At 52.3% G+C, this 56,520-nt stretch carries 40 protein-coding genes and 12 pseudogenes; 31 read left to right on the top strand and 21 right to left on the bottom strand.

Annotated features, from left to right (window positions below):
• Nucleotides 1–212 precede the first annotated feature (212 nt).
• The gene (locus CBW22_RS13720) at nucleotides 213–824 is read left to right on the top strand and encodes a DJ-1/PfpI family protein (protein ID WP_088516959.1); all 612 of its coding nucleotides are present in this window, start codon (nucleotides 213–215) and stop codon (nucleotides 822–824) included.
• A gap of 453 nt (nucleotides 825–1,277) precedes the next feature.
• Entirely contained in the window at nucleotides 1,278–1,649 is a 372-nt protein-coding gene (locus CBW22_RS13725) for a VOC family protein (RefSeq protein WP_088516960.1), read from the top strand.
• 437 nt (nucleotides 1,650–2,086) lie between these two features.
• On the opposite strand, the gene CBW22_RS13735 is transcribed toward CBW22_RS13725, so the two are convergent.
• Together CBW22_RS13735 and CBW22_RS13740 are read right to left on the bottom strand one after the other, a co-directional pair.
• Nucleotides 2,087–2,719, bottom strand: a complete 633-nt coding sequence (locus CBW22_RS13735) for a TetR/AcrR family transcriptional regulator (RefSeq protein WP_088516962.1) — start codon at nucleotides 2,717–2,719, stop codon at nucleotides 2,087–2,089.
• Nucleotides 2,720–2,914: 195 nt separating this feature from the next.
• Nucleotides 2,915–3,733, bottom strand: a complete 819-nt coding sequence (locus tag CBW22_RS13740; RefSeq protein WP_088516963.1) for a helix-turn-helix domain-containing protein — start codon at nucleotides 3,731–3,733, stop codon at nucleotides 2,915–2,917.
• Nucleotides 3,734–3,971: 238 nt separating this feature from the next.
• Between CBW22_RS13740 and CBW22_RS13745 the strand changes: the two genes are divergently transcribed.
• The 4 genes and pseudogenes from CBW22_RS13745 to CBW22_RS13760 all read left to right on the top strand — a co-directional run.
• Nucleotides 3,972–5,372: an MFS transporter gene (locus tag CBW22_RS13745; protein WP_088516964.1), complete on the top strand. Its 1,401-nt coding sequence runs from the start codon at nucleotides 3,972–3,974 to the stop codon at nucleotides 5,370–5,372.
• A gap of 10 nt (nucleotides 5,373–5,382) precedes the next feature.
• On the top strand, nucleotides 5,383–7,338 hold the full coding sequence (locus tag CBW22_RS13750; protein ID WP_088516965.1) for a glycoside hydrolase family 127 protein: 1,956 nt from the start codon (nucleotides 5,383–5,385) through the stop codon (nucleotides 7,336–7,338).
• A gap of 211 nt (nucleotides 7,339–7,549) precedes the next feature.
• Nucleotides 7,550–7,870 (top strand): annotated as a pseudogene (locus CBW22_RS13755) (SOS response-associated peptidase family protein); the annotation flags it as partial.
• A gap of 569 nt (nucleotides 7,871–8,439) precedes the next feature.
• Nucleotides 8,440–9,390 (top strand): annotated as a pseudogene (locus CBW22_RS13760) (IS110 family transposase); the annotation flags it as partial.
• A 930-nt stretch (nucleotides 9,391–10,320) separates the two neighbouring features.
• Here the strand turns inward: CBW22_RS13760 and CBW22_RS13770 are convergent.
• Complete coding sequence (locus CBW22_RS13770; RefSeq protein ID WP_088516968.1) at nucleotides 10,321–10,548, bottom strand: hypothetical protein; 228 nt, start codon at nucleotides 10,546–10,548, stop codon at nucleotides 10,321–10,323.
• 182 nt (nucleotides 10,549–10,730) lie between these two features.
• Nucleotides 10,731–12,275: a methyl-accepting chemotaxis protein gene (locus CBW22_RS13775; protein ID WP_088516969.1), complete on the bottom strand. Its 1,545-nt coding sequence runs from the start codon at nucleotides 12,273–12,275 to the stop codon at nucleotides 10,731–10,733.
• 343 nt (nucleotides 12,276–12,618) lie between these two features.
• On the opposite strand from CBW22_RS13775, the gene CBW22_RS27050 reads away from it, so the two are divergent.
• The 3 genes from CBW22_RS27050 to CBW22_RS13785 are packed head-to-tail and all read left to right on the top strand — an operon-like array spanning nucleotide 12,619 to nucleotide 14,071.
• Entirely contained in the window at nucleotides 12,619–12,999 is a 381-nt protein-coding gene (locus CBW22_RS27050) for a reverse transcriptase N-terminal domain-containing protein (RefSeq protein ID WP_254919506.1), read from the top strand.
• Between the two features lie 10 nt (nucleotides 13,000–13,009).
• Nucleotides 13,010–13,636: a reverse transcriptase/maturase family protein gene (locus CBW22_RS27055; RefSeq protein WP_254919507.1), complete on the top strand. Its 627-nt coding sequence runs from the start codon at nucleotides 13,010–13,012 to the stop codon at nucleotides 13,634–13,636.
• 15 nt (nucleotides 13,637–13,651) lie between these two features.
• Nucleotides 13,652–14,071, top strand: a complete 420-nt coding sequence (locus CBW22_RS13785; protein ID WP_369597197.1) for an SOS response-associated peptidase family protein — start codon at nucleotides 13,652–13,654, stop codon at nucleotides 14,069–14,071.
• A gap of 104 nt (nucleotides 14,072–14,175) precedes the next feature.
• Here CBW22_RS13785 and CBW22_RS13790 read toward each other — a convergent pair whose 3' ends face one another.
• The 4 genes and pseudogenes from CBW22_RS13790 to CBW22_RS13800 form a co-directional block, all read right to left on the bottom strand.
• The gene (locus CBW22_RS13790) at nucleotides 14,176–14,562 is read right to left on the bottom strand and encodes a hypothetical protein (RefSeq protein WP_088516971.1); all 387 of its coding nucleotides are present in this window, start codon (nucleotides 14,560–14,562) and stop codon (nucleotides 14,176–14,178) included.
• A gap of 106 nt (nucleotides 14,563–14,668) precedes the next feature.
• Nucleotides 14,669–15,097 (bottom strand): annotated as a pseudogene (locus CBW22_RS26970) (conjugation system SOS inhibitor PsiB family protein); the annotation flags it as partial.
• A gap of 323 nt (nucleotides 15,098–15,420) precedes the next feature.
• Entirely contained in the window at nucleotides 15,421–15,957 is a 537-nt protein-coding gene (locus CBW22_RS13795) for a single-stranded DNA-binding protein (protein WP_088516972.1), read from the bottom strand.
• Nucleotides 15,958–17,053: 1,096 nt separating this feature from the next.
• Nucleotides 17,054–17,314 (bottom strand): helix-turn-helix transcriptional regulator, encoded by a 261-nt coding sequence (locus tag CBW22_RS13800; RefSeq protein ID WP_088516973.1) that lies wholly within the window; start codon nucleotides 17,312–17,314, stop codon nucleotides 17,054–17,056.
• Nucleotides 17,315–17,760: 446 nt separating this feature from the next.
• Between CBW22_RS13800 and umuD the strand changes: the two are divergent.
• The 3 pseudogenes from umuD to CBW22_RS13815 form a co-directional block, all read left to right on the top strand.
• Nucleotides 17,761–18,223, top strand: a pseudogene (gene umuD, locus CBW22_RS13805) (translesion error-prone DNA polymerase V autoproteolytic subunit).
• Nucleotides 18,224–18,231: 8 nt separating this feature from the next.
• Nucleotides 18,232–18,450 (top strand): annotated as a pseudogene (locus tag CBW22_RS13810) (Y-family DNA polymerase); the annotation flags it as partial.
• A gap of 82 nt (nucleotides 18,451–18,532) precedes the next feature.
• A pseudogene (locus tag CBW22_RS13815) lies at nucleotides 18,533–19,498 on the top strand (tyrosine-type recombinase/integrase); the annotation flags it as partial.
• A 1,243-nt stretch (nucleotides 19,499–20,741) separates the two neighbouring features.
• On the opposite strand, the pseudogene tnpC reads toward CBW22_RS13815, so the two are convergent.
• A pseudogene (gene tnpC, locus CBW22_RS13825) lies at nucleotides 20,742–21,591 on the bottom strand (IS66 family transposase); the annotation flags it as partial.
• A 402-nt stretch (nucleotides 21,592–21,993) separates the two neighbouring features.
• The gene (locus tag CBW22_RS13830; RefSeq protein WP_088516975.1) at nucleotides 21,994–22,476 is read right to left on the bottom strand and encodes a GNAT family N-acetyltransferase; all 483 of its coding nucleotides are present in this window, start codon (nucleotides 22,474–22,476) and stop codon (nucleotides 21,994–21,996) included.
• A gap of 638 nt (nucleotides 22,477–23,114) precedes the next feature.
• On the opposite strand from CBW22_RS13830, the gene CBW22_RS26725 reads away from it, so the two are divergent.
• The 3 genes and pseudogenes from CBW22_RS26725 to CBW22_RS27060 form a co-directional block, all read left to right on the top strand.
• The gene (locus tag CBW22_RS26725) at nucleotides 23,115–23,243 is read left to right on the top strand and encodes a hypothetical protein (protein ID WP_254919508.1); all 129 of its coding nucleotides are present in this window, start codon (nucleotides 23,115–23,117) and stop codon (nucleotides 23,241–23,243) included.
• A 154-nt stretch (nucleotides 23,244–23,397) separates the two neighbouring features.
• Nucleotides 23,398–23,817 (top strand): hypothetical protein, encoded by a 420-nt coding sequence (locus tag CBW22_RS13835; protein ID WP_088516976.1) that lies wholly within the window; start codon nucleotides 23,398–23,400, stop codon nucleotides 23,815–23,817.
• A 163-nt stretch (nucleotides 23,818–23,980) separates the two neighbouring features.
• Nucleotides 23,981–24,112: pseudogene (locus CBW22_RS27060) on the top strand (Hha/YmoA family nucleoid-associated regulatory protein); the annotation flags it as partial.
• A 406-nt stretch (nucleotides 24,113–24,518) separates the two neighbouring features.
• On the opposite strand, the gene CBW22_RS13845 reads toward CBW22_RS27060, so the two are convergent.
• A complete protein-coding gene (locus tag CBW22_RS13845; RefSeq protein WP_088516977.1) occupies nucleotides 24,519–25,760 on the bottom strand; it encodes an alpha/beta hydrolase-fold protein in 1,242 nt (413 codons plus the stop codon).
• A gap of 719 nt (nucleotides 25,761–26,479) precedes the next feature.
• Here CBW22_RS13845 and CBW22_RS13850 point away from each other — a divergent pair.
• Nucleotides 26,480–27,595: a glycosyltransferase gene (locus CBW22_RS13850; protein ID WP_088516996.1), complete on the top strand. Its 1,116-nt coding sequence runs from the start codon at nucleotides 26,480–26,482 to the stop codon at nucleotides 27,593–27,595.
• Between the two features lie 90 nt (nucleotides 27,596–27,685).
• On the top strand, nucleotides 27,686–31,342 hold the full coding sequence (gene iroC / locus CBW22_RS13855) for a salmochelin/enterobactin export ABC transporter IroC (RefSeq protein ID WP_088516978.1): 3,657 nt from the start codon (nucleotides 27,686–27,688) through the stop codon (nucleotides 31,340–31,342).
• 50 nt (nucleotides 31,343–31,392) lie between these two features.
• On the opposite strand, the gene CBW22_RS13860 is transcribed toward iroC, so the two are convergent.
• The gene (locus CBW22_RS13860; RefSeq protein WP_441339115.1) at nucleotides 31,393–32,313 is read right to left on the bottom strand and encodes an alpha/beta hydrolase; all 921 of its coding nucleotides are present in this window, start codon (nucleotides 32,311–32,313) and stop codon (nucleotides 31,393–31,395) included.
• Nucleotides 32,314–32,460: 147 nt separating this feature from the next.
• Nucleotides 32,461–34,761 (bottom strand): TonB-dependent siderophore receptor, encoded by a 2,301-nt coding sequence (locus tag CBW22_RS13865; RefSeq protein ID WP_088516979.1) that lies wholly within the window; start codon nucleotides 34,759–34,761, stop codon nucleotides 32,461–32,463.
• Nucleotides 34,762–35,259: 498 nt separating this feature from the next.
• On the opposite strand from CBW22_RS13865, the gene CBW22_RS13870 reads away from it, so the two are divergent.
• Complete coding sequence (locus tag CBW22_RS13870; protein ID WP_088516980.1) at nucleotides 35,260–36,204, top strand: hypothetical protein; 945 nt, start codon at nucleotides 35,260–35,262, stop codon at nucleotides 36,202–36,204.
• Nucleotides 36,205–36,224: 20 nt separating this feature from the next.
• Nucleotides 36,225–36,572, top strand: coding sequence for a hypothetical protein (locus CBW22_RS13875; protein WP_141097322.1), 348 nt, complete (start codon nucleotides 36,225–36,227; stop codon nucleotides 36,570–36,572).
• Nucleotides 36,573–36,635: 63 nt separating this feature from the next.
• On the opposite strand, the pseudogene CBW22_RS13880 reads toward CBW22_RS13875, so the two are convergent.
• Nucleotides 36,636–37,052, bottom strand: a pseudogene (locus CBW22_RS13880) (ABC transporter permease subunit); the annotation flags it as partial.
• 649 nt (nucleotides 37,053–37,701) lie between these two features.
• Between CBW22_RS13880 and CBW22_RS13890 the strand changes: the two are divergent.
• The 6 genes and pseudogenes from CBW22_RS13890 to CBW22_RS26975 form a co-directional block, all read left to right on the top strand.
• On the top strand, nucleotides 37,702–38,898 hold the full coding sequence (locus CBW22_RS13890) for a PfkB family carbohydrate kinase (protein ID WP_088516982.1): 1,197 nt from the start codon (nucleotides 37,702–37,704) through the stop codon (nucleotides 38,896–38,898).
• Between the two features lie 44 nt (nucleotides 38,899–38,942).
• A complete protein-coding gene (locus CBW22_RS13895) occupies nucleotides 38,943–39,866 on the top strand; it encodes a dihydrodipicolinate synthase family protein (RefSeq protein WP_088516983.1) in 924 nt (307 codons plus the stop codon).
• Nucleotides 39,867–39,939: 73 nt separating this feature from the next.
• Nucleotides 39,940–40,434, top strand: coding sequence for a YhcH/YjgK/YiaL family protein (locus CBW22_RS13900; protein WP_088516984.1), 495 nt, complete (start codon nucleotides 39,940–39,942; stop codon nucleotides 40,432–40,434).
• Nucleotides 40,431–41,720: an MFS transporter gene (locus CBW22_RS13905; protein WP_088516985.1), complete on the top strand. Its 1,290-nt coding sequence runs from the start codon at nucleotides 40,431–40,433 to the stop codon at nucleotides 41,718–41,720. Before CBW22_RS13900 ends, CBW22_RS13905 begins: the two co-directional genes overlap by 4 nt.
• A gap of 88 nt (nucleotides 41,721–41,808) precedes the next feature.
• A pseudogene (locus tag CBW22_RS26730) lies at nucleotides 41,809–42,151 on the top strand (HAD-IIB family hydrolase); the annotation flags it as partial.
• A pseudogene (locus CBW22_RS26975) lies at nucleotides 42,146–42,656 on the top strand (tyrosine-type recombinase/integrase); the annotation flags it as partial. The pseudogenes CBW22_RS26730 and CBW22_RS26975, both read left to right, overlap by 6 nt.
• A gap of 26 nt (nucleotides 42,657–42,682) precedes the next feature.
• On the opposite strand, the gene CBW22_RS26340 reads toward CBW22_RS26975, so the two are convergent.
• From CBW22_RS26340 to CBW22_RS13930, 4 genes are all read right to left on the bottom strand, one after another.
• Nucleotides 42,683–42,961: a hypothetical protein gene (locus CBW22_RS26340; protein WP_176428127.1), complete on the bottom strand. Its 279-nt coding sequence runs from the start codon at nucleotides 42,959–42,961 to the stop codon at nucleotides 42,683–42,685.
• Between the two features lie 1,017 nt (nucleotides 42,962–43,978).
• Nucleotides 43,979–45,007, bottom strand: coding sequence for a RepB family plasmid replication initiator protein (locus tag CBW22_RS13920; RefSeq protein WP_254919510.1), 1,029 nt, complete (start codon nucleotides 45,005–45,007; stop codon nucleotides 43,979–43,981).
• A 1,266-nt stretch (nucleotides 45,008–46,273) separates the two neighbouring features.
• Nucleotides 46,274–47,248: a ParB/RepB/Spo0J family partition protein gene (locus CBW22_RS13925; protein WP_088516988.1), complete on the bottom strand. Its 975-nt coding sequence runs from the start codon at nucleotides 47,246–47,248 to the stop codon at nucleotides 46,274–46,276.
• Nucleotides 47,245–48,453: an AAA family ATPase gene (locus CBW22_RS13930; protein WP_088516989.1), complete on the bottom strand. Its 1,209-nt coding sequence runs from the start codon at nucleotides 48,451–48,453 to the stop codon at nucleotides 47,245–47,247. Before CBW22_RS13930 ends, CBW22_RS13925 begins: the two co-directional genes overlap by 4 nt.
• Before the next feature lie 990 nt (nucleotides 48,454–49,443).
• Here CBW22_RS13930 and CBW22_RS13935 point away from each other — a divergent pair.
• Entirely contained in the window at nucleotides 49,444–50,262 is an 819-nt protein-coding gene (locus CBW22_RS13935; protein WP_059012900.1) for a helix-turn-helix transcriptional regulator, read from the top strand.
• Here the strand turns inward: CBW22_RS13935 and CBW22_RS13940 are convergent.
• The gene (locus tag CBW22_RS13940) at nucleotides 50,233–50,871 is read right to left on the bottom strand and encodes a LysE family translocator (RefSeq protein WP_088516990.1); all 639 of its coding nucleotides are present in this window, start codon (nucleotides 50,869–50,871) and stop codon (nucleotides 50,233–50,235) included. The genes CBW22_RS13935 and CBW22_RS13940 overlap by 30 nt on opposite strands.
• A complete protein-coding gene (locus CBW22_RS13945; RefSeq protein ID WP_088516991.1) occupies nucleotides 50,868–52,169 on the bottom strand; it encodes a hypothetical protein in 1,302 nt (433 codons plus the stop codon). The genes CBW22_RS13940 and CBW22_RS13945 overlap by 4 nt, the downstream gene beginning before the upstream one ends.
• A gap of 49 nt (nucleotides 52,170–52,218) precedes the next feature.
• Here CBW22_RS13945 and CBW22_RS26735 point away from each other — a divergent pair, with 49 nt between their 5' ends.
• From CBW22_RS26735 to CBW22_RS13960, 3 genes are all read left to right on the top strand, one after another.
• A complete protein-coding gene (locus tag CBW22_RS26735; protein WP_254919511.1) occupies nucleotides 52,219–52,662 on the top strand; it encodes an AbrB/MazE/SpoVT family DNA-binding domain-containing protein in 444 nt (147 codons plus the stop codon).
• A 236-nt stretch (nucleotides 52,663–52,898) separates the two neighbouring features.
• Entirely contained in the window at nucleotides 52,899–53,258 is a 360-nt protein-coding gene (locus tag CBW22_RS13955; protein ID WP_088516993.1) for a type II toxin-antitoxin system RelE/ParE family toxin, read from the top strand.
• A complete protein-coding gene (locus CBW22_RS13960) occupies nucleotides 53,255–53,554 on the top strand; it encodes an XRE family transcriptional regulator (protein ID WP_059012908.1) in 300 nt (99 codons plus the stop codon). Before CBW22_RS13955 ends, CBW22_RS13960 begins: the two co-directional genes overlap by 4 nt.
• Before the next feature lie 195 nt (nucleotides 53,555–53,749).
• Here the strand turns inward: CBW22_RS13960 and umuC are convergent.
• A pseudogene (gene umuC / locus CBW22_RS13965) lies at nucleotides 53,750–54,793 on the bottom strand (translesion error-prone DNA polymerase V subunit UmuC); the annotation flags it as partial.
• Between the two features lie 780 nt (nucleotides 54,794–55,573).
• Between umuC and CBW22_RS13970 the strand changes: the two are divergent.
• Both CBW22_RS13970 and CBW22_RS13975 read left to right on the top strand, forming a co-directional pair.
• Nucleotides 55,574–56,176, top strand: coding sequence for a DUF2913 family protein (locus CBW22_RS13970; RefSeq protein ID WP_088516995.1), 603 nt, complete (start codon nucleotides 55,574–55,576; stop codon nucleotides 56,174–56,176).
• Nucleotides 56,177–56,399: 223 nt separating this feature from the next.
• Nucleotides 56,400–56,520: KTSC domain-containing protein (locus CBW22_RS13975; RefSeq protein WP_254919512.1), on the top strand; the 121-nt coding region annotated here is incomplete at its 3' end.

Below are 56,520 nucleotides of genomic sequence, written 5' to 3' on the forward strand. Positions count from 1 at the left end.
TTCATCACTGAATTACCTGACGCCGGCTGAATTTGCAGCGGGCTGGCGAAACGGGAAATATGAAGAAAAACCAACCGACATTACTAACTGAAGGTTGTATCTAATTCTGGGGGCAGGTCATTTTCCACTAAGTATACTAATTTAGTTTTTTGGAAAAACTAAAAAAATCCAATTTAGCTTACAAATTAACATACTATAAGGATTTAATGCATATGACTGTGAATATAGGTATTTATATCTTTGACAATGTCGAAGTGCTCGATTTTTGTGGCCCTTATGAGGTGTTTACCTGTGCCTCCCGAGTACACGGCGGAGAAAACCCTTTATTCAATGTTTTTACAGTAGCCGAATCTTTAAATTCTGTACTTGCAAGAGCCGGGCTCAGTGTGAAACCAGATTACGCTTTATCCGGCCACCCACAACTCGACTGCCTGGTTATAGCAGGGGGAGTGGTTAGTGATGAACTACTAAAAAACAATGTTATTCAGTGGATTGATGAGCAATCAAAAGAAGTAAAGATTATCGCTTCCGTATGTACTGGTGCTTTCCTGCTTGCCAAAACTGGAATGCTTGACGGGAAATCAGCGACAACACACTGGGAAGATATTTCTGACTTACGTGCAATGTTTCCCCGTATCTCAGTCGCAGAGCGCTTGCGGTGGGTTGATGAAGGAAATATCGTTTCATCAGCAGGTATTTCAGCAGGCATTGACATGAGCCTACACCTGGTTGAACGTTTACATGGGAGAGAGCTCGCCGAAAGAACTGCCAGGCAACTTGAGTTCGACTGGACTGAAAACCAGCCTCAGACCGGTTTGAACTGATTCCTTTTACATTTGGTGACTCTCAGTCAGACAGTGATGAAATCAGGGCTGTCTGACCTTTCAGCTAAAAGCAGCCCCAAACCTTTTTGTGAGTGACCGCATCGTGCCCAGGCTGTGTGAAAACTCTGACCTAAAACTGAAGTGCGCGCATCTGCGCAAAATTTGGAATTAATCGACAGGTTAGCTGAGCCAAATTTTACGTATGAGCGCTGTTTTCAACCCTGTTTTACACAGATTAAGCGACCAAAACAGTTTTCACACAGCCTGTGCCAGAAACGGACGTCAATATCATCAGAGAAAGTTAGCGGATGAGTACTTGCCACTTCATTTAAAAGTTTGAATTTCATTTATGAAGAAAATATCATATATTTATCAATCATCTGGCACCGCCCAGTCGCTTAGCCACGGCACCGCCCATCGCTATGCTATTGATTAACAACCATGAGGTTGATCATGCAGCATTCAGTTAAATTTGGTCGTATCGCAGCCGTAATACCAGTAAAAAACATCAAGCTATCCAGTGAGTTCTACGTCAATGGACTGAATTTCAAGGATGTTTTTGCAAATGGAGACCCTGTGGGCTTCATGATTTTAAAGCGTGAAGATGCCGAGCTACATTTGACTCTCCAGCCACAGCACAAAGCGCCTTCCTTTCCTGTAGCACACCTTCTTGTAGATGACGCAAATGCACTTTATTCCCAATGTCAGCATATTGGTGCCAAAATTATCAAACGTATACAAGATAAAGATTACGGTATTCGGGCGTTTATTTTCGCTGATCCGGATGGAAATCGAATAGATGTTGGACAAGTGCTGAGCAAGTAATTAAGGGTGGTTTGATGTACCAATCGGTCGCCAATAAATGGCGACCGAACTGTCAGGTAAAGAGCTTTATATAACGACATGGTATCGCTCGCTGTCCGCTAATTAACACATAGTATGCTATTAATACCTTTGGTGACTCAATTGCGAGCTTCCGCTGTTCGCTCACAGCGGTCTTCTTAGCTGCACCTATACCAGCCTGCTACAGGGAGCGACAGTCAGCCTCAGGTAACGAAAAGGGGGCATTTCAGCGCTTCAAGTGAGAGGCCAAAAGTTTGAGTAAGGTACACATATTTTCAACTGAGAAAATGGAAAGCGTCTTTTGAAAAACTTGCCGTTATCGACCAAGCCACATAAAGCCATGCCATTTTCACATTCGAGCACAACCATTGTTTTCCTTCTTTTTCGACGCCTAACAATTGTGCCCACTTCCGTCATGTTTATGCCCCTCTGGAGAGGTCTTTCCCATCAACATTTCTGTTTGAGAGCACCGATCTTACAATGAATTCGTTACACCTCTTAAGATCGTCAATGTCTGGTTGAATTTTTCCGTAGACTCGCATCCCTTCCAGCATCATAAAAATGCTCATGGCCATTGTTCGTGGACTTTCATCGCACCGAAACAGCTGCTGCGTCTGACCTTTGCATAATATACTTTCTAACTGATTGATTATTGAATTGAATTTAATATTAACCTTGTTTCTTATCTCTGTATCACCCGGGAGCAGTTCACTGGCTGCGGCAATGGTAAAACACCCTTTTTCTCCATCAGGTGAAGATGATAAAAGGGCCACGAATTCCAGCGTTTCGCGCAATGCATTTTCTGGAGACAATTTCGCACCGCGCTCTTCTCCCCTCGAAACACCTTCATCCATATATTGTTGTAACGCCGCGAGATAGATTGCGCGTTTATCAGGGTAGAGCTTATAAATACTGGCGCTTGCGAGACCAGATGCTTTCATGAGGTCTGACATTGATGTTGCCCGGTATCCTCTCTGCCAGAAGCATTCCAGCGCCGTATTCAGAAAAATCTCAGGTTCAAATTCTCTGGGTCTGCCAACAGATGCTTTCATATAATCCTCCCAAGAATGAGAATTAATTGTAGATCGATCAATCTACAATTAAAAGCACCTTTTCCTTTTCACTCAAGAGGCTCATCTAAGCAGGCAATGGGTCTGCTTTTCGTTCTCAGCGGCCCTTCGGAGTTCCTTAAGTCCCAAGAAATAACCCTGATAACATTATCCATTTTTTCGTCGGTTCATATGCGCTTAAGAGTTGATATGTTCTTTGCAATAGCGGCGTTTCCAGCCTGCTGGTGTCAGACCGGTATGTTTACGAAAGACCTGGCGAAAATAGCTGGTGTCGTTGAACCCGCACTGTTGCCCCACTTCTGTTAATGACAACGAATTGGAGATAAGCAGCTTCTCTGCCATTAGTACGCGCTGGCGGTGGAGGGCTTCCGTGAGTGTCAGACGAAAAGCGCGTCGGTAAACACGCCCGAGATAGTCGGCGTTGCAGTGAAGTTCTTTTGCCAGTGACGAGGTGGAAATCGGCATGTGAAATTGGGTACGGATAATCTGATGGGCTTTCCATGCCAGCGCCAGACCGGGGCTGTCACTGGCGCTTTCCTGCGGACCGGGAGCGGCGATTTGTTGCAGGATCAGCAGCAAAATACATTCCAGCGCGATGCTGCGGTGAATATTTTCCTGCTCACTGAGAAACTGGCGAAACAGTGAAATGACGTATTGGGGATCGCTGACGCGCGTGTACTGAGGTATGTCGAGGTGCGCGGGATGTAAGACGTTTTCACCCACACCTTTCAACCAGTCAAAATGCAGCCAGTAGAACTTGAGGTCAGCAGGAAACGCGCCTTCACCCACATGGCAGTAGCCGGGGCGCAGCAGCAAGCTCTCGCCCGCCTGCACCGAGAACAGGCGATCATCTTCGCGGATTTGCAGCTGGCCACGTTCGACAAAAATCACTTCCCACGAGGTCAGGGTGCGCGCCGGATGGCTTCCCACCCCACGTGAAATAAATAATCCGCCGTTCTGTACCTGAATCGGAAATGCTATGGATAACTCGAGCATATATATTCACTTTTCCGCTTGTATAACGATAGAAAATCCATTTAGTGATTGATTATTATCAATTAATTACATAAGTGCTCGATCCAGTTCACACTTTGCGAATCAGGTCGGAATTACACGCTTTTTATACCATTCCCTGCCCTTGTTGCACGTAGCTTTCCAGTCAAAATAAGTCCGTACCCACTGATAAGCCCGCCCAGATGCGGGGAATGGACTTTGACCTGATGAGGAGTTTGCAATGACTTCTACCCCGATTAACCATACCGAACTGATGCAGCAGGCCACGAGCGATGCACTCTCCCTGCGTGAGAAAATCGGTTACGGATTGGGTGATGCCGGTGGCACCGTGATCACCTGCCTGATCATGAATTTCCTGACATTCTTCTATACCGATGTATTCGGCCTGACACCCGCTCTGGTCGGGACGCTGTTTATCGCATTACGCGTATTTGATGCGATATCCGATCCGGTCATGGGCATCATTGCTGACCGCACCCAGAGCCGCTGGGGCCGCTTTCGCCCGTGGCAGCTGTGGATTGCGGTTCCGATTGGCATCATCGGCGTACTGACCTTTACCGTCCCCGATGTCAGCATGAATATGAAAATCGTCTGGGCGTTCGGCACCTATCTTTTACTTTCTGTCAGCTACACCGCGATTAACGTGCCTTACTGCGCACTGATTAACACCATGACCAGCCGCCACAGCGAAGTCATCTCCTGCCAGTCATGGCGTTTTGTGTTGTGCGGCATGGCGGGCTTTCTGGTTTCGGTCGGCTTGCCGTGGCTGGTCTCAACGCTGGGCAAAGGCAACGCCGCGCAGGGCTATCAGTTCGGCGTGGGGATACTCTGTAGCGTGGCGGTGGTGATGTTTCTGTGTTGCTTCTTCTGGGTACGTGAGCGCGTCTCGCTCGACAGCATGGGTAAATTTACCCTGCGTGAGCATCTGGCCGGATTACGCAATAACGACCAGCTGTTAATGATGCTGTTGATGTCATTCCTGTTGATCAATGTGTTCAACATCCGGGGTGGCGGGTACATGTATTTCATCACCTATGTATTACAGGGCAGTACCGCTTACACCTCATTGTTTTTTACCATGGTAACTTTTGCTTCGATCCTTGGTGCGGTGCTGGTCAGCCCACTGTCAAAACGCGTGGACACCGTCAGACTTTACTACTGGACCAACATCGTGCTGGCGGCGCTGGCGGTATTGATGTGGTTGCTGCCCACCGGCCCGGCATGGCAAACCCTGTGGTTGGCGGTGATTTTCGGCAATGGCATCATCCTTGGCTTCACGTTACCGCTGCATTTTGCACTGATGGCCTTTGCCGATGATTACGGCGAGTGGAAAACCGGCGTGCGTTCGTCGGGGATGAACTTCGCCTTTAACCTCTTTTGCATCAAGCTTGCCTGGGCTTCCAGTGCCGGGATCATCAGCCTGGTGCTTATCTTCGTCGCTTATCAACCTGGCGCAGGCAATCAGACGGCGGCATCTCTGCAGGGTATAACCAGCATGGAAACCCTGCTGCCTGCCTTATTCCACCTCCTGCTGGCGTTCACCATTCTTGCCTGCAAACTTAATAATCCATTGATGGCGCGCATTGCAAGCGATCTGCGTGTTCGCCATGTTCAGTCTTAAGGAGAACATTATGTCTGTAATGGAAGTCGATCTGCATAAGCTAAAAATTAACGACCCGTTTCTGGGTCAGTATCAGCAGCTGGTGCGGGAGGTAGTGATCCCCTATCAGTGGGATGCGCTGAACGATCGCATTGCGGAAGCCGATCCCAGTCACGCGATTGAAAATTTCCGCATCGCGGCCGGCTTACAGGACGGTGAGTTCTACGGCATGGTGTTTCAGGACAGTGATGTGGCGAAATGGCTGGAGGCAGTGGCCTGGTCGCTGTGCCAGAAGCCAGATGCTGAGCTGGAGAACACCGCCGATGAAGTGATTGATTTGGTGGCCGCCGCCCAGTGTGACGATGGCTATCTCAACACCTATTTCACCGTTAAGGCACCCGGCGAACGCTGGACCAACCTCGCAGAATGTCACGAGCTGTATTGTGCCGGGCATATGATCGAGGCCGGTGTCGCGTTCTTTCAGGCTACCGGCAAACGCCGGTTGCTGGAGGTGGTGTGTAAACTCGCCGATCATATTGACAGCGTGTTCGGACCAGGTGACACACAGTTGCACGGTTATCCGGGACACCCGGAAATTGAACTGGCGTTAATGCGCCTGCATGAAGTGACGCAGGAACCGCGTTACCTGACACTGGTGAACTACTTCATTGAGCAGCGTGGCACGCAGCCGCATTTCTACGACAGTGAGTATGAAAAGCGAGGCAAAACCTCTTACTGGAACACCTATGGCCCGGCATGGATGGTCAAGGATAAAGCCTACAGCCAGGCCCACCAGCCTGTTGCCGAGCAACAAACGGCTATCGGCCATGCGGTACGGTTTGTCTATCTGATGACCGGGATGGCGCATCTGGCTAGGCTCAACCAGGACGAAACGAAACGTCAGGACTGTTTGCGGCTGTGGCATAACATGGCTCAGCGTCAGTTGTACATTACCGGCGGTATTGGTTCGCAAAGCAGCGGCGAAGCGTTCAGCAGCGATTACGATTTGCCGAATGACAGCGTGTATGCCGAAAGTTGTGCATCGATTGGGCTGATGATGTTTGCCCGCCGCATGCTGGAGATGGAAGCCGACAGCCAGTACGCCGATGTGATGGAGCGGGCGTTGTATAACACCGTGCTGGGCGGTATGGCGCTGGACGGCAAGCACTTTTTTTACGTTAATCCGCTGGAGATACACCCGAAAACCCTCAGCTTTAACCATATTTATGATCATGTTAAACCCGTGCGTCAGCGTTGGTTCGGTTGTGCCTGCTGCCCGCCCAATATTGCCCGCTTACTAACTTCTCTCGGTCATTACATCTATACGCCGCGGGAGGATGCGTTATATATCAATCTCTATGTCGGCAATAGCCTTGAAGTTCCGGTGGGCGAGCAGGCTTTGCGACTGCGCATTAACGGCAACTTCCCGTGGCATGAGACGATAACCATCACCATTGATTCTCCGCAGCCGGTGCAACACACGCTGGCGCTGCGCTTGCCAGACTGGTGCGATGCGCCGCAGGTCACACTGAACGGTGTACCGGTAGTCAGCGATATTCGTAAAGGTTATCTCCACGTCAACCATAACTGGGTCGAGGGCGATATCCTCGTACTGACCTTGCCGATGCCGGTGCGCCGCATCTATGGTAATCCGCTGGTGCGTCATGTGGCGGGCAAAGTGGCACTGCAACGTGGGCCGTTGGTGTATTGCCTTGAGCAGGCGGATAACGGTGAGGAGTTGCATAACCTGTGGCTACCGCAGACGTCGACTTTCCGCACCTTTGAAGGTAAAGGCTTGTTCGCGCACAAAGTGCTGATCCAGGCTGAGGGCAGCAAACACACCTCCAGCGCGCCGGAGCAACAATCACTGTGGCACTATGACTGGTCGCCAGCCATTCACCAGACGCAGACACTGACCTTTATCCCATGGTTTAGCTGGGCAAATCGTGGGGAAGGGGAGATGCGCATTTGGGTGAATGAGGGCTGACAGAATAATTGAGGCGTGAGTCAGCGGATTTCATTAGGGTCAGCAGCCGCTTTCGCAGCTGCGTGAAGACCGGATATATAGCCGCTATCGTCCTGTCCATCATGAAGCACAAAGCCTGGCAAACGGGAGGCGCTCATATATATTTTTTCAGGCCTACAGCGACAACCCGGCCATGCATAAACCGCTATCCTCTGAAGAGGAGGACAAAACTATGTGTGGACGATTTGCGCAGTATCAGAGCCGCGACGTGTACTTTGACGCGCTCGGCGCAGCCGGCAGCGACTATGTACACGACCCGGAACCTATAGGACGTTACAACGTCGCACCGGGAACGAACGTGCTGCTGCTCAGTGAACGGGACAGCGAACTTAAGCTCGATCCGGTTTACTGGGGTTACGGACCGGAGTGGTGGGATAAACAGCCGCTCATCAACGCGCGCGGGGAGACCGCGTCATCGGGCAGAATGTTTAAGCCTTTATGGGCACACGGCCGCGCCGTGGTGTTTGCCGACGGATGGTATGAGTGGGTGCGACGTGAAGTCGCATAAGTGATTGTTCGGAATATATATTACCGAACCTGCCGTCCCATCGGCAGTACCCTATGAGGTCGGGCGGACTGGTAACAGGCCGTCCAAAAGCCCTCGGACAATGTAGCCTTTACCTTTTGGTAAGTGCCAGAATCGCGAGAGGACGGCATGCCTGTGAGCATCTATGCGGGTCGGAGCTAGGGTGAGTGGCATGGTTAGCATATGCGAATCTCGTTTACTATCGTCAAGCAAGAAGAGCCCAAAGATGCTGACAGGGTTCTATTGCGGTCGGAGCGGATGTCCCATTCTCATCCGCCATGGGCAAAGTGACCGTCGGTAGCTTAAGAGGAACCTAAACCATTCTCGTCATTTATGCGGAACACGGTAAGCCCAAATAGCTCTTTATATGCCGAGGAATATAGAAACTGAGTCTGCAGGTCTGGCGAGGTCCGTGCAGCAGGTGAAGCTTCCGGGGCGTACAAGCCCGTAAACAAGCGAGTGCGCACGGACTGAGCCACTCATCATTAGCCCGGACAGTTGTCTGAACCCCAATTAGTATCGTAAGGAGGGGCACCATGAGTCATCCGGATTTGCAGTGCGTGGGAATTGACGTGGCAAAGGCCACGCTGGATGTGGCAGGAACTGATGGGATGCCTCCTTTCACAGTCAGCAATGACGGGGCCAGTTTTAAGATGATTACCGATAAACTCAGCGGCGTAAGCGTTTCGCTGATCCTGATGGAAGCCACGGGCGGACTCGAGGCAAAGGTTGCTGTACACCTGCAGTCAGAAGGCTTTGACGTGGTTATTATTAACCCGCGGCAGGCGCGAGATTTTGCCCGGGCTATGGGACATCTGGCGAAAACGGACCACCTGGATGGTGCTGCGCTGGCACAGCTGGCGCGCGTGATTGATCGCCACCCTGACCGTAACCGCTACATTAGGCTTATGCCGGATGCAGCCAGACAGGCGCTGACTGCTCTGGTGGTCAGACGGCGTCAGCTGAATCAGACGCTGGTTGCGGAGCGCAACCGGCTTTACCCCTCCCACCCTGATGGCCGTGAAAGCATCAGCCGGATCATGACGGCTCTTGAGGCAGAGCTCGCCCTTGTGACCCGCATGATGAATCGTCAGCTGCGGCAGCATTTCCGTGATCAGGCCCGCCAGCTGACCAGCATGAAGGGCGTGGCGGACATCACTGCCGCCACCCTGCTGGCCGAACTGCCGGAGCTGGGCACCCTGACCCGCCGGGAAATAAGCGCGCTTGTCGGTGTTGCCCCCGTTAACCGGGACTCAGGGAAAATGCGTGGAAGGCGAACGATTTTTGGCGGAAGGGCCGGCGTGCGGTGCACACTTTACATGGCGGTAATAACAGCCATTCAGTTTAACCCGGCTATCAGGGCCTTTTATGTCAGATCAGTCGGTGCCGCTAAGGCGAAAAAGGTAGCGCTGGTTGCCTGCATGCGTAAGCTGCTGACCATCCTGAACGCTATGGTCAAAAGCGGAACGTACTGGAAGGATCATTTCATGCCCCCCCGACAATTTAGTGAATCAAAAACTCAGTCCGGTTCTGAGATAAATGTCATCAAAGCTGTTTTGATGCCACTCTGAAAAAGTTTTGCGGGGCCATCAGCGCTCAGCCGGTCATGGCTGTTTCCGAAACCTCAACGGCGTGATGCTGCTTTAGCACCATCATGGGTTCAGTCATGCCTGTAAAGGAACTAATAAACCGGATGTCAGCTCAGGTTGCGTCGGTCTTCTGAAGCGACCGTTGTAAAAATTCATCGGCCTGCTGATAAATCTGGTTTCACCGTCAAATAAGGAACACTTCAACGTTTATGTACGTTGATGAGATAAAAGTTATGTAATCGATTCCACTGGTCGGGTGCTGTTTTATCTCCCACAGACAGGGAGTTGCGCATCAGGTACAGATGCCATGCCGCTGGCTCAGTTATCAGGGGCTTTGCAAGACAGGCCACTTAATCAGTTAACCTTTCCTGTTATTTTCAATCAGTGATTCCAGAAACTTTCTCTGTTTATCATTCAAATCGAGAGATTTTACTTTATCACGAATGCTTTCACTGCTTTTATCTGTGGGCTGTGATGGTTTTCTTTTATCAGGTTGTGCTCCGTAAACGAACGCGGCGAAAATGCTCCCCCATACCAGAACACAAAAAATTAGCATAGAAATCCAGGCAGTTCTGCGACTCACTTTCATCATCTATTCCAGTAATCGTTAAGAAAACGTAAGACAATTCTGATGCGAGCTGGTTCTTTGTGTAAACGATTACAGTGATATGTACGGTATTTATGTTAACCCTGACCTCATAACAAGATTTATCACTGAAATAGTTTCAGCACGGAGCGATATCCACACAATCTGTAAGCTAGTAGTTTTTTGCTGACAGTATTCGGCAATCTGTGGCTGACAACACACACCGCTATTGAGCACACCTTTCAGAGATTTTTTGATGCTACCCTGAAAAAGTTCTGCAGGGCCATCAGCGCCCTGCCGGTCATGGCTATTTCCGATACCATCACGGCGTCATTCTGTTTCAGCCAGGCCAGAAAGACGGCGTCACTCATGTAAGGGCTGAACGAACCAAAGGCCAGCTTCAGGTGCGTCAGGTTATTGGCCCACACGTCCAGAGAACGATACTCGCCCTCACTCAGCTGCGTAAGCAACTCATCCGTTTGCGCTTTGATTTCTGTAATGCGCCGGTACTATTCATGCATACGTTTCAGGACCTCGAAGTGATTGTTTTTGCGCCTGACGTACAGCTTTTGCGCCACTCAGCGGCGTATGGTCACGTGAGGACGGCAGCAGTGAATCCCGGTTCAATACAGCCGTCCTCTTCTTACAGGCCTTATACCCTGAAGGCCTCAACCATTCCGCGCAGCGCGTGCGCCTGCTCCGACAGTGACTGTGAGGCAGACGAGGATTCCTCAACCAGCGCGGCGTTATTCTGGGTCACACCGTCCATCTGGCTGACGGCAATGCTGACCTGCGATATACCCTGCATCTGTTCAGATGACGCCAGTGAAATATTATCCATGGCCTCGGCCAGCTCGCCCACCATACCCACGATTTTCAGAATGCTGTGGCCGGTACCTGCTGCCACCTCTACGCCGCTTTCAACCTGTTCCACGGCCTGTTCAATCAGCAGCTTGATATCGCGGGCGGCCGTCGCGCTGCGCTGCGCGAGCGTCCTGACCTCTCCGGCCACCACGGCAAAGCCACGGCCCTCTTCTCCCGCCCGCGCGGCTTCCACCGCCGCGTTAAGGGCCAGAATGTTGGTCTGGAAAGCAATGCTCTCGATCACGGCGGTGATATCCCGCACCTTCGATGCGCTCAGAGAGATGGCATTCATGGTTTCCGACATGCGCTGCACGTCCGCTTCCCCCGTACGGGCAAGTAAAGCCGTTTCGCGGGCTGAATCGGCGGTCTGCTGAGCACCAGAGGTGTTGCTTTTTACCGTAGCGGTCAGCTGCTCCATGCTGGCGGCCGTTTCCTGCAGTGCTGCAGCCTGCTGTTCCGTACGCGAAGAGAGCTCAGTATTACCCTGAGAAATTTCATCAGCAGCCAGCGCAACTGAGGCGGAAGATTCTTTAATCTGCGATACCAGCCCGCGCAGGTTTGCCTGCATGCCGTCGAGCGACGCCAGCAGGCTGCTCGTGTCATTACGACGCAGTGTCACCGGACTGGTAAGATCGCCCGCCGCAATTGCAGCCGCAAGCACCTGCGCCTGCGCAGGCTCCCCACCCAGCTGTCGCATCAGAACGCGGATGGTAAACACACAGGTGCCCATCGCCACCAGAATGGATGCAGCGGCCAGCAGTATCAGCGTCAGGGAAGCCCGGTCGGTTGCCTGACTGTTCTGTTCAACGGCGGCCTGCGTATTTTTCATCTGCATCTGCGTCATGTCGTTCAGCGCATTCAGCAGGGCGCTTTGCGCAGGACGCGTGACGTTTATCAGGTAAGCGGTAGCCTCCTGCGCCTGGTTGGCCAGCCCGAGCCGGCCAGCCTGTTCAAGTGCAGCAAGTGCAGCACCTTCTGCCTGTACAATGTGGCTTAATATTTCGCGTTCCTGTGGAGTGGAATCTGCTTTCATCATCATTTCCAGCGCTTCCCGGTTTTCAATATAAAGCGCCTTCTGCTTCAGCAGACGATCCCATTCGGGTTTCATGGCCTGAGGGTCAGTCAGCAGCGCCATATTGCGTGCCGCAATAGCCATATCCCGCAGCCCGCCGCGCATATCCAGTGCTATCTGATACTTCTTCATTTTGACGTTGACGGCATCATCCATGCCATCACTGGCCCTGCTGAGTGAACTGAGTGCTATACCTGTACAGATGATAAAAAGCAGGATAAGCAGGCCGAAGCCGGAAAAAAGGCGGGTGGAAATTTTCATCAGAGATATCCGTATGGTTGATTATCAAAGATGAGTATCGGCAGAATAAAATATAACCGGAGCGGAATTAAATAAAACTTCTGGCTGAGGTTGTTTCCGGTTACCACCCCAGCGGAGTTATCTCTGTTCTTTACCGGACCAGTACTAACACAGTTGCTTGTTTAGGAAGCTTCACCGCAAGGTGAAGTGATAGCTATGTGGGTAGAGGATCGGAGAAAAAGCGAATGCCTGTTTGTAATGAACAGGATACGGATTGAAATATTACCCGACGCGAAAGTGGGCAGACTTCTCCGTGGTCTTACGTCACGAGATAACCTGATTAACGACGTGCGAGGAAAAGCAGATGATGGCGAAAGCTTGTGCAGCCTCGGGCAAAGGTCAGCAATGGGATGCCATTAACTGGCCGAACATTGAGGCAAATGTCAGTCGGCTACAGGCGCGTATCGTGAAGGCAGTGCAGGAAAATCGCTGGAATAAAGTTCGTGTCCTGAGTTACCTGTTGACGCGTTCGATGAGCGGTAAATTTCTGGCGACTAGCAGAGTGACCAGCAACAAAGGCAGAAATACCGCTGGCGTTGACGGTATTACCTGGGACTCCCCAGCTAAAAGGTTTGCAGGGGCCCTGTCCCTCAAATCCCGGGGGCTACTCGCCCGCTCCGCTCAGAAGAATCTACATTCCAAAAGCCAATGGGAGGCGACGTCCGCTTGGCATCCCTACGATTAAAGATCGGGCTATGCAGGCACTATTTCTGCTGGCGCTTGATCCTGTCGCGGAAACTACAGCAGATGGCGGCTCCTATGGATTCAGGAACATGCGACGTTGCGCTGATGCCATCGAGAGATGCTTTGCTAATCTCGCTCGGAAAGGCAGCCCGAAATGGGTTCTTGAAGGTGATATTAAAGGCTGTTTCGATAATATCGACCACCAGTGGCTCATTGACCATGTTCCGATGAACAAAACAGTTCTCGTTAAATGGTTAAAGTCTGGCTTTATGGAAAAACAGGTTTATCACTCAACAATTGCAGGCACTCCTCAGGGAGGGATCATTTCACCCGTGCTGGCAAACCTGACGCTGGATGGACTGGAACACCTGCTGAGGAAGCAATATCCACGGCAGGGAAAAGGTTCAGGTGCGGGAAAAGCAGCCAAAGTGCACTGGGTTTTCAGCGGTCTATATCGGGATACTGTTACGGTACAAGTTATGACTTTGAGATTAATTAACGCTCAAAGCATCAAAATTGTCCGTCACAGACTTGTTGCCTCAGCACTTAATCCCTATGACACGAATTGGGCGGATTATGCCCGAGCCAGAACTTCGCGACTGACTGCACCTGCTACATCATTTCATAGTGGTGTTTGATAAGACTTGAGCCGTGTGAGCTGGAAACTCTCACGCACGGTTCTTAGAGGGGGTGCCGGAGGTAACTTCGGCACCCTACTCGACCAGCGAAGCGGAGATAAAAAACACCCTTATTTTATCTATGAGAAACACCATAAACCGTTGTTTTTCTCGGCTATCGGCAAAGCCCCCTACGATGACATACACGGTCATGAAGGCTTTGTGATTGTGACGTCAGCAAGCAACAAAGGCATGGTTGATATTCATGACCGCCGACCGCTGGTACTGGAGGCCTCCGCCGTCAGGGAGTGGCTGAGTGCAGACACCTCTCCTGAGCGCGCCGGGCAGATTGCCTGGAAGGCTGCGCTGCCGGAAAGCGATTTTAAGTGGCATCCGGTCACAGATAAGGTAGGTAGTCCTGAAAATCAGGGGCCCGACCTGATAAAAGAGGTGTGACTGCAGTGTGAAAAGGCCGGCATACAATGTTGTGGATGCGGCAAAACCACTATAGCGAGCAACGCTCGCTATAGTGGTTGAACAGATGTGACTCAGTCACTGCGTCAGACCTGCAACATCCTGCGTATCGACGTCGCTGCACGCTGCAGCCATCCCGTTCGTTCAGGCTCAGGTGCCGGTGGTTCAACCTGCAGGCCCGCGCAACGTCGCGCCCTGAGGACGATGTCACCCGTCACTTCACCCCAGCTCCATGTCCCCGCCAGCGGTGCCGGCAGCGCATAGCAGTTGAGAGCCTGTCCCGAAGCACCGACGACCCGGCGCGCCAGTTCCAGCACCCTGCCCTCGCGGCCATTATCCCGCTCATCACTGATAAGCCAGCCGTTGATAAAAAAGGCCTCTGCCCCGTTGCTGAGCGCAATGTGACAACAGGCCCCCATCACCGAGGCGCACTCCTCGCGGGTTATCGCGCTGTCTTTATTTTTCTCCATCATGCGCTTTCCTTTTCTGTTGATCGCGCCACATTCTGTCCGCGCACTTCCCTTTCAACCCACTGATAATAAGCCATAACCCCCCCCTTAATGTCAGCGTGTCGTAAAGTCAGCGTCGGCAGCCCGCCCACGTCATGTTCAGCAGGTCGGCCTCGGCCTCACTGACCAGCCGCTCCTGCGCCTGCGCCCGCCGGTGCGCCTTACGCGCCAGGGGGCACAGCGGACGTGCACTTTGACAGACAAGACTGCTAAGCAGGGCGGCCATCAGTGCATCCCCCTGCGGCCAAGCCGGGCCGCAATCTCTGCAGGGCGAACGCCGGCCGCAATCATCTCCTCCATCCGCGCCAGCAGCGCGCGTATGGCCACCCTCCGCATTGAGCACGTAAAGGCCCGTGTGGTCCGGCATACTCCATATCAGACCGTGCCAGAACGGTGACTCCGCGCCGGGACTGAGAATATCCAGCGTTACGTGTTTACAGGTGCGGTGCGTCAGGCGCAGGTGAACCGGGAACACCCCGCCCCACTCGCCCCGGCTCTCGCAGTCCGTTCGCCGCGCGCGCTGTAGGCCTCAAAGTTCGACGGTGAGAATGCGCGCAGACGCGCGGGCGTGATGACGTCGTCACGGGCAAGTTCGCTGCTGCGGCAGCTCATGCTTCCGCCGGAAAGGCGGCCATAGTAGGCGGTGCGCTTGCCTGACGGGCTTTTTTTGCTTTAGACTGTATCGCTGACATATTCGGGGCCTCATATCTGATGTGTCGCGCCCTGGCGGAGTCCTACCTCCGCCGGGGCACCCTTTCGGCCTGTTACTGGCCGTCCTGCTGCTTACTGCAGCGGCCCCGCCCCTCCGGGACCGCGTCATTCCTAGAACGGTATGTCGTCGTCAAAATCCATCGGCGGAGTGTTATCCGTTGAGGACTGCTGGGACGGTGGCTGTGCCGCACCGTGCCCGCCTTTGCTTCCCCTGTCCCCCTTCGCTGACGGATCCGGAGTAGCGGGTTGCTGACCACTGAACTGCTGGCCGCCCTGCGCGCCCTGAGCTGCGCCGCCTCCGCGCCCGCCCAGCATCTGCAGGGTGCCGCCGGTGTTGACCACCACTTCCGTGGTGTATTTGTCCTGACCGTCCGTACCCTGCCATTTGCGCGTGCGCAGCTGGCCTTCGATGTAAACCTGAGAGCCCTTGCGCAGGTATTCCCCCGCCACCCCGGCGAGCTTTCCGAACAACACCACCCGGTGCCACTCCGTAACCTCTTTGTTCTCGCCGGTCTGCTTATCTCGCCAGCTCTCTGACGTGGCCAGCGTGAGATTTGCCACCGCGCCGCCGTTCGGCATATATCGCACCTCCGGGTCCTGCCCCAGATTGCCGACCAGAATCACTTTGTTAACGCCCCGTGAAGCCATGTTCGTTCTCCTCATGCAGTGGTTTTTAACCCCCGTCACCCGTTGAGTTTCGGAAGCCGCGGTGTTGACGTTTTGTGGAAATCGGCTGGTTTTTTCCTCCGGTATTCACTTCACCCGTTTGAGATCCTTCGCCGCGAGGGCGTAAACCAGCGCGGGTGACGGCAGACGTCCAGGGCGACGGGGGCATTTATTTCGGGCCTGACGGAGTGGCCGGAAAAAAATGTTCACGGCGTGCACTTCACCCTGGACGGCCACGGCGACTGTGCTTGTATCAGCCCCGGCGAAAGGACTGAAACGGTGAAGGTGGTGGAAAATCAGCACGATGACGCCGCAGCGGCGGCTGAGCGGCAGCGAAACGGCGTTGCGCAGCAGAACGCCCGCCTTTCAAGGCGCGGTTCACGCGCCGGCACCGCCGGCTGCAGGGTCAGCCCGGGTTAAGTCCGTTGCGCCCGGCCTTTTATGTCTGCGTCAGCAACAGCCACCCGCAGGGCCCGGGCCAGGACACCTTTTCGGCCTGGTGCGCAGCATGGCAGCGCGGCCCGAAGGGTGACGCCCGGACCAGGATGACGACTGTTCTTATATTGCGTACGGGAGAGCATTTCAGATGTCGTGAACGCGCCCGCACGGAGTGGACAGCCGGCGCCGGAGGCGCCGGGGTTCTGCGTCCACTCAGCGAAGCGGGGGTTGTCCACAATACGGGTGCACAGCAGCCCGGGAACCCTGTGGACAGTTTGATGCAGAGCGCGGGGAGCATGGCCGGAAAGAGAATTGATCACTTTATAAACAGATTAGGACAACAGCGCACAGGCCCAAAAAAACCGGACGCAGAGGTCCGGGTTAGCAGGAGTCAGCATTGCCGGTCTGAGGCCGGCGGTGCGGAGACCCAGTCATGTCAGCAATCGCAATACATCACACAGGTGTTGGAACGAAGAGTTACACACGCAATAAGCATAGCGCTATGCGCGCGGGGTTCTACCAGGAAGCGTCTGATTTAACAGGGGAAGGTGCCGGTACGGTTACAGTTTATTTAACGCCCTGGTGAAATTGGGGTGAGAAATACCGTACCGGCACGGGCAATTTAGCACAGTCATGGTGCTCAGGCATCGCTGTTACCGGGTAAACTGACGCCCTCACGCCAGAGCTGCCACATTGCCTGCCTGATACTCCAGAACCCGGGAGAGTAAAAAACGCGCCCGAGCTTTTCCGCAATAACCGGCGTGACCGGTTTGCGGTCGCACAGCACTGACCAGACCTCTCGCTGCGCGAGTCCGGATTTCAGACAAAGTGATTTTACCGTCATGTCAGGCTCAGCGAGCAGGTAAGCGAGATAGCGACCGGGCGAGGTGCGGCCATCCATAATGCCCCCGGGGTCCGTGAAGGTGATAGCCCGAGCATAAGAGTTCATTAACAGTCGCACAAGATCTGTACCACTGATAATGAGAGATTCGTGGCAATATTCACGCAGGTGATAATAATGGTATTAACATCTTGCGAAGATAACGTGCCAGTCTGCAGAAACAGAAAGGCCCGGAACAAGTCCGGGCCATCTGATACCAGTATGGCGTCGCCCTGACACCATGTTGCGGTTTCATTATATCCCGGCGCTGCGCTTTTAACCGTCAGGATAGCGAAAATATTTCATTATCTATCAGTGGCCTGAGTGACTCAGACGAGATTCTTCACGAAGACTGACTTGTCACAGAATCCAGCCTCATTAATACTGTACGTATAAACAGTGTTATTGAGAGGAGGATTTATGTGCCACACCGTGTTGAATTCAGTGATTAATTCAAACATATTCAAATGGTTGCAGTCGTGAAACCCGCAGTTTACAGCGCTGGACTGACGTTGCTCTGGCCCCTCATCTTTACGCCGCGCATCCGCGTGCCGCTGTTTGCGGCCCCCCTGCGCCGCCGGCTTTCCGTCTCCCGCACAGGATTATGTGGAATCCGAGCTGGACCTGAATGAGCTCTGTATCCGCCGGCGCGCCTCAACCTTTTTTGTCCGCGCCAGCGGCAGCAGCATGGAAGGACTGGGGCTGTATGACGGTGACGTCATGGTGGTTGACCGTGCAGAGGAGGCATCGCACGGCGATGTCGTGATTGCCGAGGTCAACGGTGAATTCACGGTCAAGCGTCTGCAGCTGCACCCCCGCCTCGCCCTGCTGCCCATGAACCCGGCCTATTCCACCCTTTACCCGGAGGAGCTGCAGCTGCTCGGCGTGGTGACCTGGTTCTTCAACAGCACACGTGCGCGCCGGAGGTAAATATGCCCATGTTCGGACTGGCCGACGTCAACTCATTCTATGCGAGCTGCGAGGCCCTTTTTCGTCCGGACCTGCGCGGCAAACCGGTCGTGGTGCTCAGCAACAACGATGGTTGCGTGATTGCCCGTTCAGCCGGCGCCAAACTCCTGGGCATCAAAATGGGCGCGCCGTGGCTTCAGATAAAGAACGAGGGATATTCAGAGAATATTCATGTATTTAGCTCAAATTAGGCCCTTTAGTAAGTTAAGTGGAATGCAACATTAAGTGAGTAAACTTTGAGCAGCGATATTGCTGTCAGAGGAGAACACGATGCTGATTCCACCGGATGAACATGCTCTGTTACTGGCTGAGCGCTGGCTGAAGCTTTTATCAAATCTGGGTCGCGCGCAGGCCACGCTCACAGCCTACCGCAATGCCCTCCACCATTATTTTACGTTCTGCAGCCAGAACGGAATTGACCCTGAAAAGGCCCGGTTTAAAGATCTGGCCGCCTATATCAGCCCTCAGCTGCCCGGTATGCCGTTACCCGTGGCCAGCGCCACACTTCAGCTGCGCCTGTCTGCGATCCGTCTCTGGTATGACTTTCTCATGTATCTGGACCTCTGCACCGTCAATCCGCTGCCCCGCTCCGGCACGCCCGGCATGCTGAATTCCGGCAGAGGGCTGGTTCCCCGCGTCGTTAACCTGCCGCGCATTCCTGACGATGCGCAGTGGCAGTCTTTTCTTTTTCATGCCGCCGCTTCCCCGCTTCGAGACCGCCTGATGCTGGCATTGACCTACTACGGTGCGCTGCGGCGGTCTGAGATTACCTCACTGAGTATCGAAGACATCGACTTTGCACACCGGCTCATCCGCATCCGGGCAGAAACCACCAAGAGCCGGCGGGAGCGTATCGTCTGTTACAGTCCGGCCGTGGCACCCGTGTTGGCGGCCCATCTGATACAGATGAAGCGGACCGGAATCAGCAGAGGTGCCCTGTTCCGTTCCGCCTCCGACCGGAATCAGGGCGCGCCGCTTTCATTCTGGACCTGGAGCAAAACGGTCCGGAAATGGGCGCTGGTTTCAGGGCTACCGGATATCTCAACGCATACCTTCCGGCACCTTCGCCTCACACATCTGGCCCGCGCGGGCTGGAAGCTGCACGAGCTGGCAACCTATGCGGGACACCGCGACCTAGCCACTACCCAGATTTATATCCACCTGTCGGGCATCGATCTTGCTGCCAAGATGGCGGGCGCGATTGAAACGGCAGATCTCAGAATGGCGAAGCTTATTTCAGCGCGGAGAAATAGCATGAGCACTCAAAGACCTATTGAATGCAACTGGCGTCCGTTCGACATGACTGCATACCGGCTTGAGAGGTCGCTGACCTCCTCTGAACGAATGGCGCTGGCCAGCTCCCACAGCCGGTCCGGTATGTTACGGATGAAGCCTGCGCCGGACCTCATCAGGCCGCTGACGGATATTGCTGCCGGAAGCGGATGTGGCAGCAAAATCGCCGGGCTGGTGATAGCCAGGTTGCTGCGCGAAATGCATGCAACCGAAATGCCCTGCTGGTGCTGGCCGCAGGAACGCTGGCTGACGCTGTGCCGGGAAGTTCGGGAGGGCCGTCCGTTAATGGCCGCCCTTGCCTGGCATCTGGCGGATTTTCATGACCCGTTCAGCCTGCCCGATATCCGCAAACCCGCGCTCTATGCTTGTGCCATCTTCGTCCAGGCTTTTTATCACCAGGAGCTGGACCGGCTGACGTATACGCTGACGTCGCTGGGTTATGCCCCGGCCAGCCAGAAAAATCATGTCTCAGGCATACTGGCCACGCTGATGATCGTGAACAGGGATCCCCGGCTTGAGTCATTTACGCCGGAACTGCTCTGGCAGGTTCAAGCCGGCATGGAGGCAGGGACTTCCCGCTATGTCGGTCGCGTTTCACATGCGCTCGCCGCGCTGGGCATTATCAGCACTCCAATGAGGATGCGAAACTACACGCAGTGGTATGAAAAGCCGGTGGAAGGCATCGATCCGGCCTGGGTATACTGGTGCCGTCGCTGGCGGGAAACGTCGGTGCTCAGGCCCCGTTCCTGCGAAAGCCTGTACAGTTTTATTCTGCGATGCGGCCTCTGGCTGGCAGAAGCGCATCCGGAGGTACGGGTACCGGCTGACTGGACGATGGAAACCTGCGCCAGCTTTATTGCGGCGGTAGGCCGGATGAATGTGGATGATCTTCAGCTGGGCACTGAAAGGGGCACCCGCAAATCGGTGCGCTCCGGCGAGCCCATGATGCCGCATTCCAGGGCGAATTTTATCTATTCGCTGCGCCGTTTTATGATTGATTACGAAAACTGGGGCTGGGGACGCCTGCGTTTCAGCCCTGCCCGTCATCTCTCAACACCTGATACGCCCCTTTTACGCCGTGGGGTCAATCCCCGGGTGATCGACGATCCGGTCTGGCTGAAGCTCTTCTGGGCCAGCCTCAATCTGCGTCAGAAAGACCTGCTCACTGAAATACATTATCCGCTGGCCATGCTGCAGGCGATGTCGCCGACACTGGGTTGCGGTCGTCACGCACGTACGTCCACAGGCGACCCTTTTCGTCTTGCCGTTGCCCGGTAGCAGCACTGGCACCGACGTGTCATCAGCGTGCAGCTTGCTATCCGTCAGCACGTAGCGCTGCAGGGCTTCATCCAGCGGTGACAGCAGCTGGCAACACGCATCAACCCAGCCCGACAGCAGAGAGCGCCGCAGTGTGACGCCCTGACGTTCATAGATGTCCGACTGCCGGTTCAGCGGCGTATGCTCCGCGGACTTAGACGTCAGCACCTGCGCCAGCAGCCCCGGACCGGCGATACCGCGCTCGAGGGGCCGCGCCGGCGCCGGTGCTTGCACGATGTGGTCGCACTTTTTGCACGCGTGCTTTTCCCGCACGGTGCGGATACCTCGCAACGCGCTGCGCATCAACTCCAGCTGCTCTGCCGCATCCTCGCCCAAGTACGACATCGCGCCGCGGCAGTCCGGGCAGCAGGATTCAGCCGGCTGCAGGCGGTTTTCATCGCGCGGTAGGGATTCAGGAAACGGTTTACGCGTGCGGGTCTGGGGCAGCGGGTGCGGCAACGGCGGGTCGTTAACGCGACCGGTACGCTCATCGCTGTCCTTCTGCTTGGCGCCGAGCTTCGCCTAAGTTTGCGCGATGCGCTTCACTACCTTTTCTGAACGGCTGCCGGAGTTCATGCGCCGCAGCTTGTCCAGCAGCGCCTGCAGGTAGTCTACCACGCGCGCTCGTCTAGCGTTGCCAGCAGGAGGCGGTTCAGCGCCTCCTTTTCTGCCAGACGCAGTTTAAGCAGGGCGATGTCGTCGGGTAGATGTTCGTTCATGACGGCATGCTACCAGGATACATGCCGGGTGACCATGATAAAGCGGATTATAGCAGGGTGAGCGTCGTCAACAGCAGGCGCGTTGGCTGACGCCAGTCGATGCCTTCCAGCAGCATGGCGAGCTGAGCGGGAGTGAGGAACACAGAATAAGTGGACGCTTAATTACAGGGAGAGGCGAATTTAACCAGACGGTGCTGAGTTGACGCTTACGGTAAAGGTATCTTTGGTCGTTTAAGTTTAAACAGGGAGGCTGTCAGTGATACTGGCTATCGGGTTAAGCATCGACGGCTTACCTTGGGTTCTTCCGTGTAGCTGTGCCTGAGCAGGAAGCACTCTATAAACTGATCGGCAGCGCATCATAATCTTCCGTAATAATGATGCCCTGGTGCCGCTGAAAGGGTTTCATTTCATCCAGATCCCACTCTCCGTGTCATTGCTGCGGAATTTCGTGTAACCGTTCTGTGTCAGAATGGTAATCATGCGCTCTGACTTCATATAACTTCGAACCAGTATGCCCCTCTGCGGCTGAAAAATTTCTTTAGCCGTTTTTTCGGCCGTCGCAAATAAAAGCTTTCCCAGCCCCTGACCCCGAAAGCGGTTCACCACCCCTAAAAGCCAAATTTCATTAATGCTGTAATTTCTTCTGATTAAAGAAAAAAAACCGACCGGCTGCCCTTCCGTTTCATAGATAAAAACTACTGCCGGAAGGACGGCTCCATCTTTATCCCTGTAGGTTTTGTCGAGGATTGCTCTGGTCAGTCCACGCTTAAAAAAATAATTACTGATGAAGCGGGGCCGGCGACTACTGAAGTGACCGTTTTTAGCCTCATTAATAATGAAGTCATAAATGAAGGAGAGATCGTTTATATCTGCAACACGTAACATCAGTCATGCCTCATACCGATACAGGACAGGCTGCCTGAGCAGCTTTACGTCCTAATGTACCATTTGCAGACATGAGTAAACTGGCTGATTTAACTTTTCGGGGGTTCTACACACTGACCATGCGTATATATGAACCCCACCCGATAAAATACGCCAGAGAAACCAAGCCGTAAACAGCAGATGGACTTTGAATAAATCGCAACGTCAGGTCACCCTGACAGCCAGTCTTATCTGCTTAAGCCCTTCAGAGCCGGATCTAGATTTCCAATACATCCAGCCCGTTTCCGGTTGCACGCTACAGCTGGCAACATGATCGCCCACTTTTGCTTTAGCGCCCTGGCTGACTTCATTGGCCGCCTTCAGGCGGGAGTGCCCGTCCTTACGCGAGCGGCACCACAGCATCCCCCCGGAGAGAGTTAACCATACGCCAATTATGCGCAGCAGGGCGTTGGGGGCGTCCGCACGTTGCCCGAACGTGCCCTTGTTGACGTAGCTGATAGTGTAAAAGGAGACCTGCCGGCCAACCTGACAGGATCCGGTCGCTGATAGCTTTAAGCGGTCGCCAGCAGGCGCCCTGCACCGCGTCGGAAACGCTCGCGCCTCTTTTCACGGCCGTGGAGCAACTGCTGCCGGAGGACATGCCGCAGGAGTCGAGCCTGTCCGCTATGTTTATGGCAAAGCCGCTGGTCTGGCGACTGACGATGCTGTGTATCCCCCTGTACAGCGCCGGCGTCATAGCGGGTCTGTGGCGCCTGCTTAACACCTGAAATCGTTGTTACGTTGTGTGACATTCACGTACTGGTCTGGCGGTTCTTCCTGTGGCATCTATACTCTCCCACCCAGGATTAATCTCAGTCACCGTAGCATGTATGCCCGGGACCCGCGATGGACTGCCTTACACACACCAGAAAGAGGTAAGACATGTATATTCGACTGGATCTCTTTGCCGAGATGCTCGGCATCCGGCCGGGCGACCTGCTGCAGGCGACTCGTACGGACGGCATGCTGGCAGGCTTTACACTTCCCCGAGGTCGTCAGGTGCGCGGCGCCGCCGTGATGTTCCTGCAGGAGGAGGCTGAAGCTTTCTTAAAGCAGTGGCAGACACGTTCATCTGCCCCCTCTGCTCCAGACGCCGATGAGCCGCTGATATCACTTGACGCATTCGCCCGCCAGGCCGGTATCGCGCCGCTGGCGCTCTGGCAGGCTGCCAGTGCTGGAAAACCGCTCCGGGGTATTGCCCTGCCGGTGGCGGTCAAATCTTACGGCAGTCAGCTAATGTTTTCCGCTGCGGCCGTTGAGTTATTTATCGCCACTTACCGACACTGTTTATCGAAAAAGTAAGGTAAATCAGCTTATTGCCAGTTTTTATTTTTGCCGGATTACTTCATTATCCGGCCCCTTCGCTGACGCTTAATTAACATGTGGAATATGGATGAACCGTACCGAATGGCTGCTGAAGTTCCGGCGATACCAGAATCTGGAAACGCTGTAGAAGGTTTACGAGCACCTGAGTTATACCGGCAATCCCGCTGAAGAATTTGCAATGACATCGGCCTATGACCACCGTAAGGCCGAGCTCGCCGCCGGCAAGCTGTTTGACCGCGTACCCAAGCACGTCTGGCAGTACGTTAAGTAACCTCCTTCTGGCGCCGTCCTCACAGGGAGTTCCTTGAGAAAGGGCTGCCCGGGGACCTTCCCGGGCTGCGGGACTACTCTTGGCCGGTAACGGCAGACTGAAGGCTCAGAACGACATGTTGCGGCCGCAGGCAGCTGCGCCTGAGTCCGGCCCTGTCCGGCATCTACCTTAACCGTAACGGGCTCAATTCCGGCTTGTTGAGAACGGCCAGCAGCGCATTGCCCTGCCCGCCCGCATTACTGGTTGAATACCCGCGCTGGATGCGCTGCTTAACCGCTCAGGTTGGCGCCATATAAAGGCGGAAAGCGAAGATCCGCTGTTACATCATCTTCTGGCGGAAAGCTTCAGTGGACCTGAACCTGCCTGATACATATCAGCCAGAGAGAGGTAGTAATTAATTGGGTGATTACAGCTCTGCCAGTCCGTCAATCAACGCTCCCCTCCACCAGGCATAGTCATGTCCTCCAGTATAAAATGACAGATGGGCATCAACTCCCGCCCGGAGTAATGCCTGATGTAAGAGTGCCACATGCGTAACCGTCGCGCCTTCCAGACTGCCAACACCTAAGCGGATCCGAACATCTTTAGGCGGATCCGCCAGCATGAGATTTGTCACCCAACTCTGTTGATGTTCATCGAACATAACGGGGCGGCTGTCTTTATCAGGCATCCACCACATGGAGGGGGAATTACAGATAACCGCACCAAATGCATCGGGTGCATGTAATGCGCCCATGAGTGCAGTCACTCCTCCCAGACTTTGCCCACATAAAACGGTTTGGGAGCGATCTGCCCAGACTCTTTCCGCATGCTCTCTTCGCATTTGAGGAAGTAATTTGCCTGCTATTTCATCAATGAAATGTCGGTTGCCTCCGAGTATCGACGCACGGTCGGCATCATCGCGGTTATCAATACCCAGCACAGCCAGGGGTTTGATACGTTTATTTTTGATAGCGACATCAAGAGCCTGAAGTAGATCCACCTGATCAAACCATATTTCGGCGTCGGGAAGCACCAGCAAACCCATCGGCTGTAAACGGGGCACATCGGGGATATAAAGACGTACGCGGCGCGACTGACCGGCAATCTTATGGCTGGAAGTGAAAAGCTCTCCCGTGTATGCATCAGGTAAGGCTGACCACTCAGTTTGCGCGGGGGCCTCATCCAGGGCCAGAACAGACTCGTTTTTCCCCCCCCGCACGCGGATCCCTGGATGACTGTTCAGCGGATCTGCTTGACCGATTATTGCCCTGTGTCGCCCCCCCAGTTGCACGATCACCTCATGAGACGTTTCCAGTGGTATTTCCGTGATTGTATATGAGCCTCGATAGGTTGCAGGCAAGCGCAGGGTCAACGTCCAGATATCACTGTGTGGGACCGGATTCATCATACCTTTTGCAAAGTGTTGTTTATCAGTCACGCGGTTGAGGAACAGGTAAACCCCCTTCAAAACCTTCGGTGAACGCCACAGAAAGGTGACATCGCGCTCATCGTCGTTACCGGCAACGTTCTGTATGACAGGCACACTGACTGACTCCACGTCCCGCCAGAACTGTGGCAAATCCTGTACATCAAGTGAGGTTAATTGATTCAGGACTTTTTCAGTGGTGCTGGTAATATCAGAAAGTGAACCGGCTTCGCTCTGCATTTTATTAATTTCTCTTCCCATGAAATTTACATGGTTAATTAATTTGACGGTGAATATATTCCTCCAATGTTATAGTTTCATTCACTTAATGTCACTGGTTGTATAGTGATATTAACCCCTTACTCTGTATCAATATATACAGGAAGGTTAATGCGCTTACGCAAAATTACAGAAAGCAGACACTGTTTTACATCACATTTTAATTTGTGTTAGGTTATTTAACAGAACCGGAAGCGACGGTTCTGGGATGATAGTTCGTCAGATAATATCGAGTTCAGCCTTTTCCCGCTTCATGGTGTTATCCATCAGGACTGGCGTGCAAAGGGTGCTTTACTGACGGCTGTTTATATGGACTTTAATCGATCCCCAAAATGTCATTAATGCATATTCTCTGTTTAAGGATATTCTTATATTACCCTTGCATTAACCCCTTAAAAAATGATGATTTATAAATCCCTTTTCATTCAAAGTATAGGGTATCAAACCATTCATTTTCGGAATCAAAGGGTTTTTGATGAGGATTTACATTTTTGACATGAACGGATGGGTCGTTTTAGTCGGGGCTGAGGGATTTAATAACTGGATTAGTCTTTCATTTAATAATTTCCTGTGCTGCCTAAATAAATGTTTGCCTGAACTGGAATGCTGGATAATTTCGCCTGAAGACGCCTCCATCATCTTCAGAGTTCCGTGATGTCAGGCAGGAGATGGAATTTCTCATGCGTATTCTCTTTGTAGGTCCGCCATTGTATGGTCTGCTGTTCCCGGTACTTTCTCTCGCTCAGGCTTTCCGCGTGAACGGACATGAAGTTTTAATAGCGAGCAGCGGAAAATTTGCTCAAAAGGCAGCTGAGGCTGGACTTGTTGCCTTCGATGCAGCTCCCGGGTTCGATTCTGAAGCCGACTACCGGCGGCGGGAAGATATGCGAAAGAAAAGCAATGCCGGAACTAAAATGGGGCATTTCTCGTTCTTCAGTGATGAGATGTCTGACCGGCTGGTAGAGCTGGCCGGAGAATGGAAGCCCGACCTGGTCATTTACCCCCCGCTGGGTGTGGTAGGACCGTTAATCGCCGCCAAATATAACGTTCCCGTTGTTATGCAGTCCGTAGGTTTTGCACATACCCCCTGGCATATTAAAGGGGTAACCCGCTCGCTTTCTGACGCCTACGTTCGCCATGGCGTGACCGCCCCCCCACGAGATCTTGCATGGATCGACGTTACACCGCCGAGTATGAGTATTCTTGAGAATGATGGCGAACCCGTGATTTCCATGCAATACGTCCCCTATAACGGCGGCGCTGTCTGGCAGGACTGGTGGGAAAGAGATTCCGACCGCAAACGTCTGCTGGTGAGCCTTGGTACTGTTAAACCCATGGTGGATGGGCTTGATCTTATCTCCTGGGTCATGGATTCAGCCCACGAGGTGGATGCAGAAATTATTCTGCACCTCTCAGCGAATGCGCGTGCTGAATTGCGTCAGTTGCCCCCAAACGTTCGCCTTGTTGACTGGATCCCAATGGGCGTATTCCTTAACGGCGCTGACGGGTTTATCCATCACGGCGGCGCTGGAAATACCCTGACCGCACTGCATGCAGGTATTCCTCAAATCGTCTTTGGCGAAGGTGCCGATCGCCCGGTCAATGCTAAAGCCGTTGTGGATCGTGGTTGTGGCATCGTTCCCGGTAAGAACGGCTTATCCAGCGATCTCATCAATACATTCCTGTGCAGCTCCTCTTTGCGCTCTGCCTCTGCACAGGTGGCTGCAGAGATGGCCGCACAGGCGACTCCGGCCCAGGTCGCTGAAGACCTCATCGCAAAAGTAAAATATGGCTGAAAACCGGCTGGTTATGGGCTGTGTGACGCAGCGGGTCAGCAGGCCGTGACCCGTAATAAGTGAATTTTTACAGCAGATAAAGGAGAGGTAATGCCCACTGCTCAAGTTTCAAAACCCACCCGATCATGGTTGTTTCGCCTGGCGAGTGTGTGCTGGGAACGTAAGACATTAAGTATTATTGTTGTACTCGCGTCAGTCTCGACAATTCTGCTGGCCGCCCTGGCGCCATTACTGACGCGCGAGGCCGTAAATGATGCCATGGCGGGTCATTCTGAACGTTTACCCTGGTTTGCAGCGGGGTTACTGTCAATTGCCCTGCTCGATTTCATCGGCAACTATGTCCGTCGCGGCTATGCGGGCGAGCTTTCACTCTGGGTACAGCATACTTTACGTGGTCGTGTTTTTGAAAGCATTCAGGAGCTCGATGGTGCTGGTCAGGACGCGTTACGAACCGGACAGGTGATCTCTCGCACCAACAGCGATCTGCAGCAGATGCATATTATGCTGCAGATGTCTCCGGTGCCCCTGGCGGTCATTACCTATTACATAGCGGGTCTGGCGGCAATGCTGTGGATGTCCCCTTCCATGACGCTGATTGTGGTCATGGTGCTGGCAGGTCTGGCTGTAACGGCGCTACGTGCCCGCCGGAGGGTGTTCGCTCAGTCGGGGCTGGCGTCGGACAGGCTGGCGAATCTGACGGAACACATGCGTGAAGTGCTGACACAAATTTCCATCGTCAAATCCTCTATGGCAGAGCTGCGGGAACTCAAATGGCTTGATAGCCAGTCCCGGCATATGGTGCGGGTACGAATAGGTTCAGCCATTGCGCAGGCCATGCCCGGTGCCACAATGCTGGCTTTACCTGTGCTGGGTCAGATTGTCCTTCTGGGATTCGGTGGCTGGTCGGTTTCCGTTGGCCGTATTGATTTAGGCACGTTTGTAGCTTTTGCCAGTTTTCTCGCGATGCTGACGGGCCCGACGCGCGTATTCGCTACATTTCTGGTGATTGCACAACGCACTCAGGCATCCGTTGAGCGCGTTTTCTCGCTGATTGATACCAAGCCAGAAATGCAGGATGGATCTCAAAGCATTGAAGGCAAGGTAAATGGACTGACGCTGGAAGGCGTTGGATTTCGTTATGGCAACGGCGCTCAGGTCCTGAACGATGTGTCATTTACTGTCAATGCTGGCGAAACGGTCGCGGTCGTTGGCGCATCGGGGTCCGGAAAATCCACACTCCTGCTGCTGCTGGCCCGATTTTACGATACCACCGCCGGTCAGTTGTGGCTTGACACCGACCAGGGCAGGCAGAACATCGCCGATCTCAGGCTGGATGCTCTGCGTCGTGCTGTAGGCGTGGTGTTTGAAGATACCTTCCTGTTTGCAGGTACTGTCGCGGAAAATATTGGGTACGGTCACCCGGGCGCAACCGAAGAAGACATCCGTCGCGCAGCCGATGCGGCGGGTGCCAGTGGCTTCATTGCTGCTTTGCCGAAGGGGCTGGCGACACCCCTGACCGAACGTGCCACCAATCTTTCAGGTGGTCAGCGGCAGCGTCTGGCGCTGGCACGTGCGTTGCTGAATGCTCCCAGCCTGCTGGTGCTGGATGACACGACCTCAGCGGTGGATGCGAATACAGAAGCGGAAATCAATTCGGCCCTGAGTCACTACGCCGATGATGAGCATATGTTGCTGGTCATCGCCCGCCGTCGTTCAACGCTGCAACTTGCGAAAAAGATTATTGTACTTGAGGCAGGCAAAGTAGTGGATGTTGGCACGCAGGCTGAACTTGAGCGTCGCTCACCTGTTTTCCGGGCCCTGATGTCAGGTTCAGGTGATTATCTTGCCAATCCGGGTACTTCACATTCTGAACTCTGGCCCACTGCTGTATCGGTTGAAAAAGAGCTGACACGTCCGGACAATGCTGAGTCTGGATTTTGCGAGCGCATGAGCAGTGTTCCTGAGCGGGCCGTCTCTCTTGCATTAGCGGGAAAAGGGCGCAGTGTCGCATCCTTGTTAGCCCCTGTGGTCTGGATGTTTGTCGCGGCAGCGTTACTGATTGCGCTGGACTCAGCTTCAAGTGTGGGCGTAATGGTACTGCTTCAGCGCGGAATAGACACCGGCGTTGCTGCAGGTAATCTGCATATTATCGGTATCTGTGCCGCTCTGGCGCTGGGGCTCGTCGTAATGAGCTGGTGCTGCTATTCGCTTCAGACTGTTGTGTCGGCGCGAGCGGCAGAAACCGTACAGCATACCGTGCGCTTACGAAGTTTTGGCCAGCTACTGCGACTCGGTTTACCTTACCATGAGAAGCACGCTGACAGTCGCCTTACCCGCATGACCGTTGATGTGGATGCGCTGGCACGCTTTCTGCAAAATGGGCTCGCCAGTGCAGCCACAAGTCTTATTACGATGGCGGCGATTGCCCTCACCATGTTTTGGTTGGATCCGGTGATGGCGCTGGTCGCACTGGGCGCGGTGCCAGTGGTGCTCATTGCCACCCTGATATACCGTCGTCTCAGCTCCCCTGCCTATGCGCAGGCGCGTACTGAAATTGGTAAGGTTAACAGCACGCTGCAGGAGAAGGTTTCCGGACTGCGCGTAGTGCAGTCTCATGGGCAGCAGAATGCCGAAGCCGCGAAGTTGCGTTCTTTGTCTGACAGATTCCGCGCGACCCGTGTTCGTGCACAGAAGTACCTTGCGGTTTACTTTCCGTTTCTTACCTTCTGTACGGAAGCTGCATACGCCGCCGTGCTGTTGGTGGGCGCATCACGCGTGGCGGAAGGAGAAATGACCGCCGGGATACTGGCAGCCTTCTTCCTGCTGCTGGGCCAATTTTATGGGCCGGTGCAGCAGCTTTCCGGAATTATTGATGCGTGGCAGCAGGCGTCTGCCAGTGGCAAGCACATTAACGAACTGCTTGCTACCGAAGGAACCGAACCTGTGGGATCAGAAGACAGTTCTGTGCGATCGCCTCTCAGCGGGCCGCTGGCGCTGGATAACCTGAGTTTCTGTTATCCGGACTGTAGCGAACCGGCGCTGAATAAGCTTTCACTGTCCATCCCCGAAGGGGCTGTGATAGCTGTCGTGGGATCGAGTGGGGCAGGTAAATCGACGCTGATTAAGCTGCTCGCGGGGCTCTATAGCCCCACGAGCGGTAACATCCTCATTGGTAACCGTAGCGTTAATGACATCGCAGACTATCGTTCACGCGTGGGGCTTGTAGAGCAGGATGTCACGCTCTTCAGCACCGACATTGCCGAGAACATTCGTTATGCACGGACAGGCAGTGAGGATGCTGAGGTGGAATGTGCCGCTCGTGAGGTTGGCCTGCTACCGACGGTTCGTAATTTGTCACAGGGGTTCCGCACGCCGGTCATCAATGGGGGAGCCGGATTTTCAGCCGGTCAGCGCCAGCTGATAGCGCTGGCCCGTGCTCAGGTAGCCAGAGCTCATGTGATGTTGCTTGACGAAGCTACGGCGCGTCTTGATCGTGCCTCCGAGGAGTTGCTGATGAATTCGCTAATCAAAGATGCGCGAACCCATGGACGCACCGCGCTGATCGTGGCACATCGCCTGACAACCGCGCGTCGTTGCGATGCCATCGCGGTGCTGGAGGCAGGAAAGATTGCCGAATACGGGACGCATGAGGCATTGCTGAAAGCGGAGGGACTCTATGCGCGTATATGGCGTAGCAGTAATGTCGGGACTGAACCGGTAGCTGAAGACGTTCAGACCGTGTCGTAAATCGTCTTAAGTCGCGGCACCGTTAGAGTGTGCCGCGACAGATCCTCACCTCATTGCTGGCAGCTTATCGGCCGCTTATCCGCCGCGAAATGCTTCAGCGTCTGCTGAAAGCCAAGGTCAAACATCTGGCCATGAGAATTTCCCGGATAGGACCAGTAATCTACCGGCAATCCCCGCGCTTTCAGTCCCCTCAGTGTGGTATGCGCTTTCTCCACGACATCCGGGTCAGGTGCCTGCGGATTTTTACTACGCTGAGCACTGCCTTCCATCATATACAGCTGTTTTTTACAAAGGCTGCTTTTCCTGATGGCCTCAAGATCATTCAACATCCCGACATAGTTTCGGTTGAATGAGGGGCTGGTAGTATAGAAATAGCTGAAGAACGATGAGCCGGACAGATAACTGTCCAGTACAAAAATACCGCCCAGAGAGTGTCCCCAGATACCGCGCTGACTGTTATCAATTTTTAAATCGCTTTCCGCTGCGGGCGCAATAGTTTCTTCCAGCAGCTGACGAAACATCTGGCTACCGCCCCCCACCCGGCCTGGGGCAGTTTGCTGCACGGCGGGCGTGTCGTCATAAGCTCTGGCATCGAGTGCGAAAGGCAGGCTGGTTTGATATCCGACTATCACCAGCACTGGAGGGGTATGTCCGGACATTTCTTTCAGTAAAGGTTCGCTAAGCCGGTCCATCACGGCATTCCCGTCAAGCATATACATCACAGCATAGCCGGAAGCCGGCGGCCTTTTATCAGGCACGCCAACCCACACCCGATACAGCCTTTTTCCGTCCGCAGAGGTGAACTGCTTTTCAGAAAAATGGTAAAAAGAGGATCCTCTGTCGGCAATATTAGGTCCCAGTGGGGACATGTCTGGCCGGGCATGGCTGGTCAGGACAAAGAGAAGTGATGCGACAAGGATGATAAGCCGTAAGGTGAAACCCGGCTTCACCCTGAAATCAGATGGGTAGATCATGGTTTTTACTCAGACAATGCCTCCGATAACGTCCGCCGGGAGGGCATTTAAAGGATATTAAGAACTGCATACTGAAATATACGGGAAGGGGCTGCAGGCAATTTTTCGTGCAGCCCCCGGTTTAAACAATTCAGTTTTTCACTATCAGAAATGCATACCCAGTTCCATATAGTAGGTGCGTCCTGATTCGTTGTAAGTGTTTGCGCCCGCACCCCAGAGATAGGCGCCGGTGGTGGCATTGCCGGTGCTCTGCGCGTTACCCTCACGGAAGTGGCGTTTATCAAACAGGTTATCGATACCGGCGGTGACATTCAGATACTTCGTCACGTTATAAGTCGCACTCATGCCCACCAGTGCATAGGGCGCCACCTGACGGGTTTCGCTGCCCGATGTCGCTTCCCCTTTATAGTTCAGCTTCTTCGGTTTCTGACGACCATACCAGGTTAACGTTCCCTGCACCGAGAGATCGTTGGTGGCCTGCCAGTCCAGCGTTGAGTTAATGGTGTATTTTGGAATTATCGACAGATAATCGCCGGTGGTTTTATTCTCGTTATCAATAATGTAGGTGAAGTTATTGTTCATTTTCACCGAGTCGGTGATCGGGAAGTTCAGCGTGCCCTCCAGCCCCTGAACCACGGCTTTCGGCACGTTCTCCCACTTGTACACATCCGACGTGCCGTTGTTATAAACCGGGCTGTAACCGCCTTCGATTTTGTCGTGATAGTCATTGCGATACCAGGTCAGTCCGGCCTGAATATCCTCATGGTGATATTCAATGCCAATCTCTTTGTTGACGCTGGTTTCAGCTTTCAAATCACTGTTGCCCTGCAAATAGCAGTAACCGGAACTGGCATAGCATCCCTGGCCTTTACTGAACAGCAGATAGTTGGGGTTGGTTTGATAAAGATTCGGGGCTTTCCAGGCACGTGCGATGCCTAACTTCAGCGTGAAGTCGTCACCCAGATCCTGCGAGAGATTGAGCGCCGGGCTCCAGTTGCTCCCACTGATGCTTTGATGATTGAAACGGATACCCGGCGTCAGGCGAGTGGAATCGGTGAGCTCGATATTATCTTCGGCGTAAACGCCATAAATATCTGCCGAGCTGTACAGGCTGCGTCCATCGCTGGTGATGCCGTTGACCGTGCCTCCGGCCGTGGTGGTTTCGGTATTTGACGCCGGATCTTTCATCGCCTGATGATTGAATTCCGCACCGAGCGTCAGTGTCTGATTCACCCATGCTTCCAGCGGAACATTCACCTCAGAATGCAGATTGGTGTCATACAGGGAGATGGTGGAAAAACCTTCATTCGATGGGCTGAAAATCCCGGCAATGCCTCCCGACAGGCCTTCATTAAGTCGGGTATTACGCGTTTTTTCAAGCTGCACGTAGTTATTGGTGGTGACGCCGTTATCCCACGCGCCGGTGTATTTCAAACTCAATGTCTGGCGATAGAGCACATTGGTCTCTTTGCCGTAATATTTCTGTACCAGCGCGTTGGTGTTGGTGTTCTGTGTATCCCCGGCGTACAGGTTGCCCTGACGGCTAAAACCTGCATCCAGTTCAAATGCCTGGCGCGGCATAAATTCCCAGCGCAGGGCAGAGTGGATATCTTTGTTAATCGAACCCTCACGACCCGAAGGATAACTGCCGGCATAGGTACCAATACGCGGGGTGGTATGACTCTCGTTAATGTCCTGTGCGTCAGCCTGGGTTTTACTCCAGTTGCCGTACAGGCGCAGGGTGAGGTTATCAGCCAGTGCACCGCTCAGGCTGGCGTTATAGCGCTTAGTGGCCCCTTCATCTTTGTGTTCCGGCGCATTAAAGTAGGTGTTGAAATTGCCATGCCACTCGTCAGTGGTGGGCTTGGTGATGATATTGACCACCCCCCCCATCGCACCATTACCGTAGAGCGCCGCCGCCGGGCCGCGAATCACTTCGATGCGGTCAATCATTTCAGGCGGGACCCAGTTGGTATCACCGCGCGTGTCACGCTCATCGCTCCAGCCATAGCGGACTGAGTTACGACTGCTTACCGGCATGCCATCGATCAATATCAGTGTATTTTCCGGGCCCATTCCACGTATGTCGATTTGACGGTTATTGCCGCGCTGGCCGCTATTGGAATTGCCAGTGAGATTGACGCCGGGCTGAGTACGTATGATTTCAGCAACATCGCGCTGAATCGGATGTTTTTTGATGGCTTCGCTGTCAATAGTAGAGACACCAGGCGCCTGCAGTGTCTGTTCTCTGGCGGTGACCACCAGAGTGTTTTCGGCACTGCTTTTCTTATCGCTGATAGCCAGTTTTTCATCCTGATTATTTACACCGGTTTGCTCCTGGGTGAGGACGTTATCACTGCTGGTTTCTTCAGCCATTGCCAGGGACGCCCCTAAGCAACAGGAGATAATTGAAGCGAGTAAAGATAACCTGTGATTATTTTTCATAGCGGATTTCAGACCTGCCTGCACGGCTGGATTAAATGAGAATATGTATTGTAATGATAATTATTATCAATATCAATTGACATATATGCATTCTGGCTGCGATTATTCTTTCTGAATTAAAGACAGTAAATACCTCATAAACTACGTCACTATTTTGAACCTGAGTGGCTAATCATTTAGAACTGACTGTCTGAAAAATTTTTTCTCGAAAATAATGAGCGGGGATTAATCGAGTGAAAAAACCGCGTCAATCACCATGAAATTCGCGGGATTCTCAAATTGTAAATAAGGGTTTGGAGGCTAACCACGACTGGTGTTTTATAACTTGCACTGTAGAGGCTTTATGAAAAAGGAAGTCTCCGGTATTTAAAAAAAAGACGGTCAAAACTCAAGGCATAGAGTTGTGGTCAAACCGAAGATGTTAAACCCAAAGAATAACAGGGAGGGCCGTTACTCCTTTTTAAGTACCACCTTAAAAAACATGCTAAAGGAATCTACATGATCTTAAGAAAGAAAACTCTCCCCATAACAAAATGCATGTCAATTTTATTATTACTCTCTAGCCATAATATTTATGCGGGCGTGTCAAAATATGATTATTCCTCTCTCCGTTTTGATGCATCCATGATAAGTGAAAAGGCACAGGTTCATGTTTTTGGAAATAAGATTAACTACAGCGTTTATAATGTTACTTATGCCTTGAAGCCCACCGCTCCCGGACGTCAAGTCATGAGTATATATATTCCTGAAAACGCGAATAACAGTTCTCCCGTCTTCATTCCACTCACAACGGAAACTTACCTTGGATCTGCCATACTGAAACCTTCAGATGTGACCCGCCTTAATGTTAATGAACCCGGGACACGGACAACCGGAGCAGGCGCGTCAAGAGCAGCCGCCCTTGCTTTATCAAAGGGAATGATCGTCGTTTCTCCCGCTACGAGAGGCTCTGACAGCAGGGATATGATCAACGGCCAACTGGTTGAAGATGGAAATGGTGCAGCCGCTATAGTTGACCTCAAAGCGGCTATACGTTATCTGAAATTTAATGATAACAGAATGAAGGGCGATGCTAATCTTATTGTCATAAGCGGGACAGGTGAAGGTGGTGAATATTCCTCTGTTATAGGCAGTTCGGGTGATTCTGCTTATTTCGATAGATATCTTGAAGATATCGGTTCCGCGCCGGGCAGCGACAGCGTTTATGCAGTTGCACCTTATTGCCCTGAAACGGATCTCGATAATGCAAAGATTTCCTTTGAGTATTTTTTGGGGCTGCAGGCGTGGGATTTTCAGGAGGTGATGTTTCGCTGGCTCCAGAGGATTCGGCTCATAACGAATATTCGACCGAAGATTTGCAACTCACTGATAAACTGGCTTCCATGTATCCGGTTTATATTAACGATCTGGAGCTTTCCAGGCTTGATAATCTACAGTTGCTGACTCTCGACGAACATTCACCCATGAACGGAAACTATTTTGATCTCGTTCTTGAACAGTTTAATGATTCGGCTACAGAATATTTTATAAAAAACAATTTCATCAGAGAAGACGGGTTAATCAGCCAACATGGTTTGCGCTATATGCAAACACCGGTCGTAATTAAGGGTATGACTATGGGATATGCGCCTGAAGATTTTCTCCACTGGGACAGCAAGGAACGTAAAGTTATAATTACCAACTGGAAAAATTTCCTAAGTTTATTAAACAGGTTCAGGGCCGTCACTGCTTTCGACAATCGATTCATCAAAGTTACGGATGAAATGCGGTTTTTCAGTGAGAGACCTTCTGAGCTGCTCCCCGTTGATTAATACACCCTGATGTTAGTAATGAGTACGCCCCCGGGCTGGTTTTAAATTACTGCACGCTAATCATCAGGCGCGCGCACGCAGCATTGCCTCAATCCTGTCGGCAATCTTAGTGACCACATAGACAATTACCATGTAGAACACCTCTGCAATCAGGAAGGCTTCAAGATAGTAGAAGCTCAGTGCCGCCGTTAGTTGTGCCTGAGCAAAGATATCAAATACTTCGATGTCAAATGCCAGCGAAAGCGCTTTCATAATCACTATAAAAGTATATGCCAGATCGGGGATCGCCGCCACGATAATTTGCGGGAACATCACCCGACGGAATAGCTGTCCGCCGCTAAAGCCAAGCGACAAAACGGCGTCGGATTGTCCTCTGTCGAACGAGTTTAGCGCACCTTTCCACACTTCAGCCTGAAATGCAGCGACGCAGGCACTCAGCGCCACAATGATGATCATCCAGTTCGGCAGAGAGTGGGCGTTATCCGATCTGGGGCGAGCGCATGCCTCACTCACCGCCTATCGCAGCGCCCTCGCCATTATTTTGCGTTCTGCTGCCTTCACGGAATTGAGCCTGAAAAGGCCCGGTTTAAAGACCAGGCTACCTACATCAGCCTCAACTACTCGGCATGCCTTTTCCCGCGGCCAGCGCCACGCTCCAGCTTCGCCTGTCAGCGATCCGCCTCTGGTATGACTTTCTGACGAATCTGGACCTTTGCCAGGTTAAACCTCTGCCCCGCTCCGGCACGCTGAGTTCTGCCCGGGGACTGGTTCCCCGCGTCGTAAAGCTGGCTAGCATTCCTGATGATGCGCAGTGGCAGTCTTTTCTTTTTACTGCCGCCGCTTCCCCACTTAGTGACCGCCTGATGCTGGCGTTGACCGACTACGGCGCGCTGCGGCGGTCTGAAGGTTGCGTTAAGTAATCGGCCCTAGCCAGGACTCGCCGGTGAACCGGTTTCGTGAACGTCTGCCATGGAAGGTCCAGCTTACCTTTGCATGTACGTCAATACGATCTGAATGCGATTCTCACTTGGTTTTTGTTTGCTTCCGTTTTTACCCGATCGCTGAGATCCACATCACTTTCATAAATAGCCGTCTCCCTTACGCTTGCGGGCGAAGCGGAGGAAAGCGCATGTTTTTGGAAGAAAGACGCAGTCAAATTTTGCAATGGCTGGATGAACACGAACGCGTCACGGTGAATGGACTTGCAAGCGAACTTGGTGTGACAAGGGAAACCATTCGTACCGATTTGAGTGCATTGGCGCAACAGGGCTTAGTGCAACGCTGCTATGGCGGTGCGATTGCTTTACGCCGCAATCTGCAAGAAAAACTCATCAGCGAAAGCGGTAACTTCGAAGTTTTGCTTCAACGTCTGCAATCACGCAAAGCATCGGGTAAATCGTCGGGTAAGCAGGGGAAAGTCTGCATCCTTGGCGCATTTAACGTTGATATCGTAGCGAAAGTGGCGTGCTTTCCACAAAGTGGCGAGTCACTGATGGCGTTGGGAAGCACGCTGGGACCCGGCGGCAAAGGTGCCAATCAGGCAATGGCCGCCAGCTGTGCCGGTACACGAGTCCATTTTGTTGCCAAAGTAGGGACTGACCAGTTCAGCCAGTTTGCATTCGATCACCTTTCAGCCTCCGACATTCACTCTTTCCGCCTCTACCAGACAGATACCGAACCCACCGGCAGCGCCATTATTTATGTCTCGCAGGAAAATGGCGAGAACATGATTGCGATCTACTCGGGTGCGAATAAAACCGTAACAGATGAAGAGATTGCCGAGTTAACGCACGAGTTAATGGATGCGGACGTGATGTTGCTGCAACTGGAAAACAATTTCGAGGCTACACGCAGCGCCATCCGTCTCGCCCACACTTTGGGCGTTCGCGTCATTATGAATCCCGCACCGTTTTCAGCCGACGTGGTGAGTTGTTTAACGATGATTGATGTTCTGACGCCAAACGAAACAGAGGCTTCGCGCCTGTCTGGCATTGAAATCGTTGATCTCCCGAGCGCACGTGCGGCGGCGCAGGCCATTATTGCTCTGGGTGCAAGGAGACTAATCATCACCATGGGTTCTCGCGGTGCTCTGCTGTTTGATAACCAACAATTCCACCATATTCCGGCATTTCCGGCGCTGAGCGTAGATACCACTGGTGCAGGAGATGCTTTCAATGGCGCGCTGGCTGCGGCCCTGGCTCAGGGACAAAGTCTGGTGCAGGCCGCAACCTGGGCCTCTGCCTTTGCTTCACTGGCTGTTGAGCGAGAAGGAGCAAGCAATATGCCCGATCGTCAGCAGGTGCTTGCCAGACTTCAACAACGATAAAACAGACAATTAATCACAGCGGACTTCCGCTGGCAGGAGAGATGATGAAAAAGATTGAAGGGATTGTTCCGGTCATGCTGACCCCGTTTACTGCTGATAACCAGATTGATTACCCCGGACTGGAGAAATTGATTGACTGGTATTTGCAGGAAGGTGTCGATGCACTATTCGCCGTCTGCCAGTCAAGCGAGATGCAATATCTCAGTCTGGACGAGCGTGTTGATCTGGCGCGCTTCGTGGTGGATAAGGTGCAGGGGCGTGTACCAGTGATTGCGTCTGGCCACATCAGCGATGATTTGACCGCGCAAATCACCGAGCTGCAAGCCATGGCCAAAACGGGCATCGACGCGTTAGTGCTGGTTACCAATCATCTCGATCCGAAAAATCAAGGCAGTGAAGCCTTCTTTACCCATCTCAATGCGCTGCTGGAAGCGTTACCTGCCGACCTGCCGTTGGGACTTTACGAGTGCCCGGCACCTTATCGTCGTCTGTTAACTGATGAAGAATTCAGCTTCTGCGCCAACAGTGGTCGTTTCGCGGTGCTGAAAGATGTGAGCTGCGATCTGCCCACCGTGGAGCGTCGCGTCAAGCTGGCAGAAGGCACCCCATTGGCGGTGATCAATGCTAATGCAGCCATTGCCTGGCCAGCGATGCAGGCGGGTTCCAAAGGGTTCAGCGGTGTCTTCACTAATTTCCATCCGGGTCTGTATCACTGGTTGTATCACCACGGCGCACAGCAACCGGAAAAAGCCCATGAACTGTCACTGTTCCTGTCATTAAGCGCCGTGACGGAAACCCTTGGCTATCCGAAAAACGCCAAAATTTATCATCAGCGCCTCGGCACGTTTGCCTCTGAGCACTGCCGTGTGAATAAAGACAACGTGCTGGAAAAATTCTGGGGATTGGGCGTACTACTCGATCAAATCCGGGATGGCAGCGCGCTGTGGCAGCCACGTGTAACCAAATAAAGCCTATACAGGGAGGATGCTTATCCTCCCACTGTACCTGAACCCACTAACGATAACGATACGGGAAAACATCATGATTGTATGCGATAGACTGGACTGGCCGCGAGAGCGCCACGCTTTTCATCCCATAGTTGACCAGGCCATTCGCTGGATTGCGGATACCGATTTTAGCCAACTGGAGGCAGGGAAATACGATTTACTCCCCAATAATCAAATGTTCTGTCTGGTGCAGGAAATGGAGACCGAACCGGCGAGCGATCGTCGCGCGGAATCGCACTTTAATTATGTTGATATCCAATATTTATTGGAAGGACGTGAAAACATCGGTGTGGCGCGTGCCCATCCACAACATCTCATTACTGAAGATCTGCGCAGTGAGCGTGATGTGGTGTTTTATAAGGACACCATTGATGAATCGATAATTTCGCTTGCGCCTGGTCAATTTGCGCTGTTTTTCCCGCACGATGTGCATCGCCCATGCTGTGCAGCGCCAGACGTACAGCGCATTCGTAAAGCGGTGATTAAAATTCATCTCGACTTGTTCGCCGCCCCGCAGGAGGTATCATGAAACCCACCTCGCATACGATATCTGACGCTACTCTCGCGCCGATAAGGGTAGTGGGCAAACTGCGCTGGGGCATTGTGCTCCTTTTGCTGCTGGCGGCTGTGGTTAACTATCTTGACCGCGCCAACCTCAGCATCGCTAACACCACAATTGCCGCTGAATTCGGCTTCTCACAAACCGAAATGGGCTTATTACTCTCCGCGTTTCTCTGGCCCTACGCGCTGGCGAACCTGCCTGCTGGTTGGCTAGTCGATAAGTTTGGCCCAAGGAAAATGTTCTCTTGGGCGCTAGGATTATGGTCCACGTTTACCGTGCTGGCGGCATTCGTGAACAGTTACAGCTTTTTCTATGGCTTGCGTATGATGTTGGGCATCGCCGAATCGCCGTTTTTCACCTCGGGAATCAAGATTACTCATCTTTGGTTTGGTGATGAAGAGCGTGGTTTACCCACCGCGGTCATCAATACAGGTTCACAAATTGCCAATGCGATTGCCCCACCGATTCTGACCATGTTGCTGCTAACCTTGGGCTGGCGGGGTATGTTTGTCGCCATTGGTTTAATGGGCATTCCTTTGCTGCTGGCATGGTGGAAGTTCTATCGCGATCCGAATGCGCGTGAAGATGCGCTATTGCACGCGGGCCATCACAGTGTGGCTGCACCGGAAGAAAAAGCGCAGGCCAGTTGGGGCGCACTGTTCCGCCATAGCACCACGTGGTTTATGGTGATCGGTAACTTCTCCATCATGTTTACCATTTGGGTCTATCTCACCTGGCTGCCAGGTTATCTGGAAAAATCGCTTGGTTTCAGCCTCAAAGCGACAGGCTGGCTCGCCTCAATTCCTTTCTTCGCGGGTATCCTGGGCGTGCTGGTTGGTGGCATGTTGTCTGATCGCCTGGTTCGTCGCGGCGTAAGAGCGATTACTGCACGCAAGGTTCCGATTGTAACCGGCGCTGCCTTAGCTGCGTGCTTCGTGGCACCCATTCCGTTTGTAGATAGCACGCCACTGGCGATTGGCTTGCTGGCCATGGGTTACTTTTGCTCACAGATGCCACAGGGCGCACTCTGGACATTGGCCAGCGATATCGCACCAAAATCTCAGGTCGCCTCTCTGGGTGCGATTCAAAACTTTGGCGGCTTTCTTGGTGCCGCAATGGCACCCATTGTCACCGGCATTATACTTGATACCACCGGCAAATTTACTAATGTGTTCTTGCTGGGGGCGGGTTTGCTGATGCTGGGCGCGTTGAGCTATGGCTTGTTTGTGCGTAAGCCACTTGCCGTGAAATAACTGAAGATGCCGTCCTCTGTCTATTAACTGGTCAATGTAAGCTGAATCGGGCTGGCATTAAACAAACCCTAACTTAACGGAGGATATTATGGCGATAAAATTGATTGCTATCGATATGGACGGCACACTGCTCAACCCGCAGCACGAGGTCACAGCGGCAGTGAAAACAGCGATTAGCCGAGCGCGTGATAAAGGGGTGTCCATTGTGCTGGCGACTGGTCGTCCGTTCGTGGGTGTCGAGCGCTATCTGATGGGACCTGATATGCAGCAGCCGGCCAATATTGCGTCAGCAATAACGGCGCGCTGGTTAACAGTGCGGATAATGACGACGTGGTCGTGAAAAGACGTTAAGCTTCGATGACATCCTCTACCAGGAACAGCTGGCGCGTGACCTCGCCGTGCATTATCAGGCATTCGATAAATCTTTCCTTCGCTTCAGTCCTGCCCGTCATCTTTCCACACCGGATACTCCGCTGTTCCAACGGAGCGTCAATCCCCGGGTTATTGACGATCCGGTCTGGCTGAAGCTTATCTGGGCCAGCCTGAATCTGCGTCAGGAAGACCTGCTAAATGAAATACATTCCCCCCTCGCTATGTTACAGGCGATGGCCGTCCTCTGGAATCATGCGGGGCTGAGGAAGAGCGAACTGCTCCGGCTGACCACCGGATGTATCGCGCCGCTGGCAGACGATATTGTGAAGGAGGACTGCAGCGTCATCCCGGCAGAAACCCTGTGCTACCTGCATATCCCTGCAGGAAAAACCTCAAAAGCCTTTGTTAAACCGGTGGCGGCAGTAATGAAAAAAATACGTCGACATCTTGCTGGATGAGCGTCCGGCAGAACAGGCCATGCTCGCGGACGATCGGTCCGGTGAGAAACCATGCATTCTGTTTCAATACTGCGGTAAACCTGCCGGCTGCGCCATCCTCAGCCGTTGGCCTCGGACATCAGCCCGAAACCGCTATAGGCCGAAATCCGCAAGGGTTCGGTGGCGCTTGCCGGCTTGCCGGTGGAGTTCAAGCACCAGCAGCCCCGTCTTCCACATCGTGAAACGAGCCCCCAGCGACGCGTGATCGTCATTGTTCTGATAGCTGCGGATTTCACTGAGCGTAACCGTGGTACGGGCCTCAGTGAGGATGTAATTGGACACCAGCGCGCCGGCGATCGCAAGCCCCCGCCAGGTTTCTAAGCGCTTTCCATTACTCAACCTAGTACAGAAGTTCAGATCTACGCCGGTCACATTCGTCAGGCAGAGCAAGGCAATAATACCAATGCAATATTGAGGCGAAACCCACCAGCGATGGCATCAGGGATGCCAGATCCACGCCCGAAGCTGGCGCAAAATCCGGCACCGTTGCCGCGCATCTATGTAGGATAAAGTTCAGAGAAGGCAGGCGTCTGGCAGCAATCGCATGACTGTCAATCGCCGGAATTATCGGCGTGCAGGCTGTGGAAAGTGCCGCTGTGATTACTGTTGTGGCTCTTACCGCCGCGTGTCCCAGCGCCAGTAAGGCATCAAGATGGGCGCAGAAAGCGTTAACCAGCTATCGTGACGGGACGACCCTTTCTAACCGATCATGCTGTAGTGCATTTCTGCGTATTTGAAAGTGAGAATAATAGTCAGCTAGCCGCGCAGCATCGCCTGAGCGAGGCGTCTGATAGCGGCTGCGGGTTACTTGCGCTTGAAAACCTTAAATGGTGCGTCTTCCTGTAAAGAGTTCAGCGTGCGCATCCTCACTCCTTATAGCTTATATAAACTATAATGAGTGGCAATTCAGGCTTGAGCATAAGCTGTAGTGAGTAAATATAAGCTATAGTGAGTGATGCATGTTCTGCTCATTTATAACTTCGAAGCCGATATTGCATATATTTCCTTTAAAATCAATTATATAAAATCAAGCACTACAGCCTCTGACCTGTCAGTCATAGGCTGTAGTGAGTAATCCGCTGCTCACCATCACTGCATAAGCTGTAGCGAGTGAAAAATGCGTTTATCTGTGCTTTTTATAAACTGTAGTGAGTAAAAAGATTCAGAGGGGGCGTTGTATAAACTATAGTGTGTAACCCCAACTCATCAGCGCACAGATATAAGCTATAAGGAGTAAAACGTGCCCTTTGAGCCGCAAACCTAAGCTGTAGTGAGTGGTCTATTTTTATAAAAACAAAAAAAAATCAGATAATTAGAAGAAGTCTGTGATTATAGACTCCTTAATTCTTTGCTCCCCAGAGAAGAGAGTAACTCATCACAGCTTATGTGTTACTGAGACTTAAAAATCTTCTCCAGATCCTGAAGGGAAATACCGAGTTTATCCAGAAGTTCAATCTTTTCCTGCAGTTGCGGATCGAGCGGCTCTTTTATTTTCGTTGCAGCCTTCGGTGCTTCCAGCTGCTCCGCCTTGGGCGCTCTGAGCTTTGGATAGCGATTGTGGACCTGGAAGTAGACGCTGCGTCCCTTCTGGACTTCGCTATAGTCCAGATAACCAATCTCTTTAAGCTGCTCCATTGCACGGCGCACTGTCTGGTTCTGCGAAAACACAGGAGAGCGCAGATTCAGCCTTTCGCGAAGGCGCGCCAAGGAGATAGGGGCCGGGTTTTTGGGAAGGCTTTCAATGTAGGTATAGAGCGCCTGAGCGGACTCACGGCGTTTAAGCGCGTTGATCGCCTTGAGCTGCAGTAACACCTTATGATCAAACTCATAGAGCTCGAAAAGCTTCGGGTCAGCCTGCAGAATAACAATGTCTTTTTTGGTATCGTAAAAAGCAGACTGGACCAGATGCGTGATGTATTCTTTTGCGTCGTCGCCGCTTTTTGAAGAGAAAGAGATGGTGGTGCTTGCAATACGCTTCAGAGACGGGCTGATACGCTCTCTGAGCTGCTTTGAGGAGCGGCTTGAGGGAATGCCGCAGAGCTTGGCAAACTCTACAAATGAGAGCTGTACCTTGTCCCCAATGACCTTATCTTTGTGCTTTGCAAAGGAATGGATGATCCCGACCCAAGTCTTGAAATCGTTATCCATATCCAGGCGTGGGCCGACTATCTCAACCTTTTCATAACCTTCCGCTTTTGCAAGGGACAGACGCGTTAACTCCTCGGTCGCATCAGTTGTTGAAGAGGTGTTTTTCTTGCTGTTTTTTAACGACTTAAGCGTAGGGACAAATACGCCCAGGCGCATCAGAGCCACCGGCTGCACAGTATTATTGGCATTCGGCGTCAGGGTTACGATTTCCCCGGATTTCGTGTCTTTTTCTTCAAAAAGCTTTGTTAAGTCAAGATTGTCGCTGGCCACAAGCATTCCTGCACACGTTTCAGAGGATCGATGAGCATGATCAACCGATCCGGATTGTGAATTGTTAGATAACAACTCGCCAGTGATCGAAGTAACCCTCTGATAGGCAATCAGATTAGTTATCCACAATCAAAACGGGAAAATTAGCGATAAACTCACTATAGCTTATGTGTTTTCCTAATTACAGCTTATATTTTACTTTCTATAGCTTATTGTGATCTCTGTATAGCTTATATTTTACTTGCTATAGCTTATGTGGACCCCTCTTCAGGCCAGAGCTGGTGCGGGCTGCAGCGATCGGGGATCTCTTTGGGATCTATAAAGGATCTCATTAGGATCAATTTATTGGGATCTATCGCGTGGATAAGTGGATAACTATCAGGCCTCCATGCTTAACAGATATATCCGCGCCATCATAAACGGGTCATTTACAGCCGATCTCTGCTGCAGATAAACCGTCGCTGTAGACCGCTCTTAACCAGCCTGCATTCATGTATCGATGAAAACCTTGAAGTGCTATGGGGTATCACCTTCACTCTATGAGAAGAAAAGTTATAAGACCTCTCTGAAATCGTCTGAGAGGTGTTTCGTGCTCACACCAGTTGGTCAGACATTCCCTTTTAAGCGATTACTCAGCAGTAATGTCACAGAAGGAAGATCCAAAATTATGCTCGGATATAAAAATCCTAGTCGTTTTGAACTGCCAAATGGTATGTCAGAATGCTCTTAATTATCATTTAACTATTTGTTATTAAATAATTTATTTTAATAGGCTTTTTTGTATGCTTTTTGTACAGACCAATAAGATATAGAAAGCAACGTTATGAGAACGGCCACCAAAACGATCGGAGAAGATTTTTCCATCAAATTGTACGCTGAGACGCTACAAATATGCCTTCTCCTATTGGTCAAGCCGTGGACAAAGAACAACGGTTCCCGCTAACAGACCATATGGCGTCTTGATTGGTGTGACGCCATCAAAGTGGTCATTGTGAGTCTACTTATCACTTCTGCATGTTTGATCGATGATTCTCTATAAGCTTAACATTGAGGATTCAGTGGCCAAACCGATTGAGTAGTTAACTCAGCTGTGAACGCCAGACCGTGCAGAAACATGATATTCAGGGATGGGAATTTCAGACTGAAATTTTCCCATATTGGTCTGTTATAACAGCAGGTTAGAAAGGGTTTTTAATGGGGAATTTAATATAAAAAGAGGGGGTACTCATTGAAGTAACTCCCCTTCTCTTCACGCTGGATTGAAAATTATTTTGCGAGCATTTTTTCAATAACAGCTTTCACAGCATCATCCAGCTCTGCCTGCCAGGCCGCAGGAAGACGCGAAAACTCATAAGTCACAAGGCGCTTCTCGGCATCCGTTTTTTTTCGCGCAAACTGCTTTTTATCGCTGAATTCCGCTATTTTTTCGGTCACCACTTTTTTTGCATCACGTGCGGACTTAGGTTCGGCACTGGCTGCGCGAAAGTAACCAATAATCTTTGCCTTAACAGCCGGATCATCGTTTTCATTGAGCACATCTTGCGCGATACGTTCGCGAACGCCCTCTGCCAGTTCCTGGACACTGATTTGCCTGCTCGCCGCCTTCTCAGCAATATCGAGTAAGGTTTTATAGTCGTTAATAGAAAGCTCGCCGACGGAGGGAAAGACCGCAATCATTTCATCTGGTACCGACGCCGCCTGAAAAGCACGCGTGACTTTTGCCGGAGACAACCCTTCCGCTGCAGCAATATCAGACTGATTCATATGCTCCGGGTACATCAACTTCAGGCGATTACCCAGTTCACGCAAGGTGTGCTCTTTTGCCGTCTGAATGTCGATGGCCAGCTGGCGGGCGTCTGAAAGTGAAAGCTCGTCTTTCGTCACTAACACTTCAAATGGCATACCACTGTAAAGACATGCGGCCCTGCGGCGTGAACCGTCAAGGACTTCAATACGCCCGTCTACCTCACGGCCAATAGCTGGAAAGAATTGCTGCAGTTTAATGGTGCGTGAAATGTCGCTGACGGATTCTTCAGTTAAAAAGGCCTGATCGCGGCCGTTAATCGAGGCATCCACGTAAGTCTGCGTCTCGATGTCATCATGCAGAATCTTCGTTAGCGTAAACCGCGCAGTGGCACCGGATTTAAGAGTAAAAGTGCGGGCACTTTCCGTTTCGCTCAGCATTTTGCTGAAGCTGGAGTTACCCAGGGTACGTCCCATTTTCTTCAGTTCTTTCATTATTGCATCCCTCTAACAAACTCAATCCGTTTAAACACGGCCTGAGTAAAGCGTTCGGCTTCACGTTTGGCATTTTTGAGCGCTTCTGAACTGCCCGGATAAGACTGTGGATCAGCACTGACAATGGTGTCGAACGTTTCTCCGCAGCGCTCAAACCCATCCAGTCGGGGAAGCGTGGCGTCCAAGATGTAAGACGTAAACACGTCCCGTGCGAGACCATGAGTCATCTCATGATCGCGTTTCGACGTCATTTTAGACATGAAGCCGATATTTCCTTTTATACGCGGTGTAATCCCCTCCTCTTCCAGTTGTTCCAGCATATCGGGTAAGCGGGTGAGATATTTCAGGGTTGAGTGGAAATCCACTTGCGCGGGCGGCGTTGGCGTGAGAAGCAGATCGCTTGCCGCAATGGCATTAAGCATGAATGCGTCAAGGTGAGGACCGGTGTCGACAAAGATGAAATCATAGTCGCTTCCCACCCTGTCGATAATGTTTCGACGCAGGACTTCAGAAGGCAACACACCGGGCAGATGTTCCTGAACCAGGCGATCCCACTGGCTGGCCACAAATCCATCATCAATGGAAGCCTGGATAATATCCACACCCGGAATGATGGTTGGCTTGATGATTTGTTCTCTGAGCTGTTGCGCATCAAGATCATTCAGCATGGCCTGAGCGGCGGTTTCGACAATCGACCCGATGCTGTTAGCCTGGTTAAGGAACATGGTGCTGGATGCCTGAGGATCCAGATCGATAACCAGATTGCGCAAATCATACTGCAGTAAGTCAGGGTGAACGCGTAATCCATGAGCAAGCGTCACCGTACTGACCGTTTTGGACACCCCACCCTTGAGGTTCACAACGAATATCACAAACGGGCCTTCGCCCTTATGGATGTCACGGTATTTAGGCACTTTCCGGTGAGCGTAGATATCAACAACGTCCTGAACAGTCAGCGCGTAATGTTTCGCATTGCCGGCATCCTTTTTGCCAAATACATGCCCTTTGGATTCCATTTCTTCAATGGCCTGCTCAACAGCGCGGCGGCTGAGTTTAGGCAGGTTGGCCACGGCATTACGCGTGAACGTCTGATAGAACTGATCGAGACCGAATTCCTGCCGCTTATCGATAATGTCATCACTCATGCTGCGCAACATAGCATTCGCTCTGCGCGCAGTTTCATCTACTCCACCGTAGTTACTTTTCATCATCCGCTCCGCTGACAATTATTTTGCCAGTGTACATTTATGAATGCTTTGTGCAATATTTTTCTGTTTTTAGTGAAAAGTTGTACTGTCGGGTTGCGTGGATTTATTGTCACTTATTCTGCTTTTACAGGGGCTCAGGTAACATGCAGCGGGTGGAATGCCGCAAGCGCCCTGCCCTTTGCCTGCCTTAAATCTGACGTAAATAAGTCTGAAATAATAATGAAATTCCCATGCGGATTTCAATGTTAAGTTGTTGATTTAAAATATTTTTATTTATTTATTTCAATGTGAAATTCCCAGCCGATTTACTGCCTACGCACGGTTTAATTAGGATTTTAACGCGATTGTCAGATGCGTAGACACTCGCGGTTATAAGGCCACTATGGGCAAGCATTATGGGCAGTGAAAGGTAGTCTGGCGCTGATTCACCGCCAACAGGTTTCTGATTCCAGCATTCAAACCCGGGTTTGTAGAATTCGTAAAAGAGGGAATGCTGTTTAGGACTTGATCCATCGTAGTGGCCTGATTAATCGCATCGAAGATAATCTGCAAGTGCCAGATTAATAAGTATATCCATAGACACTGATTTTAAGGGGGGCTCGCTGAGGCGACCGCCCCGCCACTGTTGCCGCTGACTTCACAGCAGAGCCTGTAATCATATTGGCAATCAGGGTGTCACACAGTAAAGGAGAGAGTGATTGCCGTCAGGCTGCAGAAGAAGGCCTTGGAATAGCGCCTTTGAATTCACCCGTCACTTGCCAAATGCACCACTGAAAGTAGGGCTTCGCCCTGCCCTCTTTTATACAGGCAAAGGGATAGAAAGATTGAAAGTAATAATATCGACTCAGCTATCCTCTGAAAGGAGGACAGTCAGCTTCAGAGAAGTTCAGGCATCTTAATAGCTTTGTTGCGGACAGTTGAAAAAAATGGCAGGGAGTGGTTTAGTAAACGTTAATAATCATTCACCTTCACTGCATAAGGCCCGTAAATTTGTCGCTACAGTCTGCAGAGTGGTTCAGCCGCAATGGCGTGGAATGCTCACGCGTCAGTGCCTGTAATGCTGGCTTCCCAAAACATCTTCATGATGAATATGTCATCAGCGCCAACCTGACGGGGGTAGAGGAAATCTGGCTGGCAGGTAAAACCGCATACGTTAAAAGTGGGCAGGTGACTTTATATAATCCGGGGACCATTCAGGCGTCGCGTTTTGACAGTCAGTCCGTTGATTTTATCAGCGTGCACATGCCCCAAAGCGTCATGAAGCTTCTGGCTGATGAGGACAATATATGCAGCGACAGCCAGGCGCCAGTTCTACGAGAAGGCATTATCGAAAATAGGCGGCTGTTTAATGCGCTGTACCGGTTTGCAGCTTCCGCGCGCGAAGGTGAAGGGGCAAATGAAGAGCAGGAGCTGATGTTGCTGTGCGGCGAACTACTGGAGAGCCCGGCATTACTGCAGGGCAATGATGAACAGAGAATTAACGTTGTGATTGAATACCTGAGAGAAAATCTCAGCGTAAAACCCCAGCTTGCTAGGCTTGCGCAAATGGCGGGGCTGAGTAAATATCACCTTGTGCGTTTTTTTACCCGGCATACAGGTATGCCGCCCCTGCAGTACCACATGCAGCTTCGCCTGCATCATGCTCGTGACTTACTTCGCAGAAACGTTCATCCACTTGATGCAGCAATAATGCTGGGTTTTTACGATCAGAGTCATTTCATTAATGCCTTTCGCAAAGTAATGGGGACGACGCCCCATCACTATGCTTCGCAGGTCTGTTCAGGCTACCATAAATTCCCGGTATCCTGACACAATGACATAGAGCGCAAAATAGCTGAAGATAAGGGCCGAGGCGATGTAGGAATATTTAAGCAGCCGCTGACCAAGCATTCTGCCGCCGAAGCTCCCGACAAGGCAAAGCACGCATGTCCAGAACATACCTGCAATAAAGAACCCGCTCAGAAACCACGATGTGCCAGTCAGGCTATGATGGCCCATCCGGGAAATCAGCGCACCGCCCACGGTGGCAAACCACAAGATGGCTGTGGGCGAGGACATGGCTAGCACAACACCCCGCCCGAACTCCCGCAGGAGCGGGCGAGCCTGATGAGATTCGTTTACATTAAGTTCTGCTGCCTTTCGGTATGCAGCCACCAGCATTTTACCGGCGAACCATAACAGCAGGGCTCCACCGCCTATCCATAGCACCCAGCGAACCACTTCATACTGAAGCAGTACTGCCATTCCTGCTAGCGCCAGTAGTGCATAGGCTAGGTCACCGACGCAGGTACCCATACCCAGCCAGAATCCATGGAAATACCCTCGCTGCATGGCAAGGGTAATCATTGCGATATTGGCAATGCCGATATCGAGACACAGCGATAAACTTAGCAAAAATCCGTTTGAGAATTCGATCATAATATAAAACCTTTAATCTTCTGGTCGTATTCAATCATGTCGACCGTTTTGCCAAGCCGATTGACCAGCATTGCAGCTTCTTCACGCTGATGATGCGGTGAATAACGTTGAAGGAACTCCACGGCTTTTCCTGTATCGCCCTGAAGAACAGAGTGAGTCATCGCACTGGCCAGCGCGGTTAAAGCAGGTTTAACCCTGGCAACATCTACTTCATAATGGGTTCCATTCCAGTACAGGCACTGATGTTCCGTCAGCCATTTAAGCTGAATATACGCTGCACCGGCATCGGGATAGTCGCAGGGACCACGACGCAGATACCGAAGCATCTCCAGCATAAATACTCTCAACTGGTGCGTTTCATCCAACTGCAATGCCTGACGGGAATCCTCAGTCAGGCACATCAGAAGGCCAAACACGTCAGCCAGCGCCTCCTGAATGACCATGGACCCCCACCGGTCCTGCTTGCTCAGGCTGCCGAACCTCATTTTTTCAATGACAATGGAATGTCCCAAATCGTGACCTCTGAACCACGCAATCAAGTGACGGGCACAGATGCTGCTTTCCGGAATAACATTCTGTTGCCAGCCGAGTAGAGAAGCCTGGGTTCGGGCGAAACGTTCGAACAGATTGATATACGTATTTGCAAACACGATGGTGCGTTTTTGAGGCGCGTACTTGACGCCCTCGTCTTCAGGGAAGAAATAAGCAAAGTGTTTTGGATAGCTGTTGGCTTCGCCGGCAATCGCAAACAGGTCAACGATTTTGTAACGGCAGCCGGGCAGGGCAATCAGCCGCTCATCAATTTGGCGCTGCAGCCAGGCCAGGTTATCTGAAAAAAGTTCGTCCACCACATCGGAAACTTCCTGCAGTCCGCGATTGGGTAATCCAAACCATGCGGAATAATGCTGTGCCCTGGATTTTCCCACCCATGTCGACATATAACCAATACCCTGCACCAGCTCCTGTTCATCAAGACCGGCTATCTGCGGGAGCAGTTCGCCTGCGGTAAGGGGATCTGAAAGAACATCAGCGCGCAGTTGCAATGCTTTTCGGGTGTCCGGGTCAGTAAATTCCCGGGCGAGCTTAAAACAGATAATGCTGAGCTTTTCTTCAACGGACTGAAGCAATGTGGTGCCGGTTCGCGTGGCAACTGGATGGATATGATTTGCCGCATCGGCAAGCCGAGTAGCCTGATGGATAAGATCCAGCACAGCCGGAGAAAGTGAGTCTGGCAGAGGAATATTCATCATATGAATGTGATATGAATCAGCAGCAGGCCAGAATGGGGTCGTAAACATGAAATTCCCTTCCATAATGATTAACGAGACACTCACTTAACCAGTCCGCATGTTTTCGGTATTGGAAAGAATTGCGCTGTATCCTCAGATCAATTTAACGGGCAGGCATTCAGACAATAACAGTGTCTTGTTACTACTGAGAATGGACCTTATTAACCTCAAATTGAAGTCAGATATCGCCTGTCCGGCGGCGAATGCTTTTTCTTACATGAGAAGGGGAGGAAATATGTCAGACCTGACATTACGTCAGCAGAACGGTATTTTATTCATCATGGTTCCGAATGATGTGGCTGACCGGGCCGGCTGGACACCTGGCATTCGGTTTAACGTCACCGTCGAGGGTGAGATAGTGTCACTGACACCTGCTTCGCGCCTGCCCCGCGGCCGTAAAACGCTGGCGCATCTGCTGTCCGGTATTGATCAGAGTGAGTTCAGCTATCTTAACGAAGAAAGTCACGACGGACTTAATGACGCGCCGCAGGGCAAAGAATGAATCTGAGGGTTCTGCGTGCAGGACATACATGGTGTTTAGCAGGCCGGGGCCTGACGCTTACCCTGAGCGCATTCAGTCGGCCTGATGCCCGACGTATTGCATTTATACGGCCTGCCGCCTGCTCGGGAATGAAAGCTTGGCTATAAACTATTTTGCTATGGTAGACAGAAGGCGGTATTGAAAAAATAGACTATGATATATATGATGTATAGACTGTAATATATAAAGGTGGAAATGTGTGGCTCGTTGAAACCACGGATTTATTCGCGGTATGGCTCAAAGAGCAGGACAGGGCGATGCAGCTGGATGTGCTTGCCGCACTGAACCTTCTGAAGCAGGAAGGTCCGCATCTTGGTCGGCCCCATGTGGATACGCTTTACGGCTCAAAAATCCCGAACATGAAAGAACTGAGGGTGCAGAGCAACGGGCGGCCCGTAAGAGGGTTCTTTGTGTTTGATCCTATGCGTAAAGCCATTGTCCTATGTGCGGGTAATAAAGAAGGCGCAGATGAAAAGCGCTTCTACAAGACCATGATTAAAACAGCGGAAAATGAGTACCACCGACATCTGGACCGACTGAAACGGAGCGGGAAATGAAAACGCTTGATGACCTGATGGCTGATCTGACACCTGAAGAACTCACTCAGGTACATGAAAAAGTCGCGGCAATGCGACTTGATTCTCAGCTGTATAAACTGCGTGAGGCGTTGTCGAAAACACAAAAGCAGCAGGCTGAAGCCATGGGTATTGCACAGCCTTCCGTAGCGGCTATTGAAGGGCGCGGTGAAGATCTGAAAATTGCCACGCTCAAACGTTATGTTGAAGCCCTTGGCGGTCAGCTGACGATTGGAGTTAATATGCCTGGCGGCGAGCACGTCGATTTTACCCTCTGACTGATGCTGATATCTGGAAGGTGCGTTAGCGGAAATACGCCTGACGCATTTTTTCGACAAGTGCCGGTGAGCGCTGACCCTGATAGTAACGCAAATCAAGGGTGTTATGCCCGGCTTCAGAGCCTGTTCGGTAGAAAATTTGCCATACAGGCCTCTCTGAAAAGAAAACAGGAGATATTCCGTTTGCTTGCCCGGCTATAATACGCGGGCAACTGAAATGTCATCCCAGCGCGTGGTCCATGCCGGCGAAAGCATCTCGCGTTTCATCTGCCACTCATTGCTGACACCCTGACGGGCAAACCACATGTGCCCCAGCCCGGACTGATTAATGCCGTCCAGCACCTTCATCAGCTGCGCGCTGTTTGCCTGCGGCTTATCCTCATCAAACAGGTTCAGCTGACTGACGCCGTTGGGCGTGAAGTCATCGAGCATTATGCCGGCCTTCGTATAGCGCCGCCCTTCAAGCCAGATGCGGTCGAGCGATCGCATCGCCACCCCGATCACGTCCCGCGTATCCTGCGTGGGTAGGGTGAGGTTCTCGCCGGCGCTGTTGCCGTAAAAGACTTCTCCCTGCGCATGCGGCGAGGTCCGGATAAAAACGCTGATGCGCCGGCAGAACTGGCGCTCATTTCTCAGCTTCTCCGCCGCCCGGGTGGCGTACTGACACAGCGCTTCCTGCATGGCCACTTTTGTCGTGATGCGCTCCCCTAAGGAGCGGCTGAAGACGATCTGCTGTTTCGCCGGCGCAAACCCTTCGAGGGGAATGCACGATTCCCCGTTGAGCTCTCGCACGGTGCGCTCGAGTACCACGCTGAAGTTTTTTCGGATGAGGGCAGGGGGCATGCGCGCCAGCTGAAGAGCGTTTTCAATGCCCATCAGGTTGAGTCTTTTGCAGATGCGTCGGCCAACCCCCCATATCTCCGCTACGGGCTGGTTTTCCAGCAGCGTTGCGGTGCGCTTCAGATTGCGCGGCGTAAGCGCCAGCACACCGTGGAACTGCGGCCACTCCTTGCTGGCCCACTGCGCCGACTTAGCCAGGGTTTTGGTCGGCCCCATGCCCACGCCGACGGTCAGGCCGGTCGTGGCCAGCACGTGCGCGCGCAGGCGCCGGCCGAAGTGTTCAAAGTCCTCACAGCCATCAATGCCGGTTAAATCAAGGAACATCACGTCAAAAGAGTACTGCTCGACCTTCGGCGTCATTTCCTCCAGGGCCATCATGATCCTGCTCGACAATGAGTGATTTATGTGGAATGGAAAATCTACAGGATTAGTTTGGATTGGAATGGCTGCTATGAGCGAGAAGCGGACATTTACATATTTGTTCCAGTGGCCAAATTTGGTGAACTACTACATACTCAAATCTCCCACATTGCAGGAGATTTGAGTATGGTTGTCCCTTATGCGCGAGAAGCTGACGTAGTGATATAAAAAAACCTGCTTTATGAGGTTAAAATAATTATTTCAACACACCGTTAACCCTCCTTCCTGTGATATCAGAGTCTGAAATCCATTTCCCACTCAGAGAAGTGCCAGGCTACAGGAATATTTTTCTTTAACAATCACTCAAAATAAATCAAACAATACTACAACCTTCATTGACCTTAAATTATCGTTGACGGGCGGCTGGTCACAGGACAGAACCCATTTTCAGCGAAGCTGACAGCCATGCGAGTGGTGTCGCTTCTTAATCCCTGGTACCGGAGCTGAGATGGCTGGACAGGGATTCAGGGTTCTCAATCTCTCTACAAAAAACAGGCTTAGCGTAGGATATTTTCCGTTTTCCAAGTGGCCCCCTATTTAATTTAATCAACCCGGTCCCTGCAACCTGGACCGCTCTCATTACGCCTGCTCCCGCCCTGATTTGCGGGACTGAACACCTGCGGAGCCAGCCGGATAAAGTCAGGCCGTGCTGCTGAACCTCCTGCCGGCTCCGCCGGGTTTTCTCAGGCCTGATGATGTCATAAAATGCCGTATTTCAGGGCCACTTTTTCATGTGGTCCGGCATGAAGGATGCGGCTTATGAATAACGACAACCTGAACGTCAGTCACCTGGCGTGGTGCGGCCTGATTGCGCTGCATACCGCCCGCCGCGACGGGCTCGTGACTTCACCCGCACAGGACAACCTGTTTCTGACCCGCTGGCTGGCCACCGCCGAAAAACAGCGTCGCTTTCCACGGGCGCTGGCGAGTGACATCAGCTGGCTGCTGAAGGAGGGGCGGGAGAAGGGCCTGCGCGCCGACCTGCCCGGCAAACTGGAATACCTGTGGCGCGCCGGAAACGGCCACCTGCAGGCGCAGAACGACCTGTTCCGGCTCCAGCACGCCCTGCACGCCGTGAAGCTCACCGGCTGGATTTATATGGTGCTGTCAGAAAACGAATGGAGCGGCCGCCGCCAGCTGCGGCTCAGCTCCTCCGTTTCCGGTGTTTATCTCAGGCGCAGCGCACTGGAAACCGGCTTTGATGAGCACGGACGGCTGCGCAGTCCCCTGCCTGTGCGCATCACCGGCGACCTGGCTGCGCTGGATAAGCTGCTGCAGCGTTCGGGCTGGCGCCGGGGAGCGGCCGGAGGTTCTGATGAACATCAGCATCTTCTCCTCGCGGACGGATTCAGTGCAGCGTGAAGGCAGGACGGAAAGTTGACGAACTTCTCAGACTACTGTGAATCTCCGCTCCGGCTCAGGTTTCACGGCGCGGCGACCGGTAACAACACCCACGTAATCTGAATAATGAATCGTCTGATTTTACTCCCTGAACGGGGGAGCTGCCGGGCGGCACCCCACTTTTTCGGACGGCGGCCACGTGAGCGATGGCCCTGACAGGAACCACACTATGAACAGGCATGAAATGACGTCTCAGCTGTTTCGCAGCGCGGGCTACGATCCGACCACCGGCGTGCTGGAACTGGAGTACCGGAACGGCGCGTGCCGGCGCTGGCTCGCGGTGCCGGCAAAGGTGTACCAGGCCT

Origin of the sequence: Pantoea sp. VS1 (assembly GCF_002207995.1) — a bacterium.
Taxonomy (GTDB): domain Bacteria; phylum Pseudomonadota; class Gammaproteobacteria; order Enterobacterales; family Enterobacteriaceae; genus Pantoea; species Pantoea dispersa.

Excerpts from the sequence above, each read along its gene's own strand:
- CBW22_RS13850 (WP_088516996.1), top strand. The coding sequence starts at position 26,480 with ATGCGTATTCTCTTTGTAGGTCCGCCATTGTATGGTCTGCTGTTCCCG.
- CBW22_RS27050 (WP_254919506.1), top strand. The coding sequence starts at position 12,619 with ATGATGGCGAAAGCTTGTGCAGCCTCGGGCAAAGGTCAGCAATGGGAT.
- CBW22_RS13775 (WP_088516969.1), bottom strand. The coding sequence starts at position 12,275 with ATGAAAATTTCCACCCGCCTTTTTTCCGGCTTCGGCCTGCTTATCCTG.
- CBW22_RS13835 (WP_088516976.1), top strand. The coding sequence starts at position 23,398 with ATGTATATTCGACTGGATCTCTTTGCCGAGATGCTCGGCATCCGGCCG.
- CBW22_RS26725 (WP_254919508.1), top strand. The coding sequence starts at position 23,115 with ATGCCGCAGGAGTCGAGCCTGTCCGCTATGTTTATGGCAAAGCCGCTG.
- CBW22_RS13875 (WP_141097322.1), top strand. The coding sequence starts at position 36,225 with ATGAACGGAAACTATTTTGATCTCGTTCTTGAACAGTTTAATGATTCG.
- CBW22_RS13960 (WP_059012908.1), top strand. The coding sequence starts at position 53,255 with ATGAAAACGCTTGATGACCTGATGGCTGATCTGACACCTGAAGAACTC.
- CBW22_RS13740 (WP_088516963.1), bottom strand. The coding sequence starts at position 3,733 with ATGCTCGAGTTATCCATAGCATTTCCGATTCAGGTACAGAACGGCGGA.
- CBW22_RS13750 (WP_088516965.1), top strand. The coding sequence starts at position 5,383 with ATGTCTGTAATGGAAGTCGATCTGCATAAGCTAAAAATTAACGACCCG.
- CBW22_RS13895 (WP_088516983.1), top strand. The coding sequence starts at position 38,943 with ATGAAAAAGATTGAAGGGATTGTTCCGGTCATGCTGACCCCGTTTACT.
- CBW22_RS13830 (WP_088516975.1), bottom strand. The coding sequence starts at position 22,476 with ATGTTACGTGTTGCAGATATAAACGATCTCTCCTTCATTTATGACTTC.
- CBW22_RS13845 (WP_088516977.1), bottom strand. The coding sequence starts at position 25,760 with ATGCAGAGCGAAGCCGGTTCACTTTCTGATATTACCAGCACCACTGAA.
- CBW22_RS13905 (WP_088516985.1), top strand. The coding sequence starts at position 40,431 with ATGAAACCCACCTCGCATACGATATCTGACGCTACTCTCGCGCCGATA.
- CBW22_RS13900 (WP_088516984.1), top strand. The coding sequence starts at position 39,940 with ATGATTGTATGCGATAGACTGGACTGGCCGCGAGAGCGCCACGCTTTT.
- CBW22_RS13745 (WP_088516964.1), top strand. The coding sequence starts at position 3,972 with ATGACTTCTACCCCGATTAACCATACCGAACTGATGCAGCAGGCCACG.
- CBW22_RS13940 (WP_088516990.1), bottom strand. The coding sequence starts at position 50,871 with ATGATCGAATTCTCAAACGGATTTTTGCTAAGTTTATCGCTGTGTCTC.
- CBW22_RS13945 (WP_088516991.1), bottom strand. The coding sequence starts at position 52,169 with ATGTTTACGACCCCATTCTGGCCTGCTGCTGATTCATATCACATTCAT.
- CBW22_RS13790 (WP_088516971.1), bottom strand. The coding sequence starts at position 14,562 with ATGATGGAGAAAAATAAAGACAGCGCGATAACCCGCGAGGAGTGCGCC.
- CBW22_RS13890 (WP_088516982.1), top strand. The coding sequence starts at position 37,702 with ATGTTTTTGGAAGAAAGACGCAGTCAAATTTTGCAATGGCTGGATGAA.
- CBW22_RS27055 (WP_254919507.1), top strand. The coding sequence starts at position 13,010 with ATGCAGGCACTATTTCTGCTGGCGCTTGATCCTGTCGCGGAAACTACA.
- CBW22_RS13795 (WP_088516972.1), bottom strand. The coding sequence starts at position 15,957 with ATGGCTTCACGGGGCGTTAACAAAGTGATTCTGGTCGGCAATCTGGGG.
- CBW22_RS13865 (WP_088516979.1), bottom strand. The coding sequence starts at position 34,761 with ATGAAAAATAATCACAGGTTATCTTTACTCGCTTCAATTATCTCCTGT.
- CBW22_RS13930 (WP_088516989.1), bottom strand. The coding sequence starts at position 48,453 with ATGAAAAGTAACTACGGTGGAGTAGATGAAACTGCGCGCAGAGCGAAT.
- CBW22_RS13735 (WP_088516962.1), bottom strand. The coding sequence starts at position 2,719 with ATGAAAGCATCTGTTGGCAGACCCAGAGAATTTGAACCTGAGATTTTT.
- CBW22_RS13870 (WP_088516980.1), top strand. The coding sequence starts at position 35,260 with ATGATCTTAAGAAAGAAAACTCTCCCCATAACAAAATGCATGTCAATT.
- CBW22_RS13720 (WP_088516959.1), top strand. The coding sequence starts at position 213 with ATGACTGTGAATATAGGTATTTATATCTTTGACAATGTCGAAGTGCTC.
- CBW22_RS26735 (WP_254919511.1), top strand. The coding sequence starts at position 52,219 with ATGTTTTCGGTATTGGAAAGAATTGCGCTGTATCCTCAGATCAATTTA.
- iroC (WP_088516978.1), top strand. The coding sequence starts at position 27,686 with ATGCCCACTGCTCAAGTTTCAAAACCCACCCGATCATGGTTGTTTCGC.
- CBW22_RS13800 (WP_088516973.1), bottom strand. The coding sequence starts at position 17,314 with ATGGATGGCCGCACCTCGCCCGGTCGCTATCTCGCTTACCTGCTCGCT.
- CBW22_RS13725 (WP_088516960.1), top strand. The coding sequence starts at position 1,278 with ATGCAGCATTCAGTTAAATTTGGTCGTATCGCAGCCGTAATACCAGTA.
- CBW22_RS13970 (WP_088516995.1), top strand. The coding sequence starts at position 55,574 with ATGAATAACGACAACCTGAACGTCAGTCACCTGGCGTGGTGCGGCCTG.